Annotated in this window: 46 protein-coding genes and 6 pseudogenes; 27 read left to right on the top strand and 25 right to left on the bottom strand. The window is 71.3% G+C overall.

The window, feature by feature from the left end; genetic code table 11:
• On the bottom strand, positions 1-232 hold a 232-nt coding region (locus tag AB0447_RS31510), incomplete at its 3' end, for a helix-turn-helix domain-containing protein (RefSeq protein WP_366480278.1).
• A 500-nt stretch (positions 233-732) separates the two neighbouring features.
• Between AB0447_RS31510 and AB0447_RS31515 the strand changes: the two genes are divergently transcribed.
• On the top strand, positions 733-2,445 hold the full coding sequence (locus AB0447_RS31515) for a hypothetical protein (protein WP_366480279.1): 1,713 nt from the start codon (positions 733-735) through the stop codon (positions 2,443-2,445).
• 159 nt (positions 2,446-2,604) lie between these two features.
• Positions 2,605-3,612 carry a helix-turn-helix transcriptional regulator gene (locus tag AB0447_RS31520; RefSeq protein WP_366480281.1) on the top strand — a complete coding sequence of 336 codons (1,008 nt, stop codon included), beginning with the start codon at positions 2,605-2,607 and terminating at the stop codon, positions 3,610-3,612.
• Positions 3,613-3,621: 9 nt separating this feature from the next.
• Here AB0447_RS31520 and AB0447_RS31525 read toward each other — a convergent pair whose 3' ends face one another.
• Positions 3,622-3,969 (bottom strand): alpha/beta hydrolase, encoded by a 348-nt coding sequence (locus AB0447_RS31525; RefSeq protein ID WP_366480282.1) that lies wholly within the window; start codon positions 3,967-3,969, stop codon positions 3,622-3,624.
• A gap of 38 nt (positions 3,970-4,007) precedes the next feature.
• Here AB0447_RS31525 and AB0447_RS31530 point away from each other — a divergent pair.
• From AB0447_RS31530 to AB0447_RS31540, 3 genes and pseudogenes are all read left to right on the top strand, one after another.
• Positions 4,008-4,094 (top strand): annotated as a pseudogene (locus AB0447_RS31530) (hypothetical protein); the annotation flags it as partial.
• 135 nt (positions 4,095-4,229) lie between these two features.
• A complete protein-coding gene (locus tag AB0447_RS31535; RefSeq protein WP_366480323.1) occupies positions 4,230-4,640 on the top strand; it encodes a Rid family hydrolase in 411 nt (136 codons plus the stop codon).
• Positions 4,641-4,751: 111 nt separating this feature from the next.
• Positions 4,752-6,452, top strand: coding sequence for a transposase (locus AB0447_RS31540; protein ID WP_366480324.1), 1,701 nt, complete (start codon positions 4,752-4,754; stop codon positions 6,450-6,452).
• Positions 6,453-6,667: 215 nt separating this feature from the next.
• Here AB0447_RS31540 and AB0447_RS31545 read toward each other — a convergent pair whose 3' ends face one another.
• The 3 genes from AB0447_RS31545 to AB0447_RS31555 form a co-directional block, all read right to left on the bottom strand.
• Positions 6,668-6,886, bottom strand: a complete 219-nt coding sequence (locus tag AB0447_RS31545) for an EF-hand domain-containing protein (RefSeq protein ID WP_366480283.1) — start codon at positions 6,884-6,886, stop codon at positions 6,668-6,670.
• Between the two features lie 776 nt (positions 6,887-7,662).
• Positions 7,663-8,553, bottom strand: coding sequence for a DUF4232 domain-containing protein (locus tag AB0447_RS31550; RefSeq protein WP_366480284.1), 891 nt, complete (start codon positions 8,551-8,553; stop codon positions 7,663-7,665).
• Positions 8,554-8,857: 304 nt separating this feature from the next.
• Positions 8,858-9,061: a DUF6479 family protein gene (locus AB0447_RS31555; protein ID WP_366480285.1), complete on the bottom strand. Its 204-nt coding sequence runs from the start codon at positions 9,059-9,061 to the stop codon at positions 8,858-8,860.
• Between the two features lie 309 nt (positions 9,062-9,370).
• Between AB0447_RS31555 and AB0447_RS31560 the strand changes: the two genes are divergently transcribed.
• Both AB0447_RS31560 and AB0447_RS31565 read left to right on the top strand, forming a co-directional pair.
• The gene (locus AB0447_RS31560; protein ID WP_366480286.1) at positions 9,371-9,952 is read left to right on the top strand and encodes a DNA starvation/stationary phase protection protein; all 582 of its coding nucleotides are present in this window, start codon (positions 9,371-9,373) and stop codon (positions 9,950-9,952) included.
• 178 nt (positions 9,953-10,130) lie between these two features.
• Positions 10,131-11,048, top strand: a complete 918-nt coding sequence (locus AB0447_RS31565) for a SigB/SigF/SigG family RNA polymerase sigma factor (RefSeq protein WP_366480287.1) — start codon at positions 10,131-10,133, stop codon at positions 11,046-11,048.
• Positions 11,049-11,182: 134 nt separating this feature from the next.
• On the opposite strand, the gene AB0447_RS31570 is transcribed toward AB0447_RS31565, so the two are convergent.
• Positions 11,183-11,626 (bottom strand): CBS domain-containing protein, encoded by a 444-nt coding sequence (locus AB0447_RS31570; protein ID WP_366480288.1) that lies wholly within the window; start codon positions 11,624-11,626, stop codon positions 11,183-11,185.
• Between the two features lie 382 nt (positions 11,627-12,008).
• Between AB0447_RS31570 and AB0447_RS31575 the strand changes: the two genes are divergently transcribed.
• Positions 12,009-12,428 (top strand): subtilase-type protease inhibitor, encoded by a 420-nt coding sequence (locus AB0447_RS31575; RefSeq protein WP_366480289.1) that lies wholly within the window; start codon positions 12,009-12,011, stop codon positions 12,426-12,428.
• Positions 12,429-12,569: 141 nt separating this feature from the next.
• Positions 12,570-13,037, top strand: coding sequence for a PPOX class F420-dependent oxidoreductase (locus tag AB0447_RS31580; protein ID WP_366480290.1), 468 nt, complete (start codon positions 12,570-12,572; stop codon positions 13,035-13,037).
• A 90-nt stretch (positions 13,038-13,127) separates the two neighbouring features.
• On the opposite strand, the gene AB0447_RS31585 is transcribed toward AB0447_RS31580, so the two are convergent.
• A complete protein-coding gene (locus AB0447_RS31585) occupies positions 13,128-13,682 on the bottom strand; it encodes an SMI1/KNR4 family protein (protein WP_366480291.1) in 555 nt (184 codons plus the stop codon).
• 272 nt (positions 13,683-13,954) lie between these two features.
• Here AB0447_RS31585 and AB0447_RS31590 point away from each other — a divergent pair.
• The 6 genes and pseudogenes from AB0447_RS31590 to AB0447_RS31615 all read left to right on the top strand — a co-directional run bounded on the left by AB0447_RS31590 (position 13,955) and on the right by AB0447_RS31615 (position 21,000).
• Positions 13,955-14,027, top strand: a pseudogene (locus AB0447_RS31590).
• A 73-nt stretch (positions 14,028-14,100) separates the two neighbouring features.
• Positions 14,101-15,237: a gala protein gene (locus AB0447_RS31595; RefSeq protein ID WP_366480292.1), complete on the top strand. Its 1,137-nt coding sequence runs from the start codon at positions 14,101-14,103 to the stop codon at positions 15,235-15,237.
• Complete coding sequence (locus AB0447_RS31600; RefSeq protein WP_366480293.1) at positions 15,234-16,922, top strand: ankyrin repeat domain-containing protein; 1,689 nt, start codon at positions 15,234-15,236, stop codon at positions 16,920-16,922. The genes AB0447_RS31595 and AB0447_RS31600 overlap by 4 nt, the downstream gene beginning before the upstream one ends.
• The gene (locus AB0447_RS31605) at positions 16,919-18,118 is read left to right on the top strand and encodes an AAA family ATPase (RefSeq protein WP_366480294.1); all 1,200 of its coding nucleotides are present in this window, start codon (positions 16,919-16,921) and stop codon (positions 18,116-18,118) included. Before AB0447_RS31600 ends, AB0447_RS31605 begins: the two co-directional genes overlap by 4 nt.
• A gap of 63 nt (positions 18,119-18,181) precedes the next feature.
• Positions 18,182-19,366 carry a VWA-like domain-containing protein gene (locus tag AB0447_RS31610; protein ID WP_366480295.1) on the top strand — a complete coding sequence of 395 codons (1,185 nt, stop codon included), beginning with the start codon at positions 18,182-18,184 and terminating at the stop codon, positions 19,364-19,366.
• 173 nt (positions 19,367-19,539) lie between these two features.
• Positions 19,540-21,000 (top strand): FG-GAP and VCBS repeat-containing protein, encoded by a 1,461-nt coding sequence (locus AB0447_RS31615; RefSeq protein WP_366480296.1) that lies wholly within the window; start codon positions 19,540-19,542, stop codon positions 20,998-21,000.
• 4 nt (positions 21,001-21,004) lie between these two features.
• Here AB0447_RS31615 and AB0447_RS31620 read toward each other — a convergent pair whose 3' ends face one another.
• The 4 genes from AB0447_RS31620 to AB0447_RS31635 form a co-directional block, all read right to left on the bottom strand.
• Positions 21,005-21,616, bottom strand: a complete 612-nt coding sequence (locus AB0447_RS31620; protein WP_366480297.1) for an Imm21 family immunity protein — start codon at positions 21,614-21,616, stop codon at positions 21,005-21,007.
• 146 nt (positions 21,617-21,762) lie between these two features.
• Positions 21,763-22,695, bottom strand: coding sequence for an ABC transporter permease (locus tag AB0447_RS31625; RefSeq protein WP_366480298.1), 933 nt, complete (start codon positions 22,693-22,695; stop codon positions 21,763-21,765).
• The gene (locus AB0447_RS31630; RefSeq protein ID WP_366480299.1) at positions 22,692-23,579 is read right to left on the bottom strand and encodes an ABC transporter ATP-binding protein; all 888 of its coding nucleotides are present in this window, start codon (positions 23,577-23,579) and stop codon (positions 22,692-22,694) included. Before AB0447_RS31630 ends, AB0447_RS31625 begins: the two co-directional genes overlap by 4 nt.
• Positions 23,576-23,965, bottom strand: coding sequence for a GntR family transcriptional regulator (locus AB0447_RS31635; RefSeq protein ID WP_366480300.1), 390 nt, complete (start codon positions 23,963-23,965; stop codon positions 23,576-23,578). The genes AB0447_RS31630 and AB0447_RS31635 overlap by 4 nt, the downstream gene beginning before the upstream one ends.
• 337 nt (positions 23,966-24,302) lie before the next feature.
• On the opposite strand from AB0447_RS31635, the gene AB0447_RS31640 reads away from it, so the two are divergent.
• Positions 24,303-25,358, top strand: a complete 1,056-nt coding sequence (locus tag AB0447_RS31640) for a hypothetical protein (RefSeq protein ID WP_366480301.1) — start codon at positions 24,303-24,305, stop codon at positions 25,356-25,358.
• Positions 25,359-25,663: 305 nt separating this feature from the next.
• Here AB0447_RS31640 and AB0447_RS31645 read toward each other — a convergent pair whose 3' ends face one another.
• Both AB0447_RS31645 and AB0447_RS31650 read right to left on the bottom strand, forming a co-directional pair.
• Positions 25,664-25,861 carry a hypothetical protein gene (locus tag AB0447_RS31645; RefSeq protein WP_366480302.1) on the bottom strand — a complete coding sequence of 66 codons (198 nt, stop codon included), beginning with the start codon at positions 25,859-25,861 and terminating at the stop codon, positions 25,664-25,666.
• A 242-nt stretch (positions 25,862-26,103) separates the two neighbouring features.
• Positions 26,104-26,466 (bottom strand): hypothetical protein, encoded by a 363-nt coding sequence (locus AB0447_RS31650; protein WP_366480303.1) that lies wholly within the window; start codon positions 26,464-26,466, stop codon positions 26,104-26,106.
• Between the two features lie 1,070 nt (positions 26,467-27,536).
• Here AB0447_RS31650 and AB0447_RS31655 point away from each other — a divergent pair.
• The 5 genes and pseudogenes from AB0447_RS31655 to AB0447_RS31675 all read left to right on the top strand — a co-directional run.
• A pseudogene (locus AB0447_RS31655) lies at positions 27,537-27,797 on the top strand (IclR family transcriptional regulator C-terminal domain-containing protein); the annotation flags it as partial.
• Positions 27,796-27,918 (top strand): annotated as a pseudogene (locus tag AB0447_RS31660) (hypothetical protein); the annotation flags it as partial. The pseudogenes AB0447_RS31655 and AB0447_RS31660, both read left to right, overlap by 2 nt.
• Positions 27,919-28,026: 108 nt before the next feature.
• Entirely contained in the window at positions 28,027-29,610 is a 1,584-nt protein-coding gene (locus tag AB0447_RS31665) for an ALF repeat-containing protein (protein WP_366480325.1), read from the top strand.
• Between the two features lie 62 nt (positions 29,611-29,672).
• Complete coding sequence (locus AB0447_RS31670) at positions 29,673-30,140, top strand: hypothetical protein (RefSeq protein ID WP_366480304.1); 468 nt, start codon at positions 29,673-29,675, stop codon at positions 30,138-30,140.
• Between the two features lie 333 nt (positions 30,141-30,473).
• Positions 30,474-30,815: a hypothetical protein gene (locus tag AB0447_RS31675; RefSeq protein ID WP_366480305.1), complete on the top strand. Its 342-nt coding sequence runs from the start codon at positions 30,474-30,476 to the stop codon at positions 30,813-30,815.
• A gap of 78 nt (positions 30,816-30,893) precedes the next feature.
• Here the strand turns inward: AB0447_RS31675 and AB0447_RS31680 are convergent.
• Positions 30,894-31,118: pseudogene (locus tag AB0447_RS31680) on the bottom strand (transposase); the annotation flags it as partial.
• Between the two features lie 149 nt (positions 31,119-31,267).
• Positions 31,268-31,849, bottom strand: coding sequence for a TetR/AcrR family transcriptional regulator (locus tag AB0447_RS31685; RefSeq protein WP_366480326.1), 582 nt, complete (start codon positions 31,847-31,849; stop codon positions 31,268-31,270).
• Positions 31,850-31,946: 97 nt separating this feature from the next.
• Between AB0447_RS31685 and AB0447_RS31690 the strand changes: the two genes are divergently transcribed.
• Positions 31,947-32,396: a VOC family protein gene (locus AB0447_RS31690; protein ID WP_366480306.1), complete on the top strand. Its 450-nt coding sequence runs from the start codon at positions 31,947-31,949 to the stop codon at positions 32,394-32,396.
• A 144-nt stretch (positions 32,397-32,540) separates the two neighbouring features.
• Here the strand turns inward: AB0447_RS31690 and AB0447_RS31695 are convergent, their stop codons facing one another.
• Positions 32,541-32,879, bottom strand: a complete 339-nt coding sequence (locus AB0447_RS31695) for a MerR family transcriptional regulator (protein ID WP_366480307.1) — start codon at positions 32,877-32,879, stop codon at positions 32,541-32,543.
• A 988-nt stretch (positions 32,880-33,867) separates the two neighbouring features.
• Between AB0447_RS31695 and AB0447_RS31700 the strand changes: the two genes are divergently transcribed.
• On the top strand, positions 33,868-34,605 hold the full coding sequence (locus AB0447_RS31700) for a VOC family protein (protein ID WP_366480308.1): 738 nt from the start codon (positions 33,868-33,870) through the stop codon (positions 34,603-34,605).
• Between the two features lie 373 nt (positions 34,606-34,978).
• On the opposite strand, the gene AB0447_RS31705 is transcribed toward AB0447_RS31700, so the two are convergent.
• Entirely contained in the window at positions 34,979-35,593 is a 615-nt protein-coding gene (locus AB0447_RS31705) for a hypothetical protein (protein ID WP_366480309.1), read from the bottom strand.
• Positions 35,594-35,848: 255 nt separating this feature from the next.
• On the opposite strand from AB0447_RS31705, the gene AB0447_RS31710 reads away from it, so the two are divergent.
• Positions 35,849-36,754 (top strand): hypothetical protein, encoded by a 906-nt coding sequence (locus AB0447_RS31710; RefSeq protein ID WP_366480310.1) that lies wholly within the window; start codon positions 35,849-35,851, stop codon positions 36,752-36,754.
• Between the two features lie 103 nt (positions 36,755-36,857).
• Here AB0447_RS31710 and AB0447_RS31715 read toward each other — a convergent pair whose 3' ends face one another.
• A complete protein-coding gene (locus AB0447_RS31715; RefSeq protein ID WP_366480311.1) occupies positions 36,858-37,226 on the bottom strand; it encodes a hypothetical protein in 369 nt (122 codons plus the stop codon).
• A 39-nt stretch (positions 37,227-37,265) separates the two neighbouring features.
• Positions 37,266-38,159: a hypothetical protein gene (locus tag AB0447_RS31720; protein ID WP_366480313.1), complete on the bottom strand. Its 894-nt coding sequence runs from the start codon at positions 38,157-38,159 to the stop codon at positions 37,266-37,268.
• A gap of 434 nt (positions 38,160-38,593) precedes the next feature.
• Between AB0447_RS31720 and AB0447_RS31725 the strand changes: the two genes are divergently transcribed.
• Together AB0447_RS31725 and AB0447_RS31730 are read left to right on the top strand one after the other, a co-directional pair.
• A complete protein-coding gene (locus tag AB0447_RS31725) occupies positions 38,594-41,158 on the top strand; it encodes a molybdopterin cofactor-binding domain-containing protein (protein ID WP_366480315.1) in 2,565 nt (854 codons plus the stop codon).
• Positions 41,155-42,144 (top strand): FAD binding domain-containing protein, encoded by a 990-nt coding sequence (locus AB0447_RS31730; RefSeq protein ID WP_366480316.1) that lies wholly within the window; start codon positions 41,155-41,157, stop codon positions 42,142-42,144. Before AB0447_RS31725 ends, AB0447_RS31730 begins: the two co-directional genes overlap by 4 nt.
• Positions 42,145-42,172: 28 nt before the next feature.
• On the opposite strand, the gene AB0447_RS31735 is transcribed toward AB0447_RS31730, so the two are convergent.
• Positions 42,173-42,589: a hypothetical protein gene (locus tag AB0447_RS31735; RefSeq protein ID WP_366480317.1), complete on the bottom strand. Its 417-nt coding sequence runs from the start codon at positions 42,587-42,589 to the stop codon at positions 42,173-42,175.
• Between the two features lie 460 nt (positions 42,590-43,049).
• Positions 43,050-43,682 carry a TetR/AcrR family transcriptional regulator gene (locus AB0447_RS31740; RefSeq protein ID WP_366480318.1) on the bottom strand — a complete coding sequence of 211 codons (633 nt, stop codon included), beginning with the start codon at positions 43,680-43,682 and terminating at the stop codon, positions 43,050-43,052.
• An 81-nt stretch (positions 43,683-43,763) separates the two neighbouring features.
• On the opposite strand from AB0447_RS31740, the gene AB0447_RS31745 reads away from it, so the two are divergent.
• Positions 43,764-44,171: a RidA family protein gene (locus tag AB0447_RS31745; RefSeq protein WP_366480319.1), complete on the top strand. Its 408-nt coding sequence runs from the start codon at positions 43,764-43,766 to the stop codon at positions 44,169-44,171.
• A gap of 40 nt (positions 44,172-44,211) precedes the next feature.
• Here AB0447_RS31745 and AB0447_RS31750 read toward each other — a convergent pair whose 3' ends face one another.
• The 4 genes and pseudogenes from AB0447_RS31750 to AB0447_RS31765 form a co-directional block, all read right to left on the bottom strand.
• Positions 44,212-45,177, bottom strand: coding sequence for a GNAT family N-acetyltransferase (locus AB0447_RS31750; RefSeq protein ID WP_366480320.1), 966 nt, complete (start codon positions 45,175-45,177; stop codon positions 44,212-44,214).
• Between the two features lie 106 nt (positions 45,178-45,283).
• Positions 45,284-46,954 (bottom strand): sel1 repeat family protein, encoded by a 1,671-nt coding sequence (locus AB0447_RS31755; protein ID WP_366480321.1) that lies wholly within the window; start codon positions 46,952-46,954, stop codon positions 45,284-45,286.
• A 334-nt stretch (positions 46,955-47,288) separates the two neighbouring features.
• On the bottom strand, positions 47,289-48,020 hold the full coding sequence (locus AB0447_RS31760; RefSeq protein ID WP_366480322.1) for a hypothetical protein: 732 nt from the start codon (positions 48,018-48,020) through the stop codon (positions 47,289-47,291).
• Between the two features lie 720 nt (positions 48,021-48,740).
• Positions 48,741-48,835, bottom strand: a pseudogene (locus tag AB0447_RS31765) (lytic transglycosylase domain-containing protein); the annotation flags it as partial.

Below are 48,835 nucleotides of genomic sequence, written 5' to 3' on the forward strand. Positions count from 1 at the left end.
GGGCCTCGGTGACGGTCGGGGAGTTCGCCGGACCCGCGGAGCGCAAGGCCTCCATGCCGCCCTCGCGCCAGGCACGGCGCCACCGCTCCACCGACCGCACACTCACCCGTAGATCCTTCGCGATCACCGCGGTTTCCTCACCCGCCGCGAACCTGCCGCCAGTCTGAAGCCGGATCCCCTCACGAAACGCCCGACGCTCAGCGGTCAGGCCCCCATCCTCCGGATACCTCACCTCACCGGCATACCGCAGGGATCATCAACCGTCACTACCCGACGACAACCCGAAAAGCCCAGTAGCTTGTCATCCCGGGTGGCCACCGCCCGGCCCTTCTCGAGGCGATTGACGCCGCATCGACTGCGTGGCGCTCGCGGTGGTCGGCGTGACGGAGGCGCGCCATGGCCGTGGTGTCGTGCCTTTGGCGCTCCGGTCACGGCGTGGTGCGGCGCTCCGGCCCAGGGGCGCGCCGGTCTGCATGGCATGGGCCTCGGTGGTGCGCCCGAAAGCGGGTGTCGCGGCGGCAGTTGGCGCGCGAAACGGCGCGTGGCGCGGGCGCGCCGCACCCCGCGGCCCTCCGCTGACTCGTAGTTCCACCGCCACGCCAACCAGGTTGGCGTGCTTGTGACTTGCGGGATGTGCCGATCCGCGCCGGTGACACTGATCGGCCACCGCGCGGGGTCCGGATCCGGTAGAACGCGCTGCCGCAGCGAGTTCCCCGACTGGAGAGGACCCCCATGCACCTGAGTCGTAGACACCACCGCCGGCGGAGCCCCGGCCGCGCCGCGGTGCGCGCCGCCGTGTGCGGACTGCTGCTGGCGCTCGCCGGTGTGCCCGGCCAGAGTCCGGCCGCGGCCGCGCCCGGCGGCGCCGCCGGATGCCGGCCGGCCGCGCAGACGTACGCGGACCGCACCGACGAGCGCGGCCACTGCCTGGCCGTCACGCTGCACCTGTCCGAGGCCCCCGTCCTCGGCGGTTCGGCGCGGCTCGACATCGAGGTGGGCACCGTCGGCGGCGACACGGACGTACGCCTGGACGTCCAGCTCCCCGCCGGTCTGGAATGGGTGACCGCGCCCGCCGGGCTCAGCACCTCCACGGCCGCTTCGCTCGTCCCCGTCCAGGGCGGCCTCGTGCACCGGGCCGAGGGCGCCGGCCGGGCGGGGCAGCAGCGCCCGTGGCGGCTCAGCGGCACCGTACGCGCGGTCGCCCAGGGGCCGGCCGGTATCCGCGCCACCGCCACCTCGGCAGCGGACCCGGCGGACACCGACGCGGGCAGCGTCTTCCTCACGGTCGGCGCACGCCAGTCGGTCTTCGGCATCCCGGTCGGGAGCGTCGGCGCCACGGCCCCGGCGGCCGCCGGCGCGAGCCGCGCCCGTCCGGGCCTCGTCCACCGCCCCGCCGAGCCGGCCCCCGGCCCGGCGGCGCCGGCGGCCGCGGCGGGTACGGCCTGTGCGACGGGCTCGTGGAACTACGTCGACCACGGTGGCGTCACCCGGGTCTCCGCCAACGCCCGGGTGGCCGTCTACGACGACGACGCCCGCGGCGCGGACGATCTCCTCGTCACCGGTGTCACGGGCGCCGACGGCGGCTTCACGCTCTGTTTCGGCAACGCGGACGAGGAGGGCGGCGGCCAGGACGTCTACGTCCAGTTCGCCACCGAGAACCAGCACTGGGTGATACGCAACGGCAAGTCCCGCCAGCCGTATCGTTTCGCCTCCCCGGTCCGGGCCAACGTACCCACCGGCTCCAACACCGGCATCGGTGCCTTCCAGCCGGCCGACGCGGCGCTGATGCGCGGGGTAGAGGCCTTCGACACGGTCAACACCGGCTGGGACTGGAAGCCCGGCAGCTGCTGGGACGCCCGGGACACCACCTGCCGCCGCGGCCTGGTCAACTGGGCGCCGGACTCCACCGACGGCACGTACTACTCGCTCCAGGGCAACGCCGTGCACCTCGCCGCCGAGGACCCCGACGCCCCCGTGCTCGTACTGCACGAGTTCGGCCACGCGATGATGGACGACGTCTACGAGGACGCCTTCCCCTCCTCCCCCAACTGCAGCCCGCACTACATCACCAAGACCAGCTCGGCGGGCTGCGCCTGGACCGAGGGCTTCGCCTCCTGGTTCGGCGTCGTGGCGCTCGGCGATCCCACCTTCCGCTGGCCCGGCGGGCGCACCCAGGACCTGGAGGGGCCGACCTGGGGCACCTCCGGCTGGGACAACGGCGATACGGTCGAGGGCCGGGTCCTCGGCGCGATGATCGACCTGTCCGATGCCGCGAACGAGCCCGGTGACACGTGCGCGGAGAACCCGGCGGGGCCGCTGTGGAGCACCTTCCTCGGCCATGTCTCCGGTACCTTCGGCCAGTTCTGGAGCCACCGCGCCGCCGACGGCCACGACGTGGGTGCGGGCGCCCTGTCCTGCCTGTACCACAACACGATCGACTACTGACCCGGGTCCGGGTCCTGGTCCGGGTCCTGGTCCTGGTCCTGGTCCTGGCCGATCCGGGCCCGGACCCGCGCCGAAACGGTCCCGCGCGGCCGCACCGCCCGGCCTTTTCTTCGGCCGGGGTGGTGCGGCCGCCCGCACCGCGTTGGTACCTTGCCGCCCATGGCGACGGGGGAAGTCGGCGAGGCGCTGCGAAGACTGGGCATCGGCGCCGGGGCGGTCCGGCTCTATCTGGCCCTGCTGGAGCTGGCGCCCGTACGACTGCCCGAGCTCGGCGCCGCCACCGGCCTGGACGAGTCCGAACTGGTCGCCTCGTACGAGGAGTTGGTCGAGGCGGGGCTGGGCAGCGCCGCAACCGGCGACGACGAGCCGGTCGCCCCGCTGCCGCCAGCCGCCGGCCTGCAGTTCCTCGGCCGCCTCCGGGCCGCCGAACTCGACGCCTCGTGCATCACCGTCGCCGGGGCCTTCGACACCTTCCGCCGCCGTCGGCCGCCCGCGTTCAAGAACGACCTGGTCGAGGTGGTCACGGGAGAGGACATCGGCCCGCGCCTGCGCCAGGCCTGGGCGGGTGCCTGCGGCCAGATCCGCCAGTTCGACTCCCCGCCGTACTTCCCGATCCCCACCGCCACCGACGAGGCCCTCGCCACCCTCGCCCGGGGCGTGACCCAGCGGGTGGTGTACTCCCGGGAGTCACTGGAGTACCCGGGCAACTTCAGCCGCAGCATCGAGCCGTGCATCGCCGCCGGCGAGCAGGCCAAGGTCGTGCACGCGGTCCCGGTGAAGCTGATCATCATCGACGACGCGTGCGCGCTGGTCTCCCTGTCGATCCACGAGGTCGACGTGCACCACACCCTGCTCATCGTCCGCCCCTGCGGGCTGTTCTCGGCGCTGGTGGCACTGTTCGAGCAGACCTGGCAGAGCGCGCTGCCGCTGTACGCCTCCCGCACACCGCCCCCGCGGGGTGCCGCCGTCCCACCGCAGCGCCCGCTGCCCGCCGACCGCCGCATGCTCACCCTCCTCGCGGGCGGGGTCTCGGACGAGGACATCGCACGCGAACTCGGCATCAGCCGCCGCACCCTGTTCCGCCGTGTGGAGGTCCTGATGGCCCGCCTGGGCGCCACGACCCGCTTCCAGCTCGCCCTCCAGGCCCAGCGCCGCGGCTGGCTGTGATCCCCGTACCTACCGCGGTGCGCGCCGGATGGGCAGCAGCGTCGGGACGGGCTCCCCGCCGAGGAAGTCGAGGATGATCCGGTTGACCCGCTCCGGCTTCTCCATGATGAGCGCGTGCGACGTTCCGGGTACGACGGCCAGCTCGGAGCCGGGGATCGCGCGGTACAGGGCGATCGTGTGCTCCAGCGTGACCAGGTCGTCGTCCCCGACGAGGACGAGTGCGGGCGCGCCGATACGGGCCAGGTCCTGCGGGGGGATGTCCGGCTGCGTACGGAACATGTCGGCACTCTTGCCCACGATGACGGGCCAGTGGTCGGCGCCGTCGGGTGACACGGCCTCGTACATCGCGCGGAACACCGCCAGTTCGCCTGCGGCAACTGTTCCCCTGGACCGGGATGGGCGGACTGCACTTCAGCCGCTGCACCGAACATCGGTGGACCTGGGACATCCCCTACATCCAGCCCGCCGCCGGAGGCACCTACTGGGTCTCGGGTCCTCTTCGAACCCAGTCGGTAGGCCCGGCAGCTACAGCTCAGGAGGCCTCAGGTTGCTGCGGAGTGCTTGCCGGTGGGGAAATTGCGGTGCGTGCCGGCACCACGCTAGGCAGACTCGCGGACATGACTGAGAAGATCACCCGCATCAACCCCGAGCAGCTACATGAGACGCCCGGCTACCACCACATCACGGTGGTAGAGGCAGGGCGTACGGCCTACCTGGCGGGACAGTGCCCGCTTGATCGGAACGGTGACCTCGTCGGTGCCGGTTCCCTCGAGATGCAGGTCGACCAGTTGGTCGCGAACGCGCTCACTGCCCTGGCCGCGGCGAGTGCCCAGCCGCAACACGTGGTGCGGTCAGTGATCTACGTGCGGAGCGACGAGAGGGACATGCTCGGAGCCGCATGGCGTCGGCTCACCGAGTCTGCCCTGGGGCCGGCGTTCACCACCGCCAGCACGCTCTTGGGCGTTGCCCAGCTGGGCTTTCCCGGACAGCTCGTCGAGGTGGATCTCACCGTGGCGCTGCCTGACTGACTCGAACGGCGTATCAACTGGGTAGCCCAGCTGGGCATTCGCCGGACGCGGGGCGGCTTCGTCTGATCAGGTGCTCCGACCGAGCTGCATGTGACCACGACGGCCGTGAGGGTGAGTCTGCTGCCTGATGCTGCTGTACGGGAAGCGTTCGCGGAAGCGTCACGCTTCCGGGACGAGTCGTACGCGTGTCTGACCGTGCGGGGTGATGATCTGTTCGAGCTGGCGGACGCGGTGCTGTGTGCTCCGGGTGCGGTGCACTCGGCGGTGGAGCTGACGTTGCTGCCCGAGCACCGGCGCGGGCATGGCGCTATGTACGACGGACTCCACCAGGGCCGGATCGACAGCGGCCGGCTGCGGTCGCTGCTGGCCGGCCTGCCGCTGCCCCGCTTCCCGGACGGGCGCCTGGTGCTGGCGGTAGACGTCTCGCCGTGGCTGCGGTCAGACGCGCCGTGTCCGCCGGACCGGCTGTTCTGCCACGTCTACGGCCGGGCCAAGACGGCTTCGCAGTTCATTCCGGGCTGGCCGTACTCGTTCGTCGCGGTGCTGGAGATGGGTGCCACGTCCTGGACACAGATTCTGGACGCGGTCAGGCTTGGCCCAGCCGACGATGCCACCGCGGTCACCGCCGCCCAGCTCCGCGAGGCCTGGGCAGCAGGGGGCCGTCCGGTGTCGTGCGGCGGCTACCTGACGGTGGTATCCATTCGGTGGGTCGTCCGTGGCCGCCGCCAACGGCTCCACCGGAGATCCGTCCTCGCGGTCGGGGCGGGCTCAGCGCTGCACGGATGCCGTGTCCGCCCCGCGCTCCCCGCAGTGCGGGCAGCGCTCGCGGCCGTCCCAAGCGGACCAGCCGAAGTCGGTCGGGGTGAGGGCGTGGCCCTCCAGCTCGTCGCGTACGGCCTCGCGGTAGGCCCAGACGGCGTCCAGGTAGGGGTGGTAGATGTCGTGGAAAGCGGGGGTCGAGATGCCGGCGCCCGCGGCGACCGCGTTTCGCAGGGCGCGGAGGCGTTCGAACATGGTCTGGCCCGTGCCCGCGATCCGAGCGCTCGCGTCGAGGAAGAGGCGCTCGCGCACCTCGTAGATGCGGGCGTCCGTCAGCGCTACGCGGCTTGCTTCCTCCAGGTCGGTCGCCCCGGCGCCGTTCTGCGCGAGGCGGCGCAGTTCGGTGTGGGCCGTGCCCGCCGCCGCGATGAACTCCGTGTAGACGTCCCGGCGGCGCGCCTGCAGGGCGCGGCGGTGTTCCTGACGTGTGCGCAGGCGGTCGGCCAGCACCGTGCCCGCTATCGCGATCAGACCGCCACCCAGCGTGGCGACCAGCGTTCCCCACTCCACCCCGTGTCCCCCAGTCCGTGTTCCGGGCAGACGCGCGCTCCGCGCCGCCCCATGCCGCAGATCATGCCCGACGGCCAGAGCCCGACCGTGCACACGCTCGGCGATCCCGTTCCCCGGCACGATCCCGCGTTCCCGTGTGGAGCGCGCCGAAGATCTCCTGAACGGGGCCCTGCCTGCCGTGAGCGGGGTCATCACTGCGGCCTGCAGCCGGCAGCCGGGCGTCTGCCTGAGGCTTGGAGCGCCGCCGTTGGCCGGGCGCCACCCTGCCCCCGGCACGGCTGCGGCCCACGTCCCCCGTGGCACCCGCCCCGGCCCGGTACCTGCCTCCCGCCGGGCACGCGCGCGAGCCCGGGACGGCGTCGGGCGCCCTGTCCGCGGCGCCGGTGCGTACGGGTCATGCTCGGCAATTCGTGGGAGCGGCCGGCGTCGACTCCAGGCCGCCGTCGGCGCTGCCTCCTTGCCCCGAACGGGAATAGGAGGTGACCAGCATGACCTTCGTCATCTTGGATTTCCGTGCCTGGTGCGGCTGTTGACTCTTCGTCGGATCCTTGCCCCGGTTCACCCCTCGGCGCTCCCGTTCTCCGCACGTGCGGACTGATGGCCCCTGAACCACGACCACGCCGCGCCCGCATCAGCCGTGTACGACGCATCCGGAACGGAGAAGAACGCGCCGCCGGCCACCCCCGAGGGCCGGCCGGCTACAGGGTGTGAACGCACTCCTGGAATTCCGGGAGGGATACCAAGCCGTCGCCGTCGACATCTGCCGCGCGGAAGAGTCGAAGGAGTTCTTCTGGGCTTGGACTCCGTCCCGTCAAGCGGGCGAGGGCGCCTCCGAACTCGTCCGCATTGAGGAGCCAGTCGTCGTCGGTGTCCCATTCGCTGAACTCGGCACGTAGTACTTCCGTGGAGATACGCATGCGGCGAGCGCCCCCTTGCTCTTTGATATTTCCGCTGCCCGCTGCAGCCGGCCACAAACGCCCTCGTCGCCCCTCGGGTGCGTGACCGGCCCGCGGCCGCACCGTCGTAGGGCAGTCCCGCCGTCTCGGCCGGCTCGGGTCTGGCTCAGCGCCCCGTCGCCCCCCAGCAGTGGTACCGGCTTCGAACTCGCCTGCTCAGGTGGCTCATGCGACGAGCAGAGCCCGGCACCGGCCGCAGACGGCGCCTTCGCCGAGGGGCGGCCTGCCGATTCCTGTGGGCGGTGAGCTGCTGCTCCTCCTGCACGTGGCATCGGCCTCGGGCGCGTACGGACCGCCGGGGTGGTAGAGCGGGCCGGTGATGCGCCGCCATTCCTCCCTTTCGGCGCGGCTGCCGGCGTCCGCAGCGGTGAGGTCGCCTGCGGCCTCCTCGGCAGTCCGCAGGGCACGCCGGCCGTCGACCCCTTCGGTGTCGGGCGGGGAACGAGCCTGCCCCCGGGCCACCCGCCTGAGGATGGGCGCCGCCCTCGACGACGCCGATACCGCAGGAGGCCTGACCAGCGGGGCCACGCCTGACCCACGGAAGCGTGCCGCCGCCCAGCAGAGCGGAGGATGCCCGATCCCGTGCGCTTCAGTGCGGGCGCCCTCGCCTTTCGGAACCGCCTACTGGCCGCCGGCCTGTGGTCGCCGGCCTGTGGTCGCCGACTCGCTCCCCCGGGTGGAGAAGGCATTCGCGGACACCGGCACCGTCGGGCTGCGCCGGCCACCACGCGCGAGGTTCAGGACACGAGCAGGGCCCTCTCGCTCCGGCCCCGGGTGTTCACGCACTCCAGGTGCGGGTTGGGGTCGCCTTCTCGTTCCGCGCACTTCCATGCCGTACCCGCGGCACGGACCGTGACGGGCAGGTCGCGGCCCGCGTCGAGGGCGCGGCCCAGTGCGGCGGTCACCGCGGTGGCGGTGGGGCAGGCGTCCGCGCCGTGCCGGCTCACCGCTACGACCTGGAGGCCGTGCCAACCCTGGCCGCAGCCCACTGGCCGGGGCGAGGCCGGGCGGTGGCCGGTGGGGTGGGCGGTGCTCGTGACGGCGGTGAGGGGTCCGACGTGGTTGCCCGGGTGCGTGGCGGCTTCCTGCCGGGTTACGGGTCCCCACCGCCAGGGGAGGGTGGCTTCGGCGCCGGTGCCCGGCAGGCGGACGCTCATCCGTACGGGGGTGATGGCCTGGGCCGGCTCCGCGGTCTCGCTGAGGAACACCACCTCGAAGGACGCGGCGCGGCCGGGCCCGAGGGTGAGGGGTGCCTCGGCGCGGCCGTCGGCGCGCAGGCTCTCGGTGTCCCGGCCCGCCGCGCGCAGGGTGACCTCGGGGTGCCCGGTCAGGACGCAGGGCCGGTTTCCCTGGTTGGTGACCCGCACCACCGCGGTTTCCTGTTGGCCGGACGGCCGGCCTTCCTTGGCGGCCCCGGAGGTGTCCCAGCTCATGTCGAGGTCCCTGCCCGGGCACACGGGTTGCGCGGTGGGGGCGGGCACGGGAGCTGCGGTGGCCTCCCCGACGGCCCCGGCCGACGCCGGGGCGGCCGACGCGAGGAGCGCGGCCAGGGCCACGGTGGTGCCGCAGAGGGCATGGGGGCGGCTGAGGCTAGCGCTGAAGCCACGACGGAGGCTGGTCTCACGCATGGATCTGACGCTCCTTCTCTGCGAGATGGGGAGGGAGGTCCGGGCCTCCGGCCTGTCCGCTCGGCCCGAACTCCTTCCACGCTACGGGCGGCTCGGTGAGGGGTCACATCGGCCGAACGGCCAGTCCAGGGGCTCCCGCTGCCCCCCGTTCAGGCCGACCGCGGACGAAGCCGACGGCACGGGGCGGGCAACCGTTCAGGGTTCCGGAGCGCCGGGGCCGCGAGGGGTTCGGCTGAGGACCTCGGCTGAGGACCTCGGCTGAGGGAAGTCGAAGCGGGGGCCGGCCCCGGCCAGACCCGGTCGCTCAGGGGCCTTCGTCCGGGGTTCGCCAGGAGTCGCGCCGGTGGCTGCCCGGTCCGGGCGGTGTGGCGGAGGACGAGCGGCGGCGGGCAACGCGGCGGCTGCCCCACCAGACGGCGCCCAGCAGTACCGCGACGACGGCAACGCCGACCAGGATCAGCAGCAGCGAGGGTGTGGCCTGGGCGGAGAGGGGGATGGAGAGAATCATTCCCCTCGCCTGCCCTCCTATCGGACGCGCATGCAGCTGCTGCCCCGCAGCAGATCGGTCGGTCCCCGCCGCACCTCACCGCGGGGGCGAACGGCGCGATCGGGGCAGTCGCCGGCCATGAGCTCTGTCGCACTCAGGCACCCGGAGCCGTCAAGCGGCTGATCAGCGGCGAGGTGACGTTCCATGGCACTCCCCCGCGTTTCCCAGGCTCCACCGTCGGTGCTCTTTCATCGAGGGGGTGTGCCCGTCGCGGCGCGGGGCAGGCGAATCTTCGAACGCCGTCCATCTCGATGATCAGGAGACGACCTCATGACCCGGTCCGAGCAGGCCGCCGCCCCGTACACCGTCCCCGGCATGCACCGGCAGGATGCCGAGCGCGTGACGGACATCCTCCAGGCCCGGCTGCACGCCCTGAACGACCTCGCCCTGACCCTCAAGCACGTCCATTGGAACGTGGTGGGCCCGCACTTCATCGCCCTCCACGAGATGCTGGACCCGCAGGTGGACGCGGTACGCGAGATGACCGACACCACCGCCGAGCGCATAGCGACCCTGGGCGGCGTACCGATCGGCACGCCGGGCGCGATCGCCGCCGGACGCAGCTGGGACGACTACGGCGTGGGCCGCGCGGACGCGGTCGCGCACCTGGGCGCACTCGACCTGGTCTACAGCGGGGTGATCGAGGACCACCGGGCCGCCATGAAAGCCACCGACGAGCTCGACCTGGTCACCCAGGACATGCTCGTCGGGCAGCTGGCCCGGCTGGAGCAGTTCCAATGGTTCGTCCGAGCCCACCTGGAGAGCGGCGGCGGCCGGTTGAGCACCGAGGGAGCCCACACGCTGGCGGAGGCGGCCGAGCAGGCCGCCCGCGGCGCCGAGGGCCGGCGGTGATCCGCCCGATCCCAGCGGTGGCAGCGCTTTGAATCCACCGGTCGGGGCGGGATCCGGCGACCACCCGAAGGTGTGACCCGCGTCACACCTTCGGGATTGCGGGTCGAAAGCCCGTGTACGGACGCGATTCATGGGCAGGCGATGGTTCGATCATCCGTCTCTGTGAGGAAGGGTCTCCATGTCTCGCTCAGCCGCAGCCGCCGGTCTCATCCGCCGGAGCAGTCGGGGCGTGGTCCCCGCCGCCGGCGCACCCGCCGAGCCGTCCGGGGACCTGCCGCACATCACCGACGCCCGGGACGTGGCTCCCTCCGACGCACGGGAACTGTCCAGACTGTTCCTCGTGCGGTTGCGGTCCCTGGAGGAAGGGACGCGCGAGTACCAGTACGTCCGCGGCACGCTGATCGAGATGAACGTGTCCCTGGTGCGATTCGCCGCCGGCCGCTTCAGGGCCCACGCAGGTGCTTCAGGGGTCGAGATGGAGGACATCGTCCAGGTCGGCACCATCGGGCTCATCAAGGCCATCGACCGTTTCGACCCCGACCGCGAGGTCGAGTTCGCGACCCTCGCGGTCCCCTACATCACTGGGGAGATCAAGCGGTACTTCCGTGACACCACCTGGGCGGTACATGTTCCGCGGCGCCTCCAGGAGCTCCGGACCGAGCTCGGCAGGAGCCGGGAGGTGTTGACGGACGCACTGGGTCGGGCGCCGACCGTGAAGGAACTCGCGAAGCACCTCGGACTCACCGAGGACGAGGTCGTCGAGGGCCTGCTGGCGGCCAACGGCCACACCAGCGACTCGCTGGACGTCCCGAAGGACGGCGAAGAGCAGTCCTCTCCCACCACCCGGAGCCGATCGCTGGCCGACGTCGTCGGCGATGTCGACCCGGCCATGGAACTGTTCGAGGAGTTCCACACCCTCGCGCCCCTGCTGGCCGAACTCGACGAACGCGACCGGCTGATCCTGCGTATGCGCTTCGGGGAGGAGAAGACCCAGTCCGAGATCGGCGCAGCGCTCGGCATCTCCCAGATGCAGGTGTCCCGCCTGCTGTCGCGGATCCTCGCCCAACTGCGCGCGGGAATGCTGGGCCGGCAGTAGCAGGGCCGTGCCACGGTTCGGGTGCCGCTCCTGGGTCGGATGCCTGTCAGGAACGGCACCGGACGAGGAGGGGCGTCAGGGCGTCAGGGCGTCAGCTACGTGGCTGACGCGTTCAAGGCGACGTCCCGTCTCCTTCACTCCGCCGGGTGCCGGCCTCCGGTGTCGGGCTCGGCCGCCGCGATGGCCGCGAGGGCAGACCCGGGATCCCGTTCGACCTCGAGGTCGCCCAAGGTGACGACGCCGACGAGTTCGCCGTCCTCGGTTTGCACGGGCAGGCGCCGCAGGGCGTGTCTGCGCATGAGAGTGATGGCCTGATCAACGTCGTCGCCCAGCTTGACGGTTATCGGTTCGGTGCTGCAAATCGCCTGCACCGTCGTGTCGGCAGGATCCCTCCCCTCCGCCATGGCGCGTATGACGAGGTCCCGGTCGGTGAGGATGCCGCACAGCCGCCCCTCGTCGACGACCAGGACATCCCCGATGTCGGCGTCCCGCATCACCCGTGCGGCCTTCGCCAGCGAGGTCAGCTTTTCGACGGTCACAGGGTTCCCGGTCATTACCTCGTGGACTCTTCGGGTCATGACTCCTCCCACTGCTGGAAGCGGTCCCGCCGGGCGCCTGCCCGCCACGGCGTGGGGTAAGCCCGTGGCCCCGAAGGCAGCGGCAGAATCCGGTCACCCTGAATGGCCGTTCGATGAACCGCGCTCGACCGACAGCAGCTCAACGGCCCCATGCGGCCGTCACGCGGGGTGCCGATCCCCCGTCGGGGCGTGATCGCGTACGGCCTAACCCCCGCCTGAGCTGCCGGAACGGCCATCCGGCCCCCGGTAATCGAACGTGCTGTCCGTAATTCGGTCATCGATGTGCGCACGGCCTTCACATCCGACAGACTCAGCCCGTGTCCTGCCGACATAGCGCAGGCAACTGCCGCTTTCATCCTTCGAATTGAAAGAGAGTTCTGTCGTGCGTCACCGCATCGCTGCCGTCTCCGCCGCCGCCCTCCTGGCCCTGGCCGGCGCCACCGGCCTCGCGCAGGCCCAGCCGACCAGCCTGTACGCCCCCTCCGCGGTGGTCCTCGCCGTGGCCCAGGGCGAGGACGAGGCCACCGTCGTACGGGCGTCCACCCTCAGCTGCGCACCGACCGCGCAGGGAACGCACCCCGACCCCGACGCCGCCTGTGCCGCCCTTGCCGCCACCGCCGGCACGCTCGACGCGCTCCTGGCCGCTCCGGACCCGAACCGGGCCTGTCCGATGCACTACGACCCGGTCACCGTCACCGTGGACGGCGTTTGGCAGGGCAGCCGCATCTCCTGGAAGCACACCTTCTCCAACGCATGTGCCATGTCCGCGACGCTCAACGGAAACGCCGCCTTCGCGTTCTGATCGCCCCGGCCGGGCCCTCATGCCTCCGCCCGCACCGGGCGGAGGCGGACGCTCGCGGACACGGGCGCGGCGCGAACGCGACTTCCGCCATGATCTCGGAGACCGCGGAATTCCCGCACCCCTAAGGGAGTTGGCGATGTCATGACACAAAAACCTGCCCCTCGCGCCCTGTCCGACCAAGCCCTCTCGACCCTGCTGGCCAATCAGCAGTTCGGCACCCTAGCCACCAACAAGCGCAGCGGTCATCCGCATCTGACCACGATGCTCTACCAGTGGTCCCCTGACACGCGTGTCCTTCGATTCTCCACGACCGCTGACCGCATCAAGGTCAAGCACCTGCGCCGCGACCCCCGCGCGGCCTTGCACGTGTCAGGGGGTGACGTGTGGTCGTTCGCCGTCGCCGAGGGCGAGGCGGAGGTATCCGAGGTGACGACCGTCCCGGGTGACGCCGTCGGGCGAGAACTGCTTGCGATGATCCCGCAGGCTGCGAGGCCGAGCGAACCGAGCGACGAAGACGCCTTTCTGAAGGAGTTGGTTGCCGAGCGCCGGGTCGTCATACGATTGAAGGTGCAACGGTTGTACGGCACGGCGCTCGACATCACCGGCTGACGCCGGTCGCCTCAGCGCCGGCCTCGGGAACCGCACCGGCAACAGCAGGGCGGGCCCATGGTGCACACGCGGCCCCGGGGGGCCATGGCATCATCGGCCGGTCCGGGCCGCGTAGTGGGGCCAGGGCGCCATCTCCTCTTCCTCATCTCCCGCATTGCAGTACCACGCCGAACCGTCCAGCCATGCGCGCAACCACCCGGCGAAGCCGGGGGCATCGACGTACCAGGCGAACTCCGGTATTGCGGCATTGGGTTCGAAGAGCAGCACGGCCGCATCGCCGTCGCGGCAATCGACGCACGCGAGCATGTAGCAGCCCCAGTCGACGATGGGCAGCACACCCTCCGGCCAGTCCCAGCCGTCCTCCGCCTGGCCGTCCGACCGCCGGGCCAGGTAGCTGGAGACGGCAGACGGGCCTCGGCCGGTGTCGTCGAGCAGCGGGAACAGGCCGCCCTCGGGGCCGAATCCGCCGTCGGCGACACGGGTGTACAGACTGACCAGCAGAGGGGGCAGCGTGAACCCCAGGGCTGCCTCGGCCCGTGCGACCTCTTCGGCAGTCGCGGGAGCGCGCAGGGAGGAGCCTTCAAAGGGCAGGGCCAGGGGCGCCTTCGCGGCCACGTCGTGCAGCAGCTGTTCGATGTCGGTCATGGGCAGAGTATCGACGACGCCACTGACACGGCCCGGGCTCCGCTCCCTGCCCCAACAAGCGACGTGGGCGTCGGTGGGCTCGGCTACTGACGCAGTCGACGGTCTTGTGTACGGTGCCGATCGCGACACCGACTCCGGCGGCGATCTCGCGGATCAAGCGCCTGGGCTTGGGCTGGCTGCCCGCCGGTCGAGAAGGCTACGCAACGAACCTCCGGACGTGATCAAACTGGTGATCGATTTCCGGCCGCCGGGTGGGTATGATCCTCGGCAGCAAGGCCGTAGCGCAGAGGTCGTCGCGCCCACGCATCGAGCTGGAGGACGTCGGTTCGAATCCGACCGGTCTTGCGTCTACTTCTGCAGTTCTCGTCTCAAGTCGTGATGGACGCCGGGCACCGGCGAAGAAACCGGTGGAGTGGTGATGACACAGCCGACAGCCGTACGGTGCCCCGCGATCGAGCACCCCGACCTGCCGCCGGCCGACCCGGCCGGCCTCGACCCGCTGCTCGCCCGGCTCGCCGCGGACCGGCCCGTCGAAACCGACGAGACCTTCCCGCTCGGCACCCTGCGCGCCGACGGCCGCGTCGACCTCTGCAAGCAGGGACTCGGCCCGGCCGGCGCGGCCCGGCTGCTGCCGGCCGCGGCCGCCTCCGCCCACGCCGACCACCTGCTCCTCGGCACCAACGCCATCGGCGACGCGGGCGCCCGCACCCTGGCCGAGGTCCTCACCGGCGGCCACGGGCTGCACACCCTCTACCTCGGCTGCAACCGGATCGGCCCCGACGGGGTGAGCGCCCTCGCCGACGCCCTCGCCGACGACACCACCGTCCGCGCCCTCTGGCTCAAGCGCAACCCGCTCTTCGGGGACGGCGCCCGCACCCTGGCCGCACTGCTGCGCCGCAACACCGCCCTGCGCACCCTCGACCTGGTCAACACCGGGATCGGCGCCGACGGCGTACGCCTCCTGCTCGACGCCCTGCTGGACCGCGGACAGCCCCTGGAACGGCTCTTCCTCGGCGGCAACGGCCTCGGCCCCGACGCCGCCCCGCTGCTCGCCGCCCTGATCCGGGAGGCCGGGGTGCGCGAGCTGTACGTCCCGGCCAACCACCTCGGCGACCAGGGCGCCGCAACCCTCGCCTCCGCCGCGGCCGCCTCCGCGCACCCGGTCCGCCTCGGGCTCGGCGGCAACGGCATCGGTGCCGCCGGCGCCCGTTCCCTGGCCGCGTCCCTTGGCGGCATCGAAGCCCTGGACCTCGGCCGGACCATGTCCGAGCGCAGCCTCGGAGCCCCCGGCAACGACTGCGGCGACGAAGGGGCGTACGCCCTGGCCGCCGCCCTCCCCGGGAGCCCCCTGCGCCGCCTGGAGCTGCGGCACACCGGCCTCACCGGACGCGGCGCGAAGAGCCTGCTCGCCGCCATGCCCGCCGGCAGCCCTCTGGAGTACGTGGGCCTGGGCCCCGGCCTGCCCCGCCGCGTGAAGCGCTCCTTCACCGAACGGCTCCGCCCCGCCCGGGCCGCCCACCCGGACCTGCGCGCCATCGGCAGCGTGTACCGGTGAGCGTGGAGAACGCCGAACTGTCCGGCGGCTTCCGGCCGGAGGACGGCCCGGCATGGCAGCGGATCCGCCGCTACGCCGTGCCCGGCTGGATGATCGAGCAGGCCACCGCGCACCGGCTGGCCGGTGACTGGCGGGCGGCCTGCGCGGCCGCCGCCGTGGACGTCGGCTTCGAGCTGTCCGAGCTCGAGGCCCGCTACGGCGCCGCCGTCGCGGAGGCCGTGGCGGAGGACTTGCGGCACCTCGCCCCGGACCTGGTGCGCTGGCACCTGCCGCGGCTCCTGGGCGGCCGCACCACCATCTCCCCCGAACTGCGGATCCTGCTCGCCTCGTACGGCGGCCACGGCGGTCCGACCCTGTCGGTCACCACGCCCCTCATGACCGAAGGCTCGCAGCGGCTGCGCCTGCACTGCGCGCCGGTCGTCACCAAGAAGAGGAACCTGTACGCGGGGCGCGGCTTCGTCTCGGAGGACTGGACCGCGGTCCGGCCGTTCTGGGACGCCCGGTGCGCGTCCGAGCTGGGCTCCCGCTTCGCCGACCCGGACGGCCTCGCCGAGCGGATCGCCCGGCTGCGGGCCCGAGAGGACGTGGTCGGGGCGTACCAGGCTGCGGGCATCGCGTGTGACCTGACCGCCCCCACCCCGCAGCGCTACCAGCGCCCGGTGGACCCGAAGGCCCTGCTCGAACGGATACCGATCGACCTCACCCGGCTCGCGCCGGAGGTGGGGCGGCTCGTGGCGGCCGGAGCGGGCGACCGGTACCGGATCGCGGCCGACTGGCGCTCCCACCTCCTGCTGGAACACGCCGGTCCCGACGGGCTCCGGGCCCGGATCATCGAGCAGGACGAGGCACGCGCCGTCCCGCTGCTACCGCGGTACGCCTGGCAGCGCCTCCCCGATCCCGAACTGGTACGGACCGGCCGGATCACCCCGCGCGAGCTGCACCCGCTGGTGGCCGCCGCGCTGTTCCCCGGTGTCGGACCCGTCGTGGGTCCGCCCGGCCCCGACACGGGCAGGCCGGTACGGGTGCGCTGCCGCGGCGGGTGGCACGAGGTGCGCTCGCGAGGCGGTGCACTCGACGTGCCGCACACCCCCGAGGAGCAGCAACGGGAGCGCGCCATGCGGGCGTTCGGCGGCGCGGTCTCGGGGTGCTTCGCCGTGCAGCAGGCCTGGACCACGGGCGAGGGGCGGCTGCCGCGTGCCCTCCAGGCCCAGCGGCACGAGCTCTTCCTGCGCGTCCAGCACGGCGACACCCCCGGTGTGGTGGCGCTGCTTGACGCGGGCGTTGACCCCCGGATCCGGGACGCCCGCGGCCGCGGCCTGCTGCACGCACTCCACCTGCTCGACCACGAGGTGCTGCTGCCCCGGCTGTTGGCGGCCGGACTCGACCTGGAGGCGCGGGACAAGGCCGAGCGGACCCCGCTGCTGTCCGCGGTGCACTGGGGCGGTTCGGCGGACCTGGTCAGGGCCCTGCTGGCAGCCGGCTCCCGGATCGACGTCATCGACGAGATGGAACTGTCGCTGTCCCAGGAGATCCGCCGCTACCAGCGCACCGACCTCGCCTTCCTGCGGGACCGCGTGGACGAGGAGTTCCCCGACATCGGCGCCGACTGGTTCGACGAGCACATGGAGGACCGCGAGGACGACGAAGACCACGAGGACGACGAGGACGAGGGCGACGACGCATGAGTGCAACCCAGCCGCAGCCCGCCCGGGCGCTGGCCGCCGCCGACGCCCTGGGTGCGCGGCTGAGCGCCACCCGCACCGAGCCCGCCACCAACCCCCAACTGGAGGCGCTGGCCCTGGCCGTGACGGCCAATCAGCCGGTCCTCCTGTGGGGTGAGCCGGGCATCGGCAAGTCCGCCGGCATGGAGCAGCTCGCCACCGCGCTCGGCGTACGGCTGGAGACCGTCATCGCCAGCGTCCACGAGCCCTCCGACTTCGCCGGGCTGCCCATCGTCGGCGAGGACCCGGCCACCACGGGTGTCCCGATGGCCCCGCCGGACTGGGCGGTACGCCTCGCCCGCACCGGCCACGGTCTGCTGTTCTTCGACGAGCTGTCCTCCGCCCCGCCGGCCGTGCAGGCGGCCCTGCTGCGCGTGGTCCTGGAACGCCGGGTCGGCAGCCTCGAACTCCCGGCGGCGGTAAGGATCGTCGCCGCGGCCAATCCGCCCGCCAGCGCCGCGGACGGCTGGCACCTCAGCCCGCCGCTGGCCAACCGCTTCGTCCACCTCGACTGGACGCACAACCCGCGCACCGTGGCCCGCGGCATGGCCGGCACCTGGCCCGAGGTGGCGATCCCGGCCGTCGATCCCGCCAAGGCCTCCGGGTCGGTCGCCCGGGCCCGCGGCGCCGTCTCCGGTTTCCTCACCGCCCGGCCGGGCCTGGTCCACCACATGCCGGCCGAGGCGGCCGGACGGGGCCGCGGCTGGCCCTCCCCTCGTACCTGGGAGATGGCCCTGCGGCTGCTGGCCACCGGGTACGCGGCCTCGACGGGCCGGGAGGCCCTGGCCGCCGCACTCACCGGCGCCGTGGGCGAAGCCGCCGGGATCGAACTGCTCTCGTACCTCGAACACCTCGACCTGCCCGACCCGGACCGGGTGCTGGCCGACCCGGACGCCTTCGCCCTGCCCGAGCGCGGCGACCGGCAGCTCGCCTTCCTCATCGCCGTGGTCGCGGCCGTGCAGAGCGAACTCACCCGACCCCGCTGGGAGGCCGGCTGGGCGGTCCTCGCCAAAGCCGTGGACGCGGGCGTGCCCGATGTCGCCGCCCGCGCCGCCGCGGACCTCGCCGCGATGCGCGACCTCGACTGGCCGGTGCCCGCCGGCATCGACGCCTTCGTGGAACTGCTCCAGCTGTCCGGCTCCCTGCCGGGCGGCCACTGAGCCCGGCCCCGCCGTACGCCCGGACCTGGACCTGGACCTGGACCTGGACCTACACCTGGTGGATTGGACTTGGACTTGGACCGCGCGAAGCTGCTGGCAGCCCGCTACAAGGCCGCCGAGGCCCGCCCGTACCTCGCCTCCGCGCTGTACGCCCTGACCGTGGTCCCCTCGGCCGGGGTGCGCACCATGGGCGTCGACCGGCACTGGCGCTGCTACGTCTCGCCCGCCTTCGTCGAGGCGACCCCGGTCGTCGAGCTGGCCGGGGTGTGGATCCACGAGGTGGCGCACCTGCTGCGCGACCACCACGGCCGGGCCGAGCGCCTGCCCGCCGCCGACCAGCGCGATCCGGTCCGGGTCAACATCGCCCAGGACTGCGAGATCAACGACGACCTGCTCGCCGACGGGCTGGCGCTGCCCGAGGGACGGATGGAGCCCAGGCTCTACGGGCTGCCCACGGGCGGCCTGTTCGAGACCTACCTGCCGGCGATACCCCGCTCTCCCCACGGGCCGGACTGCGGCTCCGGCGCGCACGGCACCCCCGCACCCTGGGAGCTGGGCGAGGACGGCGGCCCCGCCCGGGTCGGCCCGGTGGAGGCGGAGGCGCTGCGCCGGCAGACCGCCCAGGCCGTACGGGCCCACCAGCGCACCCGGGGCCGGGTCCCCGAGGGCTGGGCCCGGTGGGCCGAGGGGCTGCTGGAGCCCTCCGTCGACTGGCGCCAAGCCCTGTCGGGAGCGGTCCGCGAGGCCGCCGCGTGGGCGGCCGGCGCGGTGGACTACACGTACCGCCGCCCCTCGCGCCGCACTCCCGCGCTCGGCGGCCGCGTGGTGCTGCCCAGCCTGCGCAGGCCGCTGCCGCGGGTCGCCGTCGTCATCGACACCTCGGGATCGATGGGGCCCGACGACCTCGCGGCCGCGCTGGCCGAAGTCACCGGCGTCCTGCGGGAGGTGGGCGTCGGCGGCAACCGGGTCGCCGTCCTCGCCTGCGATGCCGACGTACACGCCGTGACCCGGGTGCGCAGCGCCGGCGAGGTGACCCTGGCCGGCGGCGGGGGCACGGACATGCGGGTCGGCATCAGCGCAGCCCTGGCCCTGCCCGACCGGCCGAACGTCGTGATCGTGCTGACCGACGGGTACACGCCGTGGCCGGACGAGACACCGTCCTGCCGGCTGATCGCCGCGCTGGTCGGGGAGGACCCGCCCGCGCCCCCGGCCTGGGTGGAGACCGTACGCGTCGACCTCGCCACGTGAGCGGCGTTCTGGCCGGGACCGTGCGTCGTGGCTCGCCGGCCAATTCGATCGGTGTGGCGGGAGCGGAGGCGAGGGCGCCGGGCTCAAAGCGGCGCGGAAATCCGTACAACCGTTCCAGTGCGCGAGCGGTCTTGGGGGCGTATATCCGAACGAATTTCCAGGGGGAAACGAACGTGCGACGCCACGTCCGTCACGCCATCGCGCTCGTCGCGACGGCCACTACACTCACCGGAGGCCTGTTGGCCTCCACCGGCACCCCGGCCGAGGCGGCCACCGCAGGTCCCGCGCCCAGCCGGTACTCCGACGACTTCAACGGCGACGGCTACCACGACCTGGCCATCGGCTCCCCGGACGCCGGGGTGAAGGTCACGGGCGCGGACGGGGCCACCACGACGCTGGGGAGCGCGGGCTACGTCACCGTCTCGTACGGCGGCAAGTACGGTGCCCAGAAGACCGGCCTGAAGGTTGTTACCCAGAACAGCCCCGGAGTGCCGGGCGACGCGGCGCAGGGCCGGCGGTTCGGGGAGGTCCTCACCAGCGGCGACTTCAACGCCGATGGCTACGCGGACCTCGCCGTGGGCACGGGGGACGAGCAGGTCGCTCTGATCTGGGGCAGCGCCACCGGGCTGAAGGGCGGCACCGCGGTGGCCGACCCGTTGGACAGGCCCGGCTACGGCGTGGTCCTGAAGGCCGGTGACTTCACCGGTGACGGGAAGACCGACCTCGTCGTCGGCTACTCCACCTCTCTCCGGCTTTTCCGGGGCCCCTTCAAGGCGGACGGTTCGCCCGTCTCGACGCAGCAGTTGGACCTCGGCCGCGACTACCCCGTCTTCGGTCCGCAGGAGGCGCAGAACCGGATCGCGGTGGGCCGGATCAACAAGGGTGCCATCGACGACCTCGTCGTCCTCGGTGAGAAGACCCAGTTGGGCGAACGGATGCGGGGCCGGGTGCTCCTCGGCGGTGCCTCCGGACTGCGCTTCACCCCGGTCACCATCCGCGGCGGCAACAGCATCGCCATCGCGGACTTCGACAAGGACGGTTACGGAGACATCGCGGTGGGCGACGCGGAGAACCAGATCGACACCGAGTATGCCGCGGGCCTGGTGCGGGTCAACTACGGCTCCTCCACCGGCGTGGACGAGAACCGCAGCGTGCGGACGTTCACCGAGGACTCCGCCGGCATCCCCGGCAGCGTGGAACGGACCGACCGCTTCGGCTCCTCCGTCGCCGCGGCCGACCTCAACCTGGACGGCTACCCCGAGCTGATCGTCGGCGCCCCCGGTGAGCGGAAGGCCACGTGCGAGCACTGCTACATCAGCGGTGGCGGCTTCTACGTGCTGAAGAGCTCGTCCAAGGGGGTCACCGGCATCGGCTCCGCGTTCTACGCCTACAACGCGCCCGGCCTGCCCCGCCCCGCCGGCACGTACCGCATCCCGTGGCATCTCAAGACCACGGACCTCAACAACGACAAGCAGCCCGAGATCACCATCCCGGTCCGGGCAGGCGCGGGGGAGGTCTGGTCGGTCGGCACGAAGGACGGCAAGGTTGCCGGGACCTCGCCCACCGTCGTCGTCAAGCCGCCGGTCGACCCCCAGGTCGGCACCGGCTACGAGTTCGGCGTACTCGCCCGCTGACAGGTCACCGACTGCTGAACCAAACCCCTGGGCCGGCGCCCCGCTGCGCCGGGCCGCCGGCCACACGGGGCACGACAACCGCTGCGCCCCCGGCTCCGTCGCGTGGGTACGAGCTGGCAGCAGCCTGACCGGTTGCGATCCCGAGATGTCCGATCTCCTGCCCGAGTGAGTCTCCGTCAAGGGGCAGGAGTTGGACCAGCCCCACCGAGGTGTCGTCGTTTGGGGAAGCGTGGACGGCGCGGACTGTCCAGCGGCCTGGTCGAATCGGGACGGGGGCCTGCTCCGGCAGTCCTCCCCCGTCGGGGTACTCGACGGCCAATTCTGCTCCGTCGGTGACGGAGTCCATGAGCACCGCCGGGCCGTCCGTCTCCCAGACACCGCACTTCTCCCACTGGGTGGTGGGGTCGGCGAGTACAGCCTTGGCTGCGGCGATCAGGTCGGCCTCGGAGTCGGCGCCGAGCCACCGGACGAAGGCTTGGTGTTCCGGCAGGTAGCAGGTGGTGGCGGGTTCGTCTGCCAGGACAAGTCCCTGAACCTGCACCGGCAGGTTCAGAAGCAAGCAGTCGACGGCCCGCCACCCTCTGGGTGGCGGGCCGTCCTCATGCACCGGCTTCATTTCTCGTGGACATTCCCCGCCCAGAGATCAGCAACTGCCGCCCAACGGAGGCCAAGGAGCCGTGACAGGGGCTGCCCGGCTCCGGCCGATGCGGCCGGTGCGGCCGCCGGGGCCGTCAGGAGCCGACGTCCGTCAGAAGTCCCTGTTCAGCCGCGGCGGACGCGCACGAGCCGGAAGGCGGCGTAGAGAACAGCGGCGGTCAGGGCCAGGACGAGGGACGTTTCGATGAGCTGCGTCGGCCAGTAGTGCGAGGCCGGGTGGAACTCCGCGTACTGGGCGGTGACGTTCATGTCGGCGGGGCAGACGCTCAGGTTCTGGCTCCGCTCGAAGCAGGCGTACTCGGGCAGGCGCTCACCGGAGGCGGTAAGGAGTCCCGAGTCCCTCATCAAGGCTGAGTGGGGAATGAGTTTCGCCGGGTTTCCGGGGAAGGGCATGGTGTTGGTCACCGTGGAAAGGAACGACCACCGCACGGCGCCGAGGGCCAGCATCGTGAGGCCGGTGAGGAGGGCGGTGACCGCCATGGCTGCGAGGGTGCGCCGGACCAGCTGGCCGACGAGGGCTCCGAGGGCCACGCCGAGCAGGCAGTATCCGATGAGCACCGGGCCGGTGGCCTCATACGATCCGCGGTCGGCCCAGTGGAGCTGGTAGGTGCCGGACACCCGGACCCAGCCGAGGCGGTACACCCCGGCCAGCGCCGCCGAGCCGAGTGCCGACACCATCGCGGCCACGAGGACCTTCGCGCCGAGCCAGGCCTTCGGGGTGGACGACTGGGTGAGGGCGAGCTGCCAGGTGCCGCTCTCCAGCTCGCGGGCGGTCATCGGGCCGGCTACGAAAGCCCCCACCAGCAACGGCAGGAACAGCAGGCCCGTGCCCGCGTACTCCATGAAGAGCCTCAGCAGGTCGTACCCGTCGCTCGCGGACGGGGTGGGCACCCGCTCGGAGTAGGGGTCGGCGGCCCACGAGCGCAGGGCGACCACCGCGACCAGGCCGGCAGCCACCAGGGCAGGCACCGCCCACAGGGCGCGCCGGTGCTGGCGGACCGTGACCCAGTACGGGCCCTTCAGCGTCAGCGCGCTCATGCCTGCACCCCCGCGGTGGCGAGGGAGCCTTCGGCGGCGAACGGCGGGGCGTCGGGGGAACGCAGATGGGCGAGCAAGAGCTCCTCCAGGGACGGGTGCGTCGTCTGCCAGGTGCGACTGTCGACGGAGCCCCGCAGCCGCACGAGTGCGGTGAGCTGGCGGCCCGTCGTACGGGTCTCGACGACGGTGTGCGGAGCGAGTTCGGCGGAGGCGGCGACGGGGCCGGTGAGCAACCGGTGGGCCGCATTGACCTCGTCGATGGGGCCGGAGAGGCGGATCCGGCCGCCGTCGGCGAGGAGGAGGTAATCGCAGGCGCTCTCCAGCTCGGTGAGGATGTGTGAGGACATCACCACCGAGGTGCCGTTCTCGGCGGCGTCGGCCATCAGCGTGCCCATGAGCTGGTGCCGGGCGAGCGGATCGAGGTCGGCCATCGGTTCATCCAGGAGGAGCAGGCCGGGGCGCTTGCCGAGGGCCAGGGCCAGGGCAACCCGGGTGCGCTGGCCGCCGGAGAGGCTACGGACCTTGGCGTGCGGGTCGAGTCCCCCGGCCTCGACGATCCGCAGCGCCGTCTTCGCGTCCCAGCGGCCCGGGTTGAGCTCGTGGCCCATGCGCAGGGTCTCGCCGATGGTGAGTTGCGGGTAGAGGGGTTTGTCCTGGCCCACGTATGCCAGCGTCTCGCGCGGCACCGTGCGAAGGGTGCCCTCCGTGGGATGCGCGAGTCCTGCCGCAAGGGTCAACAGGGATGATTTCCCTGCCCCATTGGGACCGACCAGCGCACACACCCGGCCCCTGGACAGCCGGAAGGAGCAGTCGCGCAGCGCCCAGCCTCCCCGGCGTCCGTAGCGCAGGCCGAGGCCTTCCGCCTCGATCGCGGTTTCCGTCATGCGTCGCCGTCCCTCTCGAAATATTGTTCCAGTACGGATGTGAAGAGCGCGGCCACGTCGTCCCGTTCCAGCCCGGCGCCCCGGGCCCGTTGAGCCCAGTCGGCGAGTTCGTCGCGCAGCGGAGAGTCAGCCGGGGCGCTGCCCAGGGACTTCCGGATGAAGGTGCCCAGGCCCCGCTTCGCCTCGACGAGCCCATCGCGTTCCAGCTCGCGATATGCCTTGAGGACGGTGTTCGGGTTGATGGCGGTGGCCTCCACGACCTCGCGCGCGGTCGGCAATTTGTCACCGGGCTCCAACAAGCCCAGGCGGAGAGCCTGTTTGGTCTGCTGGACGATCTGCAGGTACGTGGCGATGCCGCTGCGCCGGTCGATGCGGTATTCCAGCACGACAACACCACCCTTTCACTAGGTAAGTAGTGAAAGGGTGGTGCAGAGGTGGGGCTCCTGTCAACCGATGAGGGCGTGTAGCTTCCCCCTCCGAACAACGTCCCGGCGCTGGTGAACGCCTACACCAGCCCGCCGAAGGGGCTACTCGCGACCTGCAGTTGGCATTCGCCGAGGCGGCCCTGCACGCCCCGGACGTCACCCACCGCCACCGCCACCGCCACCGCCACCGCCACCCAGCGTGACGGATTCGCCTCGGCTACGCCTTTCAGCAGGCCGCACAACCGGCCTCGCGCACCCCGCCGGAACGCTCCGGCCCGCAATGCGGAACGATGATCACATGATCGAACAACAGGGCAACATCGAAGAGGAATCCATCGCGGATCTCGCCCGGCGACTCGTCGCGGCGGACCCTGGCGGCTGGACGCCGGACGGAGTGCGGGCCCTGGTGGCCGAGCTCGGCTGGGCCTGGAACGGGACGGCACACGATCCCGTCCTGACGGGCCGTTCCTCGGGTGACGCCCGCCTGCGCCCGGTCGGCGAGTTCGAAGAGCGTTACGTCGACGGCGAGTCGTACGTGGAGCTCGCGGTCCCACTGGCGACCGCCCCAGCGGACGCCGCGGCGCAGGCCGCCGCCTTCCACGCCGCCCGGCAGGAAGTGACCGCGGCGCTGGGCAAACCGTCCGTCATGGGTTCGCACGGCGACATGGGCCCCTTCTACGACAGCGGGCCGATCTGGGGCGCGCCGTTCATGCGCTGGCGTAACAGGCCGAACATGCTGGAACTGCGTGCGGGGAAGACGGGCCCGGAGCTGGTTCTGCAGCCCACCGACCCGGCGGAGAACTGGTTCTGGCGCCAGGGCATCGGCGAGGAGCACTCGATCAGCGGCTTCTTCGGCAGCAATCGCGACCGGGCCAACGCCGGCCTCGGCTTCCCCGGCGGCTGGACTGCCCGTAGCTGGGAGACCGTCACCCGGTCGCTGGGCGACTTCCTGGGAGCGCTGCCCGCCGAGACCACCGCTCTCGGCATCAGCATCGGGATGCCGTTCTACGGGCGCACGGACCGCGGCGAACCCATCTTGTTCGACGTGACGTGCGGCGAACGGCTGTCGATCGGCTGCTTCGCCCCGGATGACATCGATCCGGCCGCACTCGGCTGGGGCACGGTTGCCGAGCACCCGGGCACTGCATCGGTCTTCAGCGACGACGATCCTGTGTGGCGCGTGGACGGGGGCGGTCCCGGCGAACCGAAGGGCAGTGCCCTCGCAGAGCTGCTCGTGGCTACGGCCAAGGCGGTGGGGGTGAGCGAGCCGACCGACCTGATCGTCGGCGGCGAGGCCGAGTACGTGGACGGCTACTACGTCACCTACTACGGACTGGGCCTGCGGACCGGCTGACCGTCCCCCCGGCCCCTGTCCGGGGCGCAGCAGGACCGTGCGGCCGACCGCACGCAGCCGGCCTGCGGTGTCGGGCGGGCGAGGGCGAGAGTCGGGGTGGCCAAGGGCGCCGGTAATCGCGCCGAGCCGGCGCCGGCGCCGGCGCAGCACGGCTACCAGGTCACCGGCTAGGCCACGGTCGACGGAAGCGCGGTCACACGAGCACGGGCGGCGTTTTCAGGACCTGTCGGAAGGCGTGGCAGAACCCGGCCGGGTGATTACGGGCCCCGGCCGGGCTCTGCGTGCGTGGGCGAGCGGCGCGCGAGTCAGAGCTCCTCGTCGTGCAGGTCCTCTTCGCGCAACAGGTCGTCATCGCGGCGGCGCGAGGTCTCTTTCTGTCCCTTCTTCTGCCCCTGTTCACGGGACTTGCCCGGCTGGGGGTGCGCGGGGTCTCCGGGGCGGTGATGTTCCTGCTGCTCACGGCCCTTGCCCGGCTCCTGGCGCTTGTCCTGCATACCGCCCATGACGGCGACTCCTTTGACGCGGGGTACAGAATCCTCGCCCTCACGCTCACACGAACAGTCACAATCTGCACCATTTCGACCTCGGATCGTGGCACAAGGGTGAAGGCTGTGTGCCCCAGGGTGGCTGTCATCGCACGACGCGTTCTGCGGCTGGTGCGGAGTATGGGCGCCACCCAGCCGACTTCCGCCGCCGGGAGCCCTCCCCCACGCTGGAACGCGCGCCGCACGAGAACCGCACCGACCTAACGGCCGCTCCAGGCGAACTTCCCCGGGCGAACCTCCATGCGGTACTGAACTTCCTGCACAGCGGCTCGGGCTTCCTGCCAGCAGCTGTACAGGGTGGCCTCGCGCTGGCTGGCTCGCCCGTTCATGATCCGGCCCCGCGTCTCATGCATCCGGTCGGTGCTCAGGTTCGCGGCCCACTCGACGTACTCCTCCAGGGTCTGGCCCTCCTCGCGGGCCGCGGCCTGCAAGGCTTCCTTGTACTGGGGGAGGATGTTGTCTATGCGCTCCATGCGCACCCGCCACCGGAAGAGCTCCCCGGTGCTCATTCGCTCGACGGTCCAGCCGTCACCATCGTCGTCCCTGCGCTTGAACAGTGGCATGTGTGCCCCCTCCTCGGCGGCAGCACCCTGCTGCCGCCCACTCCGCCGGCCTGAGCCTCCGACCACCAGGTACTACCCCGTACACGGTGAAGGGCTCCTCCAGCCGCCGGCGGCGATCGCGGCAGGGCGGGCGAGGAGCTCTTCATGTCTGACAAATAATCACCGGGCATGGGCGCGGTGCTCGGCACAATGTTCTTGCAGTGCTGACGTCGGCCGGCGATTCTGGGCCGATGCCAGGACAGGGGAAGAGGAAGCGGCGGCAAGAGGCCGGGAGGCAGCGGCTGGCTGCTCGCACCGCGCCGGACGCGGGACAGTGGGAAGTGATCCTTGAGACAAGGGATCAGGCGGAGTTGCGCGCGCGCTTTCGCCGTCTTCGGGAGGCGCGAATCGATGAATCACTGATCCGGATCGACACGCTGTGTCGCCGTCCAGTGGAGCAGAGCACCTATCGTCTGAGCCGGTTCGTGGCAGACACCGTGCGCGAGTCGGACCGCGAGCCTTCTGATCATTGATCCTGCGGTTGGTCGAGCCGAGTTGACGGATGCGGCGGGCGAGCGGATAGAGCCCTTGTTGCCGCGGGTGGACGGGCGTGCTCGTCCATGGCAAATCGCGTCCAGGACGTCGCGGCGGCCGAGGATGAGCAGCTGCAGGTCCGCCAGCCGACCCTGTCCTGGTCCGCCTTGAGCCTTCGCGCTCCGTCGGTGGCCGCCGCTGCTCAACAGGCCGTCGCCCTGGGCGGGCAGGACGACACCCTCCGCCAGGCCCAGACTGCCCATCGCGTGGTCGCCTTCCTGGAACAGCACCGGGTGGGCGTCGAGGTCCGGCGAATCGAGCTGGGCGCAGACCTGGCCGCCCAAGAGCTCGGCCCCTTGCTGGCGATGCTGGTCGAGGAAGAGTTCGCCACCGCAGTCGCCGAAGGCGTCTACGGCCCCGGCCCCGCTCTGGAGCGGCTGGCCTCGCCCGGCGGGGTGGCTCTCCAACTGGAGCACACACTCGCCCTGGCCCGGGACACCGTCGGCGCCGCGGTCTACTTCGCCCGCTACGTCGACGGCGAAGTCCACATCACGCAGATGGCTGACGGGCCGATCACTCCCCGCGTCCACGAGTGGGTCGACTTCAAGGCCGCCGCCCACGCCAGCGCCGTCGGCAAATGCCTCCTGGCCCAGCTCCCACCCGACATGCGTGCCGACCACCTCTCCCGCCACCGGACCGCCCGTCTGACAGGCCGCACCATCACCGACCCCCGCCGGTTGATCGCCACCCTGGACGGACTGGCGCCCAACCAACCCGTCTACGACCGTCGCGAATACGCGACGAAGATCGAATGTGGTGCCGTACCAGCCAGTTTCAGCGGCGACTTCGGCACCCTCGCCCTCTCCATGCCGCTGGCCGCCTCGCACCGCCTCGGGCCCCTGGGCCAAGGAAGCCGCCCTCGCAGCCCTCGCGGCAGACGACGCGGGAGTTCGTCAGTATCTGCTCACCGACTGGAAGCAGGCCGCGAACGACGACAACCGCGCCCAGATCGAACGGATCGCCGACTCCACTGACCAACCGGAGCCGGTGAAAACGGCTGCAACTGCCGCACTGGGCCAGTCGCCGCAGCAGATGCAGGAGTTCCTCCACACCGGCCGGTACGCGGCAGCGCGCACCGACAACCGAGTGAAGATCCTCTCCCTTGTCTCCGCCGGCGGCGCCTCCGTCAAGGAGACCGGCCAGAAGGCACTCGAAACAGACACCCCGGACGCGCTCAACGCCTTCCTCAAGCGGGGGCAGCACGAAGCAAGAGCGACCGACGAGCGCGTCGTGACCATGAGCCTGCTCAGCTCCCCCGCCTCGGGGGAGGAAGTCAAGGCCGCCGCCCGGATCGCACTGGCCGGCCCGCCCGCCCTCGTGCACGACTTCGTGCAGTACGGACGTCACAGCGCCCAGGTCAAGGATGACCAGACAGCCGCCCACAGGCAGCAGATCCAAGGGTTGATTGCGGAAGCCTCCTCAGTCGCGGCGGACGCACAAAAGAACGCCTGGAAGGCAGCCCAGTCCGCAGCCACGGCCAACAACGAGGCCGGCGCCGCACAGGAAGCCGCCGCCAACGCCCAGAAGTCCGCAGACGCGGCAGCCGGCTACGCGCAGGACGCCAAGAACTCCGCAGCAGCCGCTCAGGCTTCCGCAAACAAGGCGACGGCTTCCGCTACCGCCGCACGCAGCGCAGCGGCGGTAGCCGACAGCGACGCGTTCGACGCTGCGGCTTCAGCCCGCCGGGCCGAGTCGTCCTACGCCTGGGCCCGCTCCTCGGCCTTCGTGGCCTATCAAGCCGCGGACGACGCCTACAAGTCATCCGTCGCCGCAGGCCAGGACGCGGAAGCCGCCGACAAGGCCAAGTGGCACGCCTTCGGCTCCTTCGTCGAGAAGTACCGGAAAGAAGGACTGCAGCGCCAGGCAGAAGAAGAGGAACGGATCCGCCAGGATAAGGAGAAGAAGAGCAACCCCCGGCTCGTCTGCGTTCCCTCAAGCACCAGCCGCCTCCCTGGACCGTCATGCATCGAGGTCAGCGATAACGGCGTCACCCCGATGTACCCGTACTTCGTCCCTATCTTCACGGCGGCCGTCGGCATCGACGACCTGAAGGATTGCGCAGCCAAGAAGACCCCCGAGGCCTGCGCTTGGGCAGCGGCCGCCATCGTGCCACTTCCGGGCGCTAAGCTCGGCGTCGTCGCAGGCAAGTTCGCTGCCAAGGGCGACGATATAGGTAAGGTCTTCACCGGTGTAGAGTCTCTTGCTCTCGCTGCCCGTGGCGCCCGCCCACAAGCCGTCTGGATAAATCCGAGAAACGGCGATGATGCACTACTGAAGATTAGGCGTCGCCATCGAGAAGGTGGCGATTTGCAGAAGAACGACCCCGATGCCGGCGTATTCGAAGGAAAATACGTCAAAGGCGACGCCGGAGTCTCTGCAGCCATCAATAAGACAATTGCAGAGGGGACAGTCTCCAAGAACACCGGAGACCGCCCGGGCATCGTCTATGAACTGGATCACCACAAACCGCTCGGACGCATGGGCAAAAAGGAAGGCAGACGCCCCGCAACAGCCATCAGGGTAGTCCTGGACCCTGAGACGAACTACGTGATAACCGCACACCCCATCTAGCCGAACCACAGCCGGGTGCGGCGACGACAGTCGCCGCACCCGGCCCTCAAAAGGAGGATCGCGTGATTACCCTAGAATTTTCGCCAGATGCCGAAAATGAGCTGCCTGCAAGGCTAAACGCATTTTCCGACCTGTCCACTGAACACGAAATCGACCTACGCTACGACTTCTTTAGTTGCAGAGTATCACTGTCAATCAACGAGGAAACATTCCTCGGTGATTCTTACGTGCCGCTACTCGATTTCACCATGTCTTTGAGTTACATGCTCCACACCTTGCATGACAGCGGCAAAGGGTCCATCACCTTTACAGAGAATTCAAACGAAATCAACTTCAGGAAAACAGGGAGTACAATTCACGCCGCCGATAACAGCGGATGCGCAGCCAACTGCACGTTCGACGAACTGGTACAAACTTCGCGCGACTTTTCCTTCAGGGCGCTCGACTATCTTTTCTCCAGGTACCCGACTCTGCGTAACCACCCTTCACTCACAGCCCTGCAGGAATCGATCCGCACCTTCGCCAACTAATTTAGGGGCCGTTGCGAAGCGACTTCCCCCAGGGGAGCCGCCCGAAGGGCACTCAAGGGGGAACGAGCCTCAGGGTTAGGCGCACATGAGACAGAAAAAAGGGCGGCGCTCCTTCGCCGCCCTTTTCTATTACGTGCAGGCGGTGCACGCGTCGCCGTCGGCTCGCACAAGACAAATGTCGACGTTCAAGTTTTTCGGCTCTGTCGGGGATCTTGTGATGTCGCAGGATCACGGGTCGAGCAGTGCATGTTGGTGTAGGAAATCGAGGTCTCCGCGTCCTGCAGGGCGGCCAGGCCGACGAGGACGTCGGTCCGGGATGAGAACGTTTCCCGTATGGCCGATACAGACGAAGCAGAAAACGACGTTGAGCATGCCGTCATCGCGCACTACCGCCTGGCCGACGCCGGCCTCGGCGATCCAACCCAGCGGGAGGCCGTCCGCGTGGCCCAGTCCCTCCTGACCGAGGCGATCGAGCAAGCCGACGTCGGCGAGTTCGACGGGAACGAGTACGGAGGCGGCGAGGTCGCCCTCTACGCCTACGGATCGGACGCCGATGCACTCTTCGCCGTCATGGCGCCCATCCTGAACGACCTGCCGTTCCGGCCGACGCACGTCGTCCTGCGCTACGGCTCCGTCGATGACCCATCGGCTGCGGCGCATCGCGTCGACCTCTGACGAGACGAGTCACCAGCTCCCAGCCATAAGGGCCCCTGGAAAATCGGCCTCTGCCGGGGATCTTGTGATGTCGCAGGGTCATGGGCTGAGGAGTACGCGTTGGCGTAGGAGGTCGAGGTTGGCTCGGCCGTAGCCCATGCGTTTGAGGAGTTTGACGCGGGTGACGTGGCCCTCGACCTGGCCCGAGCTCCATGGTGTGGAGAGCCCGGCGGTGACGGCGTCGAAGTCGCGTCGCAGGCCGTTGACCAGGGAGTGCAGTGCTGGGAGGTCGTCGGCCAGGACGCGGTCCATCCAGTCGGGAAGCTGGTCTCCCCGAAGGTGGTGGAGCATCTCGGCGCGGGTGGGCCAGGGTGCCGGTGATCGCGCCGGTGATCACCTCGGTGGTGTCCCGGCGGCGGATCCAACTCCTTCCCTGCATCAACTCGAAAGGCGCTGACCGTCTGCACGAGAGGTCAGGCGGGGGTGCGTAGCCCCGCGAGGAGTCGGTCGAGTGCCTGCTCCGCGCCCTGCGGGTCTCCGCCCCGTGCGATCCAGAGCGCGGCCTCGTTCATCGCCCCGGAGAGCAGCCGGGCCAGGGGTTCCACCGGCTGATCGGCGATGATTCCGGCTGCGGCGAGCGCCGTCAGGGCCTCTGCGAGGTGCCGGGCGGAGGACTCCTCGTCCAGGGTCCGCCACTCATCCCAGCCCAGCACGGTCGGCGCGTCGACCAGCAGGATCTGTCGCACCGCCGGGTCGGTCCCCGCAGCCAGGAAGGCCCGGCAACCGGCCCGGAGCTGCTCCCAGAGGTCCTCGTGCTGCTCGGCTGCGGTCGCGACCCGCTCGCCCAATTCCTGCTGGACCTCGGCTACGACGGCCCGGAAGAGCCCCGCCTTGCTGTCGAAGTGGTGGTAGGCGGCCCCCTTGGTGACCCCGGCGGCCTGCGACACCTCGGCCAGCACCACGTGGTGGTAGCCGTCGGCGGCGAACCGCCGCCGCCCTTCGGCCAGCAGCGCCTGCCGCGTCGCCGCCCGCTGCTCCGCCCGGTTGACCGCCATCGAGCGCACCGCCCTTTCCATTTCGCGTACCGGGGGTATGCTAACGCCACGACTCACATACCCTGGGTATGCGAAATGGACCTGAAGGACCTCAGCCATGACGAACGAACTCACCACCGTGCCCCCGACCAAGCTCGGCGGCTTCTACCCGGTGCTCGCCACCCGCAACGTCGCGGCCTCCCGCGACTTCTACACCCGCCACCTCGGGTTCGAGGTGACCTTCGAGGCGGACTGGTACGTCAGTTTGCGCCGCCCCGACGCCCCGCAGTACGAGCTGGCCCTCCTCGACCACGCCCACCCGACCGTGCCCGAGGGCCACCGGGTCGCACTCGAGGGCGGTTTGCTGCTGAACTTCGAGGTGGACGACGTGGATTCCGAGCACCAGCGGCTCGTGGCGGAGGCCGGCCTGCCCGAGGTTCTGCCACTGCGTACCGAGGAGTTCGGCCAGCGCCACTTCATCGTCGCCGCCCCCGACGGCGTGCTGATCGACGTCATCACCGTCGTCCCGCCCAGCGAGGAGTACGCCGCCCACTACACCGACGCCTGATTCCCGGGCCGGGCCTGGGGAGCCAGAGCAACTAGCGGACCCAGGAACCCTGCCTGGGCGGCGGTAGGGGTGGACCAGGCCTCCGGCGCCCTCGATATCGCCTTCTCGAAACCCTCCCCCGCTACACCGCCGACCTCCAGCACCTCACCCCCGCCCGGCGTCGGCGCTCCCGTCGCGTCGACCTCGAAATTCGGCGTTGATGCGCTGGGCTTCTTCGAGCTGGTCCTCGAGGATGACGATGCGGCAGGCGGCCTCGACGGGGGTGCCCTGGTCGACGAGTTCGCGGGCGCGGGCGGCGATGCGCAGCTGGTAGCGGGAGTAGCGGCGGTGTCCGCCTGCGGAGCGGAGCGGGGTGATGAGGCGGGTTTCGCCGATGGCGCGGAGGAAGCCCTGGGTGGTGCCGAGCATCTCGGCGGCCCGGCCCATGGTGTAGGCGGGATAGTCGTCGTCATCAAGACGGTCGTACGAGTCGTCTGCGGTCATTGCACCTCTCTCATGGAACGCGTGGAGGGGCCCTGGCGCCATATGGCACCAGGGCCCCGAAGGAACTGCTACACCACCTGCCGGCCCTCATACTGCGCCGGCGTTTCGTGTCCGCTGACCCGACCGGGATGCTGCCGGGAGTGCGGGGATCGCGGTTGCTCGACCGGAGACCACCTCACTATCGATGTCCTGCGGTACCCGGGCTCAAGACTTCCGCCCGGGCGATCCTGATGGCGCTCGGCTCCTCCGTCCTTCCCTCGGTGATCAACTGCTTACCAAGCGGGCACTGCGAAATGCCGGTACTGCTGGTGCTGCTGGGTACTGCTCCATTGCGTACTGCTGGTGATGCGAACTACTCCGCGGCCTGCGACAGCGCCGCTCTTCGGCAGCCAGCCCCGTCGCCCACCGTGCGTCTGCTCTGGCTTGGAACCCCGCTGCCGAACCTCCCGGTGCGCGCGCCCGCAGCCGACGCCTTCACCGAGGTACCTCTCACTGACTTCACTGCTGCGTACTACCACTGCGGTACTGCTGCCCGGCAGTTCGTCTCTGCCGAGCCCTGCTGTCTCTCTGGGCTACGAGAGAAACCATAACCAGGTCACCACCCAATGTCTACTTCAGCCAGCATAGATTTTCGCGTGTCCGATGGTGAGGTAATCGACCTCGAGCGGCGCTGAGAGGAAGGTGCGGGGGGCATGGAGGACAAGCGGGCTGCTCTGCGCCGGCTCTTCTCATCTGGCCGCCCTCCCCGGAGACGGGCTGCGCCTGCCGCTGCCCGGACTTCGACCCGATGCCGCCGAGGCGGTCCACCTCGCACGCCAGGCCGCGGAAACATGGGGCGGCGGAACGCGCGGATCGCCTCGAGGCCATCGCCTCCGGCCTCAGCGCCCGGCAGCCGGCGAGCCAGGCCGTGGTCGACCGTGGTCACTACCGGGTCGAGCACATGTCGTTGCCGCGGCCCGGGCCGACGGCAGCTTCTATGATCTCCGGCATGGCAACAAGACTCGTACAGATCAATGTGAAGGCACAGGACGACTCCGTGCTCGGCCGGTTCTGGGCGGAGGCACTCGGGTGGGGTGTCGACAGCGAGGCACCCGGCGTGACCAACCTCGAACCCGTGGGCTTCGCCTACCCCGACCCCGCGGCCGTCTGCATGGACATCATCGCCCGCCCGGAACCCAAAACGGTGAAGAACCGGGTACACCTTGATCTGGCCACCACCTCGACCGCCCATCAGGCGGAGTTGGTCGCGCGCCTGCAGGATCTGGGCGCGACGCTCGCCGACGTGGGTCAGGGCAACGTCCCTTGGACGGTCATGGCCGATCCGGAGGGCAACGAGTTCTGCGTCCTGGAACCCCGTCCCATCTACCAGGACACCGGGCCGATCGCCGCGGTGGTGGTCGACTGCACCGACCCACGAGCGATGGCCCGGTTCTGGGGCGAGGCGATGGACTGGACGCTCCACGAGGTCACCGACGACCACGCCACCATGCGTTCCGCCAAAGGCGTCGGCCCCTACCTGGAGTTCCTCCGCACCCCCGACACCAAGAGCGTGTGGAACCGCGTCCACCTCGACATCTGCCCTTACCCCGGTGACGACATGGAAGCAGAAGAAGCCCGACTGCGCGCCCTGGGCGCCACCGACCCTGGTATTGACCAGTCTGCAATCGCCTGGAGGGTTCTGGCCGACCCGGAGAGCAACGAGTTCTGCCTCCTCACCCCTCGTTGACCTTGAGCGCCGCGAGCGGGCCGTAGTCGGCGGCGGCGCCCGTACGGCCCCGGCGCCTACGGCGGCACTGCGCGCCGGCCCTCGGCCATGACGGACAATCAGCCCCGCCCCTGGAGCCGGCTGTCCACTCCACCGGGACCGTCCCGGCACACAGGGTCCTCCTCGAGCCCAAGGGAGGACCCTGCACTCCCATCTCCTCATGGCACCGGAAACCTGCCGGAGGCAGCGTCGGCTCAAGCCGCCGCCACTCCGCATTCGTCAGATCACCCCGCCCCATCCCACCGGAGTGAACCCCCTCGAGGAGGTCTACTGACCTTTGAGGGAGCCCACCTGAACGGGTACAGCACGGGCTGGCCTGCGTGGCGATGCACGGTCAAGTCGACCGGTGTTCCAGGGACAGGCGTTGGGCGGTCTCAATCCAGGAGACCTCGTGACGGTTGTCCGTGATCTCTCTGAAGTTGTGGGCGGCCAGGGCGGCGGTCGGCCGACGCCTGCTCCTCGGCGCGGTGCTCAGCAGCACGGACACGGCCGTTGACAGCGATTTGAACGCCACGTAGGGCTGGACCCCGGAGGACCACCAGTCGAGCGGTTCACCCCGCTGGATGGTCCGCCGGACGGCCTTGAACGCTTGGCGGACACCGCCGAGCACGTCGACCTCCTCCCCGGTGAGCACACGATCGGCGGCCACGTTGGCCAGGAGGGCCTCGATCGCTCCTTCGGCTGCGGTCGCCCGCTCGAGACATCCCCAGCCGACATGCTCAGGTGTGGTGACGGGTGTGTGGCCGCTCGTCAAGGCGTTCCACGTCTTCCACACAGCTACGAACTCCCCGTAGAGCCGTTGGAAGTCCTGCGCGGCGGCCAGATCCATGTCGCGGTTCTTCTTGATCTGGTCCCAGTGATCCGTTATTCGAGTGGTCACCAGCCAGCCGCCACCGAGAGTGGCCGCGACCGTGAGCAGTGGGACACCTACCGACTCGATGATCGACATGGATCTCCTGACGATGGGCCACCGGCGGCAATCCAATTGTGCTGCGATGTGAGAGAGAACTTGGTCCGTTTGCGACTTGTCCTTCGGGCTGCTGCCTTGTCGGACGCCGACGGGGTCATCTGCGGCTGTGTGAGGTCGAGGCGGCTGGGGCACCCGGCCACCAGCCGGTACCCGCATCGTGCTCATGCCCTGACCGCCGAGTAAGCTACCGGTCGTTTTGCGCCGTCGAAGCGGCGCTGTGGCACAGGGGTGGGAATGAGAAAGTCGACAATCGGAGCGATCCGCGTCTGCGCGGCCGTCGTGGCCGTGGTGGCCGTCGCTCTCGGCGCGACCGCCTGTCAGGGAGGGGAAGACGGCAAGGCCGCAGGTCAGAGCGTGAGGCCGTCCGCGAGTGCCACGGGTACCGTTGCGCCCTCGGGCACGGTGCAGGCCGTGCAGGCGGCCTGGAAGCAGACCGAGAAGGCACATTCGGCCAAGGTCCGGATGACGATCACCACTGACGGCCCGCTCGGCGCGGGCCGGGTCGAGATGAGCGGTGTTCAGGGCTGGGGTGATGTTCCGGCCATGGACGTCACCATGCGGACCACCGGAAGCCTGAAGGCGGAGTCCGCGGCAGTGAAGATGCCGGAGGACCAGCGGGTCATCATGCTGGGCACGCGCCAGTACCTCGACATCGGGCCCGAGCTCGCGAACCGGACCGGCGGCAAGCGCTGGATGCGCATGCCCGACCGTACGGCTTCCTCCGCCCAGGGTGCAGGCGGTGCTCCGACCGGGATGAGCAGCGACCCGGCCGAACAGCTCGGAGTACTACTGCACTCCCCGAGCGTGCGGCACCTGGGCACCGAGACGGTCGACGGGACGGTCGCCGAGCACTACAAGGGACTGATCACCTTCGAGGAGATGGCCGCCGTCAGCCCCAAGGCCGCCGCCATGCCGCCCGAACGTCGGCAACGCACGCTGGACGCCGCCCGCAACGCCCGGATCAAGGGCTACGACACCGACGTCTGGCTCGACCGCAACGGCTACCCGGTACGGATGAAGGTCGTCATGGACTCGCCGTTCGGCGCCGTCACACTCGACGGCCACTACTCCGGCTTCGGTACGCCCATCACCATCTCGGAACCCGACGCCGAGGACGTATTCGACCCGGAAGCCCTCTGAACCCTCAACACCCGCCCGCACGGACGGACTCCCGGCGGCGGTCAGGGTGCGACCCCGTCCTGGTGCTCCACCTGGCCGGTGGGGTGGCAGCGCGCCTTCCACCTCACCCGGCTGCAAGGAGGCGGGCCGCGGCCAGCGCCTGAGGTTCCAGCCGGGCAACGGCCCGCAGGACGTGGTCGAACTCCAGTGCGCGGGCGGGTGCCATGGCGAGGAACCGCCGACGTTCGGGTGGGTCGGCCAGGTCGGCGAGGAAGGTGAGCGAGAAGGTCTGGCGGCGCTGGTCCTCGGTGGTGAGGGCGAGCTCGCGGGCCCGTTCGAGGTCGCCCATCAGCAGCCAGGCCCGGGCCAGCGTTCCCTGCACGGCGCCCTGTTCGTCGCGGCCGGTGTTCATGCCGGGCACTGCCTGCTCGGCCTCGGCGGCGAGGGAGCGCGCCCGCTGCCCGTGGCCCGCCTCGGCGCGGGCAAGGGTCATATGGGCCAGGCCCCGGACGTGCTCGTCCCGGACGGTCAGCTAGCGCGCGGCGGCCTCGGCCTCGTCCAGGTCTCCGATGGTGAGCCAGGCCTCCATGACCGCCCACTCGGCCGTGGCCCGGTCTTCCCAGTCCATCAGTGCGGTGGCGATCTGCGCCATGCCGTGGGCGATCGCCCGGGCTCGCTCGGGCTCGCCCGCTGCCTGGGCCTCTTCCAGCAGATGCCGTTCGACTGCCATCCGCAGCCGGGGAGCGGTGGCCGACTCGGCCAGAGTCCGCGCCCGGTCCGGGCGGCCAGCGGCCTGCCAGGCCCGCATGAGGGCAGGCCTGGAGGTGTACTGGTCGAACTCGTGCAGGGCGAGGACGAGTTCCTCCGCCTCCTCCAGCTCGCCTCGGCCGATCCTCGCCTCTGCCAGCAGAGTCCGTACCCACGAGAGTGCGAGGGAGTGGGTGATGTCCGTGGCCTTCTCCAGGGCGCGGTCGAACTCGCCCGCCGTCAGCAGGGCTCCCACCAGGTGCAGCCGTGCGATGTCCTGGGAGAGCTGTCCGCGAGTTCGGGGACGGTCTCCTCGATCCGCCGGACCAGTTCGCGGGCCCGGCCCGGCTCGCCGGCTTCGGTCCAGCCCCGCGCCGCTGCCCGAAGGGCCTGGGCCCGTACCGAGGCCGGGCGTAGCGAGGACCAGGCGCTCGCCGTGCTTGCGGCACTTGTCGGCGGCTTCGCTCAGCAGCCGGCCGAACCAGCCCGGTCGGGTGGTCTCGGAGGGTGCCTGGGGCAGCGGGCGGCCGGCGACCTCGCAGAGCTGCTCGATGACGACGTCGAGGAAGGCGGTGCGGTCGCTCTGGCCGGCGTACCGGGCGGTGACGAAGAAGGAGACGATGCGCACGCCGGGCGGCGGGTGAGCGCGGACTTCCCGGCCCAGGCGGGCCCCTGCCACCACACGTAGTGCGGGCCCTCCGGGGCGGTACAGAACCGGGTGAGTTCGGCCAGTTCCTCCTCCCGCCCGATCAGCGCCCACGGGAAGATCTGCTCGACCTGGTAGAGGTAGGCGGAAGAGGCGGGCGGCGGGGCGCGGTTGCCGTTGACGTCCCCGTACACGATCCCGGTGACGGCGACGCCTCCGTCACTGGCCACCGCGTCCCCGCTCCTGCGCACTTCGGCCCGGCCACTCACACCCGGCATCCTCCTCCTGACCCCGGGTTGGGTCCAGGGCCGAGGACCGGCGACGCCGGCTTGACCGGCGAGATCCGAAAGAGACGACCCGGCCGGGCGCGCGCCGAACTGCGCCGGCCCCGGGAGCGGGATATCAAGGAGCGTGAAGGCGAGCGCGAGGCCCGGCGGTCGCCACCCCACGGCTGAGGAGTGCGTCTCGTGGAGTTCGAGGTCAATGGCGCCCAGCGCGCGGTGGACGTGGACGACGACCCGGCCGCCGTGGAGGTGGTGCGCGACCGGCTGGGTCTGACCGGCACCAAGCTGGTCTGCGGGGGCGGGGTGTGCGGGGCCTGCACGATCCAGGTCGACGGTGAGCCCCGGGTGTCCTGCCTGACGCCGGCGGTCGTGCTGGCCGGCCGACGGGTGACGACGGTGGAGGGCTTGTCCGGCCACCCGGTGGCGCGTGCCTTCGCCGGCGAGGACGCCCTCCAGTGCGGCTACTGCACCCCGGGGTTCGTGGTCGAGGCGGCGGCGTTCTTCGAGCGGTGGCGGGCGGCGCACGGCCGCACCCGGCCGGGGCGGGAGCAGATCGCGGACGCGCTGGCGGGCCACCTGTGCCGCTGCGGCGCGTACGAGGGGATCTTCAGCGCGGTGGCCGCGGCCTGCGCGGGCGACTACGACACGAGACCGAACGGTGGGGAGGCGGCGGCGATCCCGCGCGCCGAGGCCCCGGAGAAGATCGACGGATCGGCCCGGTACACGACGGACCTGCACCCCGAGGGACTGCTGGAGGGGGTGATCATCCGCTCGCCGCACGCGCACGCGCTCGTACGGTCCCTGGAGGCCGGGGACCTCCCGCTGGTGGCGCTGCTGCCTCCCGACGGCGTGGTGCGGTACGTCGGGCAGCCGGTTGCCGCGGTCGCGGCGCCGGACCGGGCGTCCGCACGGGCGGCCGCGGCGCGGGTCAGGGTGGACTACGAGGTGCTGCCGGCAGCCCTCGGGGTACGCCAAGCCCGGGCCGGCGAGGGCCCGGTGGTCTACGAGGACAAGGCGGCGCGCAAGCGGGCGCCGGGGTCCGGCGAGACCCCCCAGCTGCTGCCCGCCCGCTGGCGCGGCAACCGGCGGGGCCCGTCCGCCATGAGCAAGCGCCCCGCCACGGCGGTGCGCCGTATCACCGAGGCCCGGGGCCGGCACCCGGAGCGGGTGGTGGAGGGCGTGTTCACCACAGCCGCGCAGACCCACACCCCGCTCGAACCGCACGCCTGTCTGGCCCAGTGGGTCGACGGCACCCTCCACCTGGAGGTATCCACGCAGTCGGTGAAGCAGGTGGCCGAGCTGGCTGCCGAGCGCTTCAATGTGCCCGTCGAACGGGTGGTGGCGAAGGCCGTCCACGTGGGTGGCGGTTTCGGCTGCAAGATGGGGCTGACCTCCGATGTCGTCGCCGCGGCGGAACTGGCCAGGCTGCACGGCGCCCCGGTGCGGGTCGTGCTGGACCGGGACGAGGAGCTCACCGACGGCGGATACCGGCCCGGCACCCGGATCCGGCTGGCGATGGTCGCGGACGCGGCCGGCGATCTGAGTGCGCTGGCGATGGACGCGGACAGCGACGGCGGGGTCTCGGTGGGCGGCTCCGTGGCGGCACTGGCCCGGTTCATGTACGGCAAGGCCCCGCGCCGGCTCCGCGACTTCGACACGGTCACCAACCGGCCTCCGGGCGCCCCGTTCCGCGGCCCGGGCGGACCCACGATGTGCTGGGCCCTGGAGCAGGCCGTGGACGAGATGGCCCACCGGCTCGGCCAGGACCCGATCGCCCTGCGCCGCCGCTGGGACGGCAACGTCAAGCGGCACGCCCTGTACGAACGGGCCGCCGCGCTTCCTCTCTGGTCGGGCCCCCGCGGCGGCAGCGGGCGGTTCCGCCGCGGCGTCGGCGTCGCGGCGGCCAATTGGCTGTACTTTCTCGATCCCGTCACCGAGGTCGAGCTCACGGTCGAGGGCGGGGTCGTCGTCGCCCGCTGTGCCGTGCAGGACATGGGCACGGGCTCGCGGACCGTGCTGCGCCGGGCCGTCGCCGAGGGGCTCGGCGTGCCGGAGGGGAGGGTGCGCGCCGAGGTCGGCCGGAGCGATGCCGTCCACGGTCCCACCTCCGGCGGCAGCCGCACCACGCCCTCCCTCGTGCCCGCCGCCGCGGATGGCGCCGTCCGGCTGCGCGAGGCGCTCGGCGGCGGTGACGTCGCCGCCCGGCTGGACGCGGCGCACGGCGTACGGGTGACCGGCCGGCGCCCCCGCGACCGCCGGGGCTTCGCGGTTCCCTTCGCCCTGGGTGGTGTGGCGATCGGCCGCGGCTTCACCGGTTCGGTGCAGGTCGCCGAGGTCGAGGTGGACACGCGGCTGGGCCGGATCCGGCCGCTGCGTGTGTGGAGCGGCATCTCCGCGGGCCGCATCCACGAGGACCGGCTGGCCCGGAGCCAGTGCGAGGGTGCCGTCGTCCAGGGCGTCGGCTACGCCCTGTTCGAGGAGCGGCGCACCGACCCGGTCACCGGTCGGGTGCTGACCGAGAACCTGGAGGACTACCGCATCCCCGGGATCGGCGACACCCCCGAGATCACCGTCCACTTCCATCAGGAGGGCTTCGAGCACGTCCCCGGCGGCGGTGTCGGCCTCGGCGAGATCGCCACCCTGCCCACCGCGGCGTGCCTGGCCAACGCGGTCCACGACGCGACCGGCTGGCGCCCGTACGACATGCCCATCCGCCCCGACCGGCTCCTGGAAGGACTGGGTACGTGAGCCCCGAGCCCGCCCTCGACGACCTCTCGGCCGCTGTCCTGGCCCGCGGCGGGGAGCTGCGCGCCGGTGGCACCGACACCACCGCCCGGCAGCGCAGCGGCGTCTCCCCCGGGCCGTTCACCGACCTCGACGGCGTCGGCGACCTGCGCGGCGTCACGCCGCTGCCCGGCGGCGGGCTGCGGATCGGCGCCCTGACCACCCTCGCCGAGCTGGCCGCCGATCCGCAGGTGCGCGCCGGCTGGCCGGCCCTCGCGTTGTCGGCCGGGACCGCGGCCACTCCGCAGATCCGTGCCGCCGGCACTCTGGGCGGCAATCTGCTGCAACGCAACCGCTGTTGGTACTACCGCAATCCGCACGTCGACTGCCTCCAGAAGGGCGGCACCGGCTGCCCCGCGCGCGAGGGCGACCACCACTTCGGCGTGGTCAGCGGAGACGGGCCCTGCATCACCCCGCACCCGTCCACCCTCGCGATGGCCCTGCTCACCTACGACGCCGAGGCCGAGGTCCACGGTGAACCCCCGCGCCGGGTCGCCGACTTGTACGGGGACGGCGACCGGCTACACCGCGCCGACCACCTGCTGGCGCCGGACCGCATCCTCACCGCGGTCCGGCTGCCCGCACCCCTGCCCGGCGAACGCGCCGCCTGCCACCGGGCCACCAGCCGGGCCCACGCCGAATGGCCCCTGGTCGAGGCCACGGCCCGGCTCGCGCTGGACGGCGCCACCGTCACGCACGCCGCCGTCGCGGCGGGCGGGGTGGCGCGTGTCCCGCTGCGGCTGACGGAGGTGGAGGCCGCTCTGATCGGCCGCGAGGCCACCCCCGGCGTCCTCTCCGCAGCGGCCGCGACGGTACTCGTCCGCTGCCGGCCGCTGCCGCAGACCGGCTACAAGGCCACGCTGTTCCGCGACACCGTCCTGGAAGCCCTGGAACGGGCCGCCGGCCCGGCTGCCGCCGACCAGGCGTCTCTTGGGGGTCCTGCCGGTTGAGCCCGCGTCGTGCGCTGCCGGGCGCGGGTCAGGCGAGATGCGTCTCGCCGGCGGCCCGGCGGAACCGCTCGAACTCCGAGTCCCCCGACGGCAGCAGGCCGGCCCTCACCATCGCCGTGCCGAGCTCCAGCTCGCGCTCCTGGTCCATGCACTCCAGGCCGCACTGGATGATCTGCGCGACCATCTCGGTGGTCCCTGCCAGGAAGATCGACCCGCTGTCCGACTGGTAGAACCAGGCCTCGTAGACGGGCGACCCGTCGGCCACCACGTCCCAGAGCTCGCAGAAGTTCAGCACCGATTCGTCCTCGGGATCCGAGGAGAGGCGCCGGTCGGCCGGCAGGTCCTCGTCATCGTAGGCGGTACCGCAGAGCACGACCTGCTCCGCCTGGATGGGATTGAGCTGCGCCACCGAAGTGATCTGTCGCCTGTTGATGAAATCTGCCATGCGCGGAAACTAGCAGGGCCCACCGACTGCCGTCGCCGAGCCCCCTGGGCCGCCATCGTCGCCGCAGGCCCTGCCGACGCTTCCCCGGCCGAGACCGCTTCGGAGGGTACTGGCCGATCGGACCGTAGTCGGGCCCGAGTCTTGGACAACTCGGCGGCGAGTCCCTCCGCACGCCGCTCGGCGTCCGCCAGCCGGGTGCGGAGTTCCTCCGACTGTTCTTGTGTCTCGGCCAGTTGCAGGCGCAGCCGCCCCCGGTCGCGGCCTGCTGTTCGCCACCTGGCGAGCCGGTGAGGCGCGGTCCGGGCAGCGGTACGCCGCCGCCCAGGACGATGTGAAGGAAGAGGCTGCCCGCCCACTCCGAGCGCCGGGGCGAACAGCCTCCGGGCGGCAGAACGGCGGACCGCCCCGCACCCACCGCCCCCACAATCGGGACACCGCGCGACGGGACCTCGTGCTCCGATCACAAGGCCTGGGCCTGGCCGGGGGGCATCCGTCCCCAGCCGCGCTCGACCGACTGGCGGCATCGGTCCGGTTCATCTCCTGCGCTGGTGAACAGTGCGGTCAGCATGGGCGCACCGTGAGCGAGTGCCTGGTGCGGCAGGGGGCCTGTGGCGACGAGTGAGGCGAGTCCGTGGCCGATGGTCCAGCTCTGTGTTGCCAGTTCCAGCGGGTCGACCTCGCTGCGGAAGCGGCCGCTCGTCTTGGCCCGTTCGATGGCGCGGACGAGGCGGTGCAGGGTTTCGTCCGCGGCGCCGGTGTCCTCGAGGTCGAAGCCCGCGTCGAACATGACGCGGTAGAGGTCGGGGTTCTCCAGGGCATTGGCCAGGTAGGCGGCCCCGAGGGCGGCGAGGTCTCGTACCGGGTCCGCGGACATCTTGACGGCCGCTAGTTGGGCGGCCAGGCGTGTGAAGCCTTCCTGCCGCAGTGCCTTCCACAGGCCGTCCATGCCGCCGAAGTAGGTGTAGACGGCCATCGTCGACACGCCGGTTCCGGCGACCAGGGTGCGGAGTGTGACCGGTTGCCTGGTCCGCAGCATCCGCGCGGCTCGGTCGAGCAGCAGGGAGCGGACCACCGGATCTTTCGTCCTCGCCATGACCCCACAATACATAGCAGCGCTATGCTTTCAGATGTTGCTGATCTCGATGCTCCTGACGCCAAGTGGAAGAGGCCGTTCATGTCCGTGACGCTGGTCAATCCCGAGGGGTTGCCGAAGCCCGAGGTGTACCGGCAGCTGTCGGTCGCCACCGGATCGAAGCTGGTGTTCCTTGCGGGGCAGGTGGCCCGCGATGCCGACGGCCGGCCCGTGGGCGAGGGAGACTTCGCCGCTCAGGTCGAGCAGTGCTATCTCAATGTCGCCACCGCTCTGGCCGGGATCGGCGGTTCCTTCGATGACGTGGCGAAGCTGACCATCTACGTCGTCGACTGGAGTTCCGAGAAGATGCCGCTGCTGGGTGAGGGCGTGGGCCGGGCGGCAGCGAAGCTGGGCATCGATCCGGTCAAGCCGATCACCCTGCTGGGCGTTGCGGCGCTGGGGGAACCGGACCTCCTGGTCGAGGTCGAAGCCACCGCGGTCATCGAATAGCCGTAGCGCTGCGGGCAGGGAGACGCGAACGCGCCTCCCGCTACAGCGGCCGTACGTACCCGACCCAGGTGTGCCGGGTGCGGAAGCCGCACCGCTCGTACAGGCCCAGGGCACCGCCGGCGTTGGCGCTGTCCACGTTGAGGCCGGCTCTGCGATAGCCCTGCTCCTGGCCGACCTGCAGGCAGGTGGTGAGCAGCGCGGTGGCCACGCCGGTGCCGCGCCAGGCCGGGCGGGTGCCGAGCCTGTCGATCCAGCATTCGCGGATGCCGGTCATCGCGGTCTCGGCGTCGTACTCGTGGCTGATGAGGTAGCCGGCGACCTCGTCCCCGTCCAGGGCCAGGAACGAGACGTCGGGCCGGAACGACCGGGCGCCGGTGGTCCCGTGGCGCCACCGGTCGGGGGTGGTCGGGGTGTGACCCCAGTGGTCGAGGAACGCTTCGTCGTGCGCCAGCCGGGTCGCGTCGTCGTACGCCTCGGTGAAGGGTACGACGCGCAGCCCACCCGCCGGGGTCGTCACCGGGATCGAGCCGCCGGCCAGCTGTCGGCGCATGTCGAAGAACCAGCGCCGCGCCTCGAACCCGGCTTCCTGGTACAGGTCGCGTTTGGCGGTGTTCGGTGCGTGGAGTTGGACGTGCGCCTCGCCCGGCAGGTCCGGAAACCGCTCACGATGCTGCTGCGTCGCCCGGGTCACCAGCCAGTTCACCAGGCCGGTGCCCACGCCTTTGCCGCGCGCGTCGGGGCGCACGGCCCCCTCGACGTACACCAGGTGCACGTCGGTCGCGTCGGGCAACCCCAGCGCCTTGGCGTAACCGATCAGCTCGCCACCGGACCACACCCCCACCGAGTCGTGGGGCAACTCCAGGTACGGGTTCCCCAGTTCCTCGGCGAGGTCCTCGGCATCGTAGTGCTCGTCGGTGCCGTCGGCCGCCTCCACCGCGGCGAACAACTCGGCCAGGGCCGGGGCGTCGTCCAGCGCAAGTGGCCGCCATGCCAGCGTCGCATGCATGGGCGGCACGATAGGCGTCACCGGGGCCGCACGCACCTCCATTTCAAGGCACGCCGGCGGGCGGCGAGGGCACGGGGGCGAGCGTTGTCGACGCCAGCCGGCGGCGTCACGCCGCCAGCGCCGCCTCCACCGCCGCCAGTTCTTCCTCCGGGTCGACCGTCCGGGCCAGTACGTCCAGATCGTCCCGGCTGTAGTGGGCGCTCACGTGCTCGTCCCAGAGCGCGGCGGCAGTCCGCAACGGTTCGACCGCCTCCGCGAGGCGGCCCAGCCGGTGCAGGACGAGTCCGTAGTACCCGGCGGCCTCCGTCCCGTACGCGGAATCGCCGCCCTGTTCCCAGGCCGTCCGCAGAAAGGGCTCCGCCTCGGTGAACGCGCCGCGCTGGGCCTTCAGTTTGCCCGCCAGCATGGCGTTCAGCGGGGATCCGTCGCCGGCCGCGCGCACGTACCAGCGCTCGGCCTCCTGATAGTCCCGGTGGTACTCGGACAGCCACCCCATCTGGTTGCACGCGTCGTGGTGCCCCGCCTCTGCGGCCGTCCGGTACCACCGGTCGCGCAACGCGGGCCTGCGCAGCGCTCCGTACAGCTCCGCAAGGTCGTACGCCGCCTGCGGATCCCCGGCCAGCGCGGCGGGTTCGATCCAGCGGACCAGGTGGCGGTCCTCCGCGCCGGCCCAGTCGCCGAGGATCCTCCCGTACGCGTACGAGGCGTGCACGTCGCCCGCCTCGGCCCGCTCGCGCAGCCCGGGCAGCCGGCGCAGGTCCTTGCCGGGGGCCACGGTGCCGCCCGCGCGGATCGCCGCGATCCGGGCGAGCTGCTCCACGACGTCCTCGTCGTCCTCGCCGACCTCCCGGAACCAGCGTTCGGCTTCCTCGTACCGCCGCTGCCGCTTGCAGAGGAGCCCGAGGTTCCACTGGGCCGCCTGCTGCCCGCGGGCGGCCGCGAGGCCGTACCAGTGCTCGGCGTCGCCGAGGTCGCCGCGCTGCTCGTACAGGACACCGAGGGCGTACGCGGCGCCTTCGTAGCCCTCGTCGTGGGCTTGGAGCAGCAGGCCGCGGGCCTCGGGCCAGGACGCCTCGCCGCTGGTCTCCGTCAGGAACACGGCGTGGTCCACGCGGGCGGAGGGGGCGAGCGCGGAAGCCCTGCGGTAGTAGCCGGCGGCCTCGGTCGTCAGGCCCGGGTAGGCGCGGAAGTGGTGTTCCATCTCGAAGAGCGGGCGCAGCGCCTCGGCGGCGGCGTCACCGTCGCCGGCGGCCTCGGCGGCGTCGAGCCCCGCCGCGACGCGGTCGAAGTCCGCACGGATCGACTCGAAGAGCTGCGCCCAGCGGAAGACGGCGATGTCGCCCAGCTCGATGTCGCTCATCAGGAACTTCGGCGCCTCGTCGAGTTGCCCCTCGGCCGCGAGCAGCTTGCCGAGCTCGATCTTGCAGTCGAGGTTGCGCCCCAGTTCCCAGCCGCGGCGGAACCATTCGGCGGCCTCGGGATCGCCGTCCTCGCGGAGCAGTACGCCGAGTCCGTAGGCGCATCCGGCGTGCCGGTCGGCGACGGCGCGGTAGAGCGCCTCCGCGGCCTGCCGGTCACCGCGGATCTTCCGGTACCGGGCGAGGGTGTAGTGCGAGAAGGCGTCGCCGGCCGCCACGGCCTGTTCCCAGTACGGGATGCCCTCGTCCACGTGCTTGCGCAGCACGAAGAAGTCGGTGTGCCGACGGGCGGTGTTGGTGTCGCCGGCGCGGGCGGCGGCAACGAGCGCCTCTCCGTGGGCCTGTATGTCCTGCGTCATGATCGCACCGTGCCAGGTGGCGCCAAGAACCGGCCAATGGCCGCCTGTTGCCGTTCGGCGAGGCCGGTGCGCCGGGGACCGCCCCGACGCGGCTGGGCGGGTCGAGGCGGTCCGTCCAGGCGGTTCCCTCGTCGAGTGGGGGCACCTCACGCCATGGTGCTGATGAGATTGGTCAGGCGGCTGTTGGCGCCGTCCCGGTCGTCGGCGCTGTCGTCGCTGAACCCTGAACCCTGAACCAGGGTCACCGGTAGCCCGGTACCGGAGCGAATGGCAGCCGAGGGCGAAGGGCTGCGGCCGGGTTGGGATGCCCGTGGTCGGACCGTGAAGGGGGCGGTCAGGCCGCGGCGTTCCAGGCGGTCGTCAGCCCGTCCAGCCACGCGGGCGGCAGCTCCGCGGCGTCCCATTCCTCGCGCAGCTCTTGCGGCGCGGCGGCGAGCCGTTCCAGCACAGCGATGCTTGTGACGGAGTGGACGAGCGAATAGCGGCCGTGCACCGTGATGGAGCTGCCCGGTCCGAAGGCGGCGAACAACTGCTCCAACCGGGCGCGGTGGGCTACGGCGAACTCCGTCAGCTGCCCGGCGTACCGGGCCCGCTCGCGGGGGCTCATTGTGGCGAGGACGACGCCGAGCACCTCCTCCGTCACCTCCGGATCCAGCTCCGAGACCGCGGTGAACGACAGGTACAGGGGCGTGAGCGCCACCCGCGCCCGCTCCACCTCCATGCGCCCGGCCCGCGGGCGCTCCCCGTCCGGGCCCGGCTGCCCGTCCGCCCCCACGACCTGCACGAGGGTCCGCTCGGCAACGGCGCCGAGCTCCGCCAAAAGGCCCGCGGCGCCGTCGAGCCAGCCCGACTCGTACGCCTCACCCTTGTCCCCCGGCGCGCTCCGGACCCCGCCGCTCAGCTCATCGTGCGCGAGAGCCAGCGCTCCCGCCTCCAGGAGCCCGATCAGTTCCCGCGCGTCACCGGAAGAGACCCCCGCACGCGCGAGGAGCTGCAGCAGCGTCGTCCTGGCGTTGTCGACACTGATCTCGTCCGGCCACAGCCGTCCGTCAGCGGCCGTGCTCATCGGGCCCTCCTCATCGCTCGGGTACTGCAGTGTGTCCAACGAGATCGCTCCCTTCGAGTGTCCAACGCCCGCCGGCCGGGCTGTGCTCCCCAGCGGTTCAACCCGGGGCGAGGTGACCAACTCTGCCGCAGCCCGGGCGGCGGCCAGGAAGCGCGCCGCCGGGGCGCGGCGGCGGGCCGGGCTCGCGGCGGACACCACGTCGCTCAGCGCCTCAGCATCACCGGGATCGCCACAGAAGAGCCGAGCCGATCCGTCCGTCCGTCCCCACGTCATGGTGTCCTCACCGGCACACCGCACACCGCACACCGAGCCACACCACGGCCGCGGCTGCCGATTGAGTGCGTAGGGATGCGTTTGCGGCGGGGTTCAGGCCTGGCTCGAGTCTCTCCGGGCTGCTGGCCCATCGCGGCGTGGGCAACGGTCCGGGTTGTCGCCCTGATCACCGGCGAACGCGGAGACATGGCCCCCTGGTCCTTACGGGCCCTGCGGTTGCCGGCGAGGACGGCTCCGCCTTCGCCTCGTACCGGGAGGCCCTCCACGCCTACCTGGTTCCGCGTGGCCATCCGGATCGTGAGGTCGCGGGCACTGCGGGCACTAAGGGCACTACGGGCACTGCGGCCGCCGTCGGCCGCGAAAGCTGAGCTCGGCGACCACACACGCAAAAACGCTCGGCCGGGAGTCCCGGCCGAGCGTTTCGTGCGTCTGCAGTCCGCTGGTGGCTTAGTACCAGTGGTTGGCCTGCCAGAAGTTCCAGGCCTCGACCGGGCTGCCGTAGCGCTCGTTCATGTAGTCCAGGCCCCACTTGATCTGGGTGG

This window comes from Streptomyces sp. NPDC051211 (assembly GCF_040689505.1).
Classification (GTDB): Bacteria; Actinomycetota; Actinomycetes; order Streptomycetales; family Streptomycetaceae; genus Streptomyces.

Bases quoted from the DNA above. Each gene is read 5' to 3' on its own strand.
- AB0447_RS31515 (WP_366480279.1), top strand. From the start codon at position 733: ATGCACCTGAGTCGTAGACACCACCGCCGGCGGAGCCCCGGCCGCGCC.
- AB0447_RS31520 (WP_366480281.1), top strand. From the start codon at position 2,605: ATGGCGACGGGGGAAGTCGGCGAGGCGCTGCGAAGACTGGGCATCGGC.
- AB0447_RS31535 (WP_366480323.1), top strand. From the start codon at position 4,230: ATGACTGAGAAGATCACCCGCATCAACCCCGAGCAGCTACATGAGACG.
- AB0447_RS31545 (WP_366480283.1), bottom strand. From the start codon at position 6,886: ATGCGTATCTCCACGGAAGTACTACGTGCCGAGTTCAGCGAATGGGAC.
- AB0447_RS31550 (WP_366480284.1), bottom strand. From the start codon at position 8,553: ATGCGTGAGACCAGCCTCCGTCGTGGCTTCAGCGCTAGCCTCAGCCGC.
- AB0447_RS31555 (WP_366480285.1), bottom strand. From the start codon at position 9,061: ATGATTCTCTCCATCCCCCTCTCCGCCCAGGCCACACCCTCGCTGCTG.
- AB0447_RS31560 (WP_366480286.1), top strand. From the start codon at position 9,371: ATGACCCGGTCCGAGCAGGCCGCCGCCCCGTACACCGTCCCCGGCATG.
- AB0447_RS31565 (WP_366480287.1), top strand. From the start codon at position 10,131: ATGTCTCGCTCAGCCGCAGCCGCCGGTCTCATCCGCCGGAGCAGTCGG.
- AB0447_RS31570 (WP_366480288.1), bottom strand. From the start codon at position 11,626: ATGACCCGAAGAGTCCACGAGGTAATGACCGGGAACCCTGTGACCGTC.
- AB0447_RS31580 (WP_366480290.1), top strand. From the start codon at position 12,570: ATGACACAAAAACCTGCCCCTCGCGCCCTGTCCGACCAAGCCCTCTCG.
- AB0447_RS31585 (WP_366480291.1), bottom strand. From the start codon at position 13,682: ATGACCGACATCGAACAGCTGCTGCACGACGTGGCCGCGAAGGCGCCC.
- AB0447_RS31595 (WP_366480292.1), top strand. From the start codon at position 14,101: ATGACACAGCCGACAGCCGTACGGTGCCCCGCGATCGAGCACCCCGAC.
- AB0447_RS31605 (WP_366480294.1), top strand. From the start codon at position 16,919: ATGAGTGCAACCCAGCCGCAGCCCGCCCGGGCGCTGGCCGCCGCCGAC.
- AB0447_RS31620 (WP_366480297.1), bottom strand. From the start codon at position 21,616: ATGAAGCCGGTGCATGAGGACGGCCCGCCACCCAGAGGGTGGCGGGCC.
- AB0447_RS31625 (WP_366480298.1), bottom strand. From the start codon at position 22,695: ATGAGCGCGCTGACGCTGAAGGGCCCGTACTGGGTCACGGTCCGCCAG.
- AB0447_RS31630 (WP_366480299.1), bottom strand. From the start codon at position 23,579: ATGACGGAAACCGCGATCGAGGCGGAAGGCCTCGGCCTGCGCTACGGA.
- AB0447_RS31640 (WP_366480301.1), top strand. From the start codon at position 24,303: ATGATCGAACAACAGGGCAACATCGAAGAGGAATCCATCGCGGATCTC.
- AB0447_RS31645 (WP_366480302.1), bottom strand. From the start codon at position 25,861: ATGGGCGGTATGCAGGACAAGCGCCAGGAGCCGGGCAAGGGCCGTGAG.
- AB0447_RS31650 (WP_366480303.1), bottom strand. From the start codon at position 26,466: ATGCCACTGTTCAAGCGCAGGGACGACGATGGTGACGGCTGGACCGTC.
- AB0447_RS31675 (WP_366480305.1), top strand. From the start codon at position 30,474: ATGGCCGATACAGACGAAGCAGAAAACGACGTTGAGCATGCCGTCATC.
- AB0447_RS31685 (WP_366480326.1), bottom strand. From the start codon at position 31,849: ATGGCGGTCAACCGGGCGGAGCAGCGGGCGGCGACGCGGCAGGCGCTG.
- AB0447_RS31690 (WP_366480306.1), top strand. From the start codon at position 31,947: ATGACGAACGAACTCACCACCGTGCCCCCGACCAAGCTCGGCGGCTTC.
- AB0447_RS31695 (WP_366480307.1), bottom strand. From the start codon at position 32,879: ATGACCGCAGACGACTCGTACGACCGTCTTGATGACGACGACTATCCC.
- AB0447_RS31700 (WP_366480308.1), top strand. From the start codon at position 33,868: ATGGCAACAAGACTCGTACAGATCAATGTGAAGGCACAGGACGACTCC.
- AB0447_RS31705 (WP_366480309.1), bottom strand. From the start codon at position 35,593: ATGTCGATCATCGAGTCGGTAGGTGTCCCACTGCTCACGGTCGCGGCC.
- AB0447_RS31710 (WP_366480310.1), top strand. From the start codon at position 35,849: ATGAGAAAGTCGACAATCGGAGCGATCCGCGTCTGCGCGGCCGTCGTG.
- AB0447_RS31715 (WP_366480311.1), bottom strand. From the start codon at position 37,226: ATGACCCTTGCCCGCGCCGAGGCGGGCCACGGGCAGCGGGCGCGCTCC.
- AB0447_RS31735 (WP_366480317.1), bottom strand. From the start codon at position 42,589: ATGGCAGATTTCATCAACAGGCGACAGATCACTTCGGTGGCGCAGCTC.
- AB0447_RS31740 (WP_366480318.1), bottom strand. From the start codon at position 43,682: ATGGCGAGGACGAAAGATCCGGTGGTCCGCTCCCTGCTGCTCGACCGA.
- AB0447_RS31745 (WP_366480319.1), top strand. From the start codon at position 43,764: ATGTCCGTGACGCTGGTCAATCCCGAGGGGTTGCCGAAGCCCGAGGTG.
- AB0447_RS31750 (WP_366480320.1), bottom strand. From the start codon at position 45,177: ATGCATGCGACGCTGGCATGGCGGCCACTTGCGCTGGACGACGCCCCG.
- AB0447_RS31755 (WP_366480321.1), bottom strand. From the start codon at position 46,954: ATGACGCAGGACATACAGGCCCACGGAGAGGCGCTCGTTGCCGCCGCC.
- AB0447_RS31760 (WP_366480322.1), bottom strand. From the start codon at position 48,020: ATGAGCACGGCCGCTGACGGACGGCTGTGGCCGGACGAGATCAGTGTC.